This is a genomic window from Demequina zhanjiangensis (assembly GCF_030418315.1).
Classification (GTDB): Bacteria; Actinomycetota; Actinomycetes; order Actinomycetales; family Demequinaceae; genus Demequina; species Demequina zhanjiangensis.
Genome location: NZ_JAUHPV010000011.1, coordinates 1 through 56,369 on the forward strand (window position 1 = coordinate 1; position 56,369 = coordinate 56,369).

The following is a 56,369-nucleotide window of genomic DNA, read 5'->3' on the forward strand; positions in this document are numbered from 1 at the left end:
GCTACACATTGAATCTGAACTCCACCGCATTCCGTAGCCGAATAACGTCTGGGCGTCCCCACGATGAACAGCCAGTCGCCGGGTTGAGTGAGCTGAGTGCGGCAGGTCAAGCTACCAGTCGAGGACGAGTAGCACACCGTCGCCCGAACATGCGGTTGGCACCGTGTGTTCCACGTTGAGGTTGGACAACACGCGCGCGTTTCCGCCAGCCTCCAGGTGGTCGCCGTCCTCGTAGGTCTCGGTCCTGGCGAAACGGGTGATCGTCAGTGATGTGCCGTCATAGGTGAAGCCGCCCTCCGGGAGCATCAAGATCAAAGGATTGCCGACCTTGACAGTGACGCCGTTCTCCTCGGAGGTCATGGACTCACCTGTGTCGATGTACACGCAACCGTCAGCGAACTGCAGGTCACCGGCGACGCCGACGCCGGCAACCGGCGCGTCCTCGGGGTACACGATCGTCGCGACCTCATCACCAGCGGGACCCGCGTCCGACTGAGCCGTGAACCCCGCGCTGATCGTGGGCCACAACAACGCGGCCACTACCACCGTCAGCGCCATGGCCAGAGCCGCGAGGGTGACGCCTCTGCCGGTCTGTGTCTTCGCCCCCATGGGGGCCATCATGCGCTCGGCGCAACGCGGGTATCAAGACTGCAATTGTCACGATTGAGCGTAGGTTGCACCGTGCAGACCTACTGCTCCATTGCCCCCGGACCCCACAGCCTCAGACCGAGAAGATCGACCTGGATGGTTGCGCGCTGCGCTCAGATGTTAGACGGCGACTACACATTGAAGCGGAACTCCACCACGTCGCCGTCGACCATGACGTAGTCCTTGCCCTCCATGCGGACCCAGCCCTTGGCCTTCGCCTCTGCCATGGAGCCGGCCTCGACGAGGTGGTCGAACGAGACGACCTCGGCCTTGATGAAGCCCTTCTCGAAGTCGGTGTGGATGACGCCAGCAGCCTGCGGCGCGGTCCAGCCCTTGCGGATCGTCCACGCGCGGGCCTCCTTCGGGCCTGCGGTGAGGTAGGTCTGGAGGCCGAGCGTGTCGAAGCCGATGTGCGCGAGCTGGTCCAGGCCGGACTCGGTCTGGCCGGTCGACTCGAGCATCTCGCGCGCCTCCTCCTCGTCCAGCTCGATGAGCTCGGACTCGAACTTGGCATCCATGAAGATCGCCTTCGCGGGCGCGACGAGCGCCTCCAGCTCGGCCTTCTTGTCCTCGTCCAGGAGGCCAGCGTCGTCCGTGTTGAAGACGTAGATGAACGGCTTCGTGGTGAGGAGGTTCAGCTCCTTGAGCTCCGCGAGGTCGAGACCGGCGACGGGAGCGCCCGCGAACAGCGTCTGGCCGGCTTCGAGGATCTCCTTGGCCTCCAGCACCGCGTTGAGGAAGTCGGCTGACGCCTTCTTGGCGCGCACCTCCTTCTCGAGCCGGGGCACGACCTTCTCGATGGTCTGCAGGTCGGCGAGGATGAGCTCGGTGGAGATCGTCTCCAGGTCGCCGGCCTCGTCGACCGAGCCCTCGACACGGGTGACGTCCGTGTCGGAGAAGGCTCGGGTCACCTGGCAGATAGCGTCCGCCTCACGGATGTTCGCGAGGAACGCGTTGCCCAGGCCCTCACCCTCGGAGGCGCCCTTCACGATGCCCGCGATGTCCACGAAGGACACGGTGGCGGGCAGCTCACGCTCCGAGTGGAAGATCTCCGCCAGCTTGCCCAGACGGGCATCGGGCAGCGGGACGACGCCGACGTTGGGCTCGATCGTCGCGAACGGATAGTTCGCCGCGAGCACCTCGGCACGGGTCAGAGCGTTGAACAGGGTGGACTTGCCGACGTTGGGCAGTCCGACGATTCCGATAGTGAGAGCCACGGGCGACAAGTCTACCGGCGTGTGCGTGTGCGCGGCTCAGCCACAGTCCCGGGCGCGCGCCTATCCTGACCGCATGAGCTTCGAGGAGATCTTCGCCCCAGGACTGGGGCGCGCCAAGGAAGAGTTGGAGCGCGAGAAGATCCTGCCCGCGCCCGCCCCCATCGCAGGCGCGCCTCTGCCCCCGCCCCCGCCCGACGGCGTGGAGATCCCCTCGCTCGACGACCTGGAGCCGTTCGACGACGAATAGTCGGCGCACTAGTAGTCACTGAGTGCTGAAAAGCGCTCGATTGCCAGCACTCAACGGCTACCAGCGCGCACTGGGCGGGCGGGCGGGCGCGGCGCGGCACGCCGGGCGCCCGCAGGAACGACGAAGGCGGGCCCCGGAACCCCGGGACCCGCCTCTCGCCTGTGCGTCGCTACAGCCCAGCGGACTCGCGTCGGCGCGTCTGCTCGAACGGGTCCGGAACCGGAACCGCGGCGATCAGCTTCTGCGTGTACTCGTGCTGCGGGTTCGAGATGATCTGCCGGGTGGTGCCCTGCTCGACGATCTCGCCCTGACGCATCACCGCGATACGGTCCGAGAGCTGCTCCACGACCGCGAGGTCGTGGCTGACGAAGAGGCAGCCGAAGCCGTGCTTGTCCTGAAGGTCCGCGAAGATCTCCAGCACGCGCGCCTGCACCGACACATCGAGAGCCGAGGTCGGCTCGTCAGCGATCAGCAGCTTGGGCTCGAGCGCCAGCGCACGTGCGATACCGATGCGCTGACGCTGACCGCCCGAGAGCTCGTGCGGGTAGCGGTTGCGGTAGGCGCGAGGGATCTCGACCTGGTCCAGCAGCTCGTTGACGCGAGCGGTGACGCGGTCCTTCTTCCAGCCCGCGAGCACCAGCGGCTCACCGACGGACTGACCGATGGGCCAGCGCGGGTTGAGCGACGAGCCCGGGTCCTGGAAGACGATCGAGAACGACTTGCGCAGCTGCGCCAGGTCGTGCCTGGAGATGCCGTGCATGTCGGTGTCGTTGACCACGAGCGAACCGTCGTGCACGGGCAGCAGGCCGACGGCGCAACGGCCGACGGTCGTCTTGCCCGAGCCGGACTCGCCCACCAGCGCGACCATCTCGCCCTTGCGGATCGTGAGGTCGATGCCGTGCACCGCACGGAACGCCGGCGTCGACCCGTTGCGCGGGTACTCGATGACGAGGTTCTTGGCCTCGAGCACGAGCGGAGCGTCCTCGGGGATGCGCTGCTCGTTCTTGCTGTCGAGCGAGGCGCCGAGGTGCGGCACCGCGCTGAGCAGCGCCTTCGTGTAGTCGTGCTTCGGGTTGGTGAAGATGTCGCCCGAAGCGCCCTCCTCGACCACGCGGCCGTCCTTCATCACGAGGATGCGGTCGGCCATGTCCGCCACCACGCCCATGTCGTGCGTGATGAGCACGATGCCGGCGTGGATGCGGTGCTTGAGATCGCGGATCAGCTCGAGGATCTCCGCCTGCACCGTCACGTCGAGAGCCGTGGTCGGCTCGTCGGCGAACAGCAGCGCCGGGTCGCAGGCGAGCGCCTGCGCGATCATCGCGCGCTGGCGCTGACCACCGGAGAGCTGGTGCGGGTAGGACTCGAAGCGACGTTCGGGCTCGGGGATCTCCACCAGGCGGAGCAGCTCGATCGCGCGCTCCTTCGCCTCGTGGGGGCCGAGGTCGGTGTGCTGACGCAGGGTCTCGACGATCTGGAAGCCCACCGTGTAGACGGGGTTCATCGCCGTCATCGGCTCCTGGAAGATGACGCCGACCTGCGGGCCACGGACACGCGACAGCGCACGCTGCGACATGCCCACGAGCTCGGTGCCGTTCAGCTTCGCGGAGCCGTAGTGGCGCCCGTTGCGCGGCAGCAGACCGATCATCGCCATGGACGACTGAGTCTTGCCGGAGCCGGACTCACCCACGATCGCGAGGACCTCGCCCGCCTTGACCTGGTACTTCAGGTCGATCGCGGCGGGGACCCACTCGCCCTCGACGTAGAAGTCGACGTGCAGGCCGTCCACGTCGAGCACGAGGTCACCAGGCTTCACCTGGTGGCCGACGCCCTCGACGGGCAGCTCGTCGGGAACTGTCTCAACCGTGGCGTCCGCCTCGGTCTCGACGGCAGGCGTTACGGCCTCGGTCGTCTCCGGTGTCTCACCGGACTTGTCACGGCGCGGGGTCACGAGCCCACCTCCGACTCCTGCTTGGTCGCGGCACGCTTGGCGAGCTCGCGCGCCTTCGGGATGCGCTTCTGGCGCGGGTCGAAGGCGTCGCGCAGGCCGTCACCGATCAGGTTGATGGTCAGCGCGAAGGTGATGATGAACAGACCCGGCCACCAGAACAGCCACGGACGCACCTGGAAGGAGCTGCTGTACTGGCTGATGAGGGTTCCCAGCGACACGTTGGGCGCCTGGATTCCGAAGCCGAGGAAGGACAGCGATGCCTCGAGGATCGTCGCGGCGGCCATGAGCAGCGTCGCGTTGACGATGATAACGCCCATCGCGTTCGGCAGGATGTGCCGGAACATGATCGAGCGGTCCTCGGCGCCGGCGACCTTGGCTGCATCCACGAACTCGCGCTCGCGCAGCGACAGGTACTCGGCGCGCACCAGACGCGCGAGGCCTGGCCAGAGAAGCAGGCCGAGCACGAGACCGAAGACCCATGGATCCTTGGTCGTGATCTCGATCGGGCCGAGCACCACGGTCCTGTCGGACAGCATGCGGCCGACGACCGCGGTGACGACGAGCGTCGGGATGGCGATGACCACCTCGGTCATACGCATGAGGACGTTGTCCACCCAGCCGCGGTAGTAGCCGGCGTAGGCGCCGATGATGACACCGAGCGTGGTGGCGACGACGCCCATGATCACCATCACGAGCACGGACACCTGGGCGCCCTGCATGACGCGGGCGAAGATGTCTCGACCGATCTCGTCCTGGCCGAACGGGTGCTCGCCGATCTGGAACGAGCCGTTCTCGAAGCCCATGGTGGGCGCGCCCTTGGGGTTGACCAGGTCGGACCTGTCGTTCGGGCCCCACTTCCACCAGCCGGGAAGTGCACCCACGCCGATCGAGGTGAACACAAGGATCACCGTGAAGGCGAGGACGACGGCCGAGACCATCGCGGCCTTGTGCCGGACGAAGCGCCCCCAGACGATGCGACCGATGGAGAGGCCCTCGGTCTCGTCGGGCTTGTCAGTGTTCTCAGTCATGGTGTTCTCGCTCATGCGTCCACCCGGATTCTCGGGTCGAGGACCGCGTAGAGGATGTCAGCGATCATGTTTCCGATGACGAGCAGCACGCCCGTGACGAGGAAGTAGCCCATGAGGACGTTGGTGTTGACCTCACGGAGCGCCGTCACGAAGAGCTTGCCCATGCCGTTCCACCCGAAGACGGTCTCCGTGATGACCGCACCGCCGATGAGGCTGGCAAGGTCCACGGGGATGATCGTCGCGAGCGGGATCAGCGCGTTGCGGAAGCCGTGACGCATCACGACCGTGCGCTCGGGCAGACCCTTGGCGCGCGCGGTGCGGATGTAGTCCAGGTTCATCACCTCGAGCATCGAGCCACGCATGTAGCGCGTGTAGCCCGCGAGCGAGATCAGGATGATCGCCATGATCGGAAGGATCATGTGGGTGTAGGTGTCGATCGTGCCGACCCAGTAGTTCGTGTTGTCGGCGAGCTGCGGGGTGCTCGAGCCGACGGTCGCGATGGGTCGGCCGTTGATGGTGGAGGTCTCCGTGTAGGGAAGCCACCAGCTCATCAGGTAGTCGAGCCACAGCAGGCCGTAGACGAGGCCACCGGTGATCGCGCCGACGCGGGCGGAGATCTTCTTGTCCGGTCCACGGAAGAGCAGACCGACGACGTATCCCGCGACGATGAAGCCGATCAGCTGGATGAAGGCGACAAGGCCGTCGGTGTAGCCGAAGGCCATCTGCATGGGCCACCAGGCGATGCCGCCGACGGCGGCCATCACGAGCGAGGTGTAGAGCGCCTTGCGGTTGTTCAGACCAGCCGCCAGGAACGTCACCGCGAGCGCGAAGCCCACGCCGAGGATGAGGATCACCACCGGGCCGAGGCTCGGGTCGAGGAACCAGCCGCTCCACGACATGAACGCGAGCACGGCCATGGTGAGGACCGCGGTCGTTCCGCCGACGATGAGGCGGCTCTTCCACGCGCCGCCGACGGCGGCACCGACCACCACGCCGAGGACGCCACCGATGATCAGCAGCGCCAAGGGTGGGATCGTCGGGTCCGCGAGGAAGTCGTTGAAGCCGATCGCTCCCCATTGCTTCAGGAGCACCGCCACCCAGAACGAAGGCAGCGAGTAGAGGAGGAAGTTGACCACGGTCACGCCGTAGTCGAAGCCTGTGTACTGCCGCAAGGCGGAGATCACACCGATCATCACGCCGAGGACGATCGCGGCGACCGAGGAGAATCCGATCAGCTTGAGCGTCTGGCCCGACGCCTTGCCGATCATCTCGGTGACTTCCTGGCCGGTCCTGTAGTCCGTGCCGAGGTCACCGGTGACCGCGTCGGCTGCCCAGTAGAAGTAGCGCACGGGGACGGGGACGTCGAGGTTCAGCTCAGCAGTGCGAGCCGCGATGAGCTCCTCACGGTTCTGCTGGTTCGACGCCCGGAGGTCTTCCAGGGGGTCACCTGCGTTCGCCGCGAGGAGGAAGAAGAGATATGTCGCGGCCAGCAGCACGCCGAGGGCGATGCCGAGCCGCTTGAAAATGAAGCGGGTCATAGGTTCCGTGATTTCGGTGCGGGACAGCGGAGGGGACCGCCGCACAAGGGTACAACGTGCGGCGGCCCCGTCACTGCGTGGGTCCTGCGGCCGCGAGGAAGGTCGTCCCCCGCGGCCGCAGGTTGGCCTGGATTACTCCGCGGCCGGGATGCCCCACTCCCAGTAGTTCCAGAAGATGGTCGGCGAGAGCGGGCTCGTCGACACACCGGTCATCTCGGAGTCGTACACCGTGACGCCCGGGAACTGGAAGATGGTGATGCCGTAGGCGTCGTTCCACAGCTCCGCGTCGATCTGGGCGAGCAGCTCGCGCTGCGCGGCCTCGTCGAACTCGGTCGAGAGCTCGTCGTAGAGCGAGTCCACGGTCTCGTTGGCGTAGCCGGTGAAGTTCGAGCCACCGTCCGAACGGAAGATCGACTCGGCGCCCAGCGGGGACGTCGAGGTCGACTGCCAGCCGAAGAACCAGGCGTCGTAGTCCGGGGTGCCCAGGAGCGAGCCCCAGCTCTCGTTTCCACCGTCGATCAGGTTGAAGCCGGCCTCGGCCAGCTGCGCCTGGTACAGGGTGAACTCGTTGACGCGACGCGTGTTGTTCGACGCGTACAGCATGTTCACGTCGATCGGCGTCTCGACACCGGCCTCCTCGAGCATGGCCATCGCAGCCTCAGCGTCGCCCTGGCCGTAGACCTCGGAGCCGTTCGCGGCGACCGACTCGTCGTAGCCGGGAGCACCCGGGAGGAAGACCTGCGACTGGTTCCACTCGGCGTTCGCCTGGAGCGGGATGATCAGCTTGTCGAGGACCTCGTTGACGTCCACCGCGGTGATGAACGCCTGGCGGACGATCTTCGCCGTCTCGGCGTCGCCGCCGTAGGTGGCGGGGTCGAACGGACCACCGTTGGAGAAGTTGAGGTCGATGTGCTCGTACACGGCCTCGGGCTCGCTGTCGATGGTGACCGCATCGCCGAGCGCCTCAGCAGCCTCGAGGATGTCCGAGGTCGCCTGCGGCTGGGTGATGGAGATCTCACCGTTCTGGATCGCCTGGATCGAGGCGAGCGGGTCGGTGATGTAGCGAACCGTGATGGTCTCGACCGACGGCGCGGGGCCGGCGGCGTAGTCCTCACGCGCCTGGAGGGTGATGTACTCGCCCTCGACGAAGTCGGTGACCTCGTACGCACCGTTGCCGACCAGGATGTTCTGGTCAGCCTCGGCCGGCATGGCCGTGGTGTCGAAGTCGAGGTTCCAGACGTTCGCGAGCTGGATCAGGGTCTCGGTGTCCGAGTTCATGATCGCGTCGTAGACGGCCTGCTTGGCCTCCTCGGCGTCCTCGATGCCGAGGGCACGCTGAGCCACGACGTGCGCGGGCACGCCCACGCCGGTCATGTTGAGACGCCAGTCGATCGAGGGGACCGTGTAGGTCAGCTCGAGCGCGCCGTCGTCGTCGATGGTCGGGAGCTCGGTGTCCGAGATCGCGGTGCCGTAGACGACCGAGTCGAACCACACCGACGAGTCGCTCGGGACGATGACGCCCGTCTCCTCGTCGTACTCCGGCTCGCCCTCGTTGAAGTAGCCGGACAGCGCGGCCCAGTTGAGCAGCAGGTCGGTGGTGTCGACAGCGACGCCGTCCGACCAGGTCACGTCATCGTTGATCGTGTACTTCACGGTCATCGGGTCCTCGGAGACGAGCTCCATGGTGCCGAAGTCCTCGTTGTCGATCAGCTGCTGATCGGCGTCGTAGTAGTTGAAGGACTGCTGCGTCAGGTACAGGATCACGGCGTTGGCCGTGGCGTTACCTGACGACGTGGACGAGTTGAACGAGTACAGCGGCTGGTTCCATGCCACCGTCACCGCCGTGTTCTCCACGATCGCAGACTGTGCAGAGCAGGCTGCCAGGGACAGCGTGGCCGCAGCTGCGACCGCCAGTCCCTTGCTCCATGCGCCGAGCTTCATACTCGACTCCTTTCCGTAGTCGATACCCGCCCAGGAGCACGTGGTCGGTTCCGCTCCAGGGCGCGCACGCTTGTCACGGGGAGGTTCCCCGTTGGCCGAAATCGTAAGGAGCGGTGCGTAACGTTCGCGTTACGGGAGACGTGAACTGACCTGATCGTGTCCAAAATGTGACATAGAAGTTCTTGTTTGGCGGAATTCTGACGCGATGGGCACTTTCGCGCAGGAAAACGGACAGGCTCGACAGGATTGTCACAGGGCCGTGCGAGAGTCGATCCGTGGACATCGTGATCACCGCCCTGCTCGCCCTGACCGTCGGCCTCTCACTGGGCTGGTTCGTCGCCTCCTCGCGCAGCGCCGCGAAGGTGGCGCGCCTCGAGTCGGAGCTGTCCGCGGCAGCGCGCCGGGAGCAGGACCTGCGCGCGTCGCATGAGGCCTATCTCGCCCAGGTGCGCGGAGACCACGAGACGCTTCGTCAGGAGTTCCAGGCGCTCTCCGCGGAGTCGCTTCGCGCAAGCCAGGACGCGCTGCTGCGGACGACGCAGGAGCGGCTTGAGCGGGAGCGGGACGCCGGCCGCGCGGACCTCGAGAGGCGCGAGCAGTCGGTGCTGAGGCTCGTGGAGCCGATGGCCAAGGCGCTGGATGAGGTGCGGCGGCAGACGTCTGAGGCGGAGCGCCTGCGGGTGGCAGGCAACGCCGCGCTCGGTGAGCAGGTGCGTCAGATGCTCGAGGCGTCCGAGAAGGTGTCACGCAAGGCGGACGACTTCATCAACACCCTGCGCCGCTCCGACGTCCGCGGAAACTGGGGCGAGGTGCAGCTGCGCCGCGTGGTGGAGCTCGCAGGGATGCTTCCGCACGTGGACTTCACGGAGCAGGAGGTCGTCAGGGACGGCGAGGGCAGGATCCTCCGCCCGGACATGACCGTCCGGCTGTCGGGCGGCAGGACGATCGTCGTCGACTCCAAGGTCGCGCTCGTCGCGCTCCTTGAGGCCTTCGAGACCGACGACGAGCGGGTCCGGGCCGAACGGCTCCAGGCCCACGCACGCCACGTGCGCACCCATATCGACGATCTCGCGGGCAAGCGGTACTGGGACCAGTTCGACTCCGCACCGGAGTTCGTGGTCATGTTCGTGCCGTCCGAGGCCTTCTATCAGGCGGCCGTGGAGCAGGATCCGGCGCTGCCCGAGTACGCCTTCGCGAAGAAGGTCGTGATCGCGACCCCCACCACGCTCGTCGCGATGCTCCGCACCGCCGCGCACGCCTGGCGCGAGGAGGCGCTGGCACAGAACGCGCACCAGGTGCTCACCACCGGCAAGGAGCTGTACGACAGGCTCATCACGATGGGCACTCACCTGTCCAAGGTCGGACGCTCCCTGGAGAGCGCAGGGAAGGCCTACAACCAGACGGTCGCGTCGCTCGAGTCCCGGGTGCTCGTGACTGCCAGGAGGTTCGGCGAGATGCAGCACCTCGAGGCCTCGCTCGAGTCGCCGGAGCAGGTGTCAGTCGACGCTCGAGAGCTCGCCGCCCCTGAGCTTCGCGACGCGAGCGCGGAAGGCGCGAGCGACTGAAGGACCGGTCGGCTGAGGGAGACCGAGCGGCTCAAACGCAGCCGGGTCAGGCCCGGCCAGCGGGCGTGAGACAGCCGGGTCAGGCCCGGCCCGCGGCCTCCTTGGCCTTCAGGTCGGCCCGGATCTCGCGCGGGAGCGAGAACATGAGGTCCTCCGTCGCCGTACGGACCTCCTCGACCGTCTCGTAGCCGCGAGCCGACAGCGCATCGAGCACGTCACGCACCAGGATCTCGGGGACCGAGGCGCCCGAGGTCACACCCACGGTCTCGACACCCTCGAACCACTCCTCCTCGAGCTCCGCCGCACGATCGATGCGGTAGGAGGCGTTCGCGCCCGACTGCAGCGCGACCTCGACCAGGCGCACCGAGTTCGACGAGTTCGCCGACCCGACCACGATCACCAGGTCTGCCTGCGGCGCGATCTTCTTCACCGCCACCTGGCGGTTCTGGGTCGCGTAGCAGATGTCATCGCTGGGCGGATCCTGCAGGTTCGGGAAGCGCTCGCGCAGGCGGCGGACCGTCTCCATCGTCTCGTCCACCGACAGGGTCGTCTGCGACAGCCACACCACGTTGTCCGGATCCGGGACCACGATGTCGTCCACATCGTCGGGTGAGTTCACGACGATCGTGTGCTCAGGCGCCTCGCCCGCGGTGCCCTCGACCTCCTCGTGACCCGTGTGGCCGATCAGCAGGATCGTCTGATCCGACTTGGCGAACCGGACGGCCTCCTTGTGGACCTTCGTCACGAGCGGGCACGTCGCGTCGATCGTCAGCAGGTTCCTGGAATCGGCGGACTCGCGCACCGCCGGCGAGACCCCGTGCGCCGAGAACACCACGCGGGCACCCTCCGGCACCTCGTCCGTCTCGTCCACGAAGATCGCGCCGCGCTCGGTGAGCGTCTCCACGACGTACTTGTTGTGGACGATCTCCTTGCGCACATAGATGGGCGAACCGTGCAGCTCGAGAGCCTTCTCGACGGCGATCACCGCGCGGTCGACTCCGGCGCAGTAGCCTCGCGGCGCGGCGAGCAGGACCTTCTTGGTGGTGGTGGCGGGCATGCTCCTCATCCTACGTGGCAGGCTGGTGGCCGTGAGCGGCGCTGACGGCTTCCCAGGGGACAACGAGCAGAGCCCCGCGACCCTTCCCGGGACCGCGGCGGAGACCGGCCCGGACCGCCCGTGGCCAGTCCGCCACCTCTCCCCCAAGATCGGCGAGTACATCGCCAGGATGTCGCCCGTCTGGGTCGAAGGCCAGGTGCTGGGGGTCAAGCGCTGGCGCGACCTCGTCTTCCTCACGCTGCGCGACACCGAGGAGAACATGTCCCTCGGCGCGACCCTGCCCGCCGCCGCGGTGGAGGCGCTGGGGGTGCCGCTCGAGGACGGCGCGCGGGTGGTCGTCCATGCGAAGCCGCAGTGGTGGACCAAGACCGGGTCCCTTCAGATGCGCGGCAAGGAGGTCAGGACCGTCGGGCTGGGCGACCTGCTCGCACGCATCGAGATGCTGAAGTCGGCACTGGATGCGGAGGGGCTCTTCGCCGTCGAGCGCAAGATCCCGCTTCCCTTCATGCCTCGGGTGGTCGGCCTCGTGTGCGCGACGCAGGGCGACGCCGAGCACGACGTCGTCGAGAACGCGCAGCGCCGTTGGCCCGCGGTGCGCTTCGAGATCAGGCGCGTCACGGTCCAGGGTCCGCGCGCGGTCCCCGAGGTGGTCGGCGCGATGCGTGAGCTGGATTCGCACCCCGACGTGGACGTGATCGTCGTGGCCCGCGGGGGCGGCGCGCTCGAGGACCTCCTGCCTTTCAGCGACGAGGGAATGGTGCGTGCGGCCGCGGAGATCGTCACACCGCTCGTGAGCGCGATCGGGCACGAGAAGGACTCGCCGCTGCTGGACCTCGTCGCGGACTGGCGTGCGTCGACGCCGACGGACGCCGGCAAGCGCATCGTGCCCGATGCCGCCCAGGAGCTTCTCCAGGTCAGCGGCGCCCGCGAGCGGATCCGCACAGCGGTGACCTCGCGGCTCGATCGGGAGGCCCGCGGCCTCGCCACGTTCCGCACCCGTCCGGTCATGGCGCATCCGGGCCGCATGCTCGACCCGCATCGCGACCGGCTCGAGGCGCTGCATCGGGCGTGCGGTCGTGCGCTCGTTGACGTGCTGAGCACTGCCGACGCGACGACGCGCGAGCTCGCGGCCAGCCTGCGCGCGCTCAGCCCGCAGTCGACGCTGGATCGTGGCTATGCCGTGGTGCGCGACGCGGAGGGCGCGGTCGTGCGAGACGCCGAGCTGCTGGATCCTGGCGACCAGCTGCTCGTCCGCGTGGCGCGCGGCACCTTCATCGCGTCGGTGGACGACGTGGATGTGGACCTGGAGGACGCCTGACGGCTCCTGGCCCTGCCCGGAGGCGCCTCACCGCCGGTGACGACTCCGCACGGCTGACGTCACCCCCGCGGGATCGACATCTTCGCGATCAGCCCTCGGGCGCCGCCCTGCTCCGCCACGCGGCTCCGTGCCACGAAGGCGACGTCCCTGTCACGGCTGCGCGCGAGCCTGTCGAGCACGGCACGCGAGATCGCGGGGTTCCCCGCGAGCGCGAGCTTGACCTCGGGTCGCGGATCGGCCGCGAGACGCTCGTGGATGTCCTCGGGCACGTCGGGTCGCGGGTTGCGGGCGACGCCAGCCCGGACGGTCGCGGCCTCATCGTCAGCAAGCCGGAGGAGCGCGAGCACCGACGTGTGCGGGTGGGCGGCCACGGTCGCCCGGACCAGCGCCTCCTCGCTGTTCGCCAGCCGCGCCAGGTCGGCCTGGGACACGCCCGCATCCAACGTGTTCTTCAGGCTTGCGAGCGCGGTCTCCTGCGAGTGCTTGTCGCTGAACATCTCTCACCCCGTTGTGAGTCGTGGTCGGCAGCCCGCACGGTGCGCGGGCGTCGGTCATGGAGGTCCCTGGAGCGGTCCTCCTCGACGCGCTACGGTGGCCTCGTGTCGAACAATAGCGACGATGTTGCCGGTATGACCTATGAAGACGCGCGGGACGAGCTGATCATGATCGTCGCCAAGCTCGAGGCGGGTGAGGCGACCCTTGAGGAGTCCCTCGGCCTGTGGGAGCGAGGTGAGGCTCTCGCGGCGCGATGCCAGGAGCTCCTCGACGGCGCGAAGGAGCGCATCTCGACGGTCCGCGGTGAGGCGGACATGGCGGATGCGGGAGTGGTCGGCATCGTTCCGGCCGAGGAGGAGGACGACGCATGAGCGGTCACGCGCTGGTGATCGGTGAGGCCCTGGTGGATGTGGTGGTGACGGCCGACGGATCGGTCGCCCGGCATCCCGGCGGTTCACCTGCGAACGTGGCGCTCGGCTTGGCACGTCTCGGGAGGGACGCCGAGCTGCTGACGTGGATGGGCGACGACGCCGACGGCGCTCTGGTGCGCGATCACCTCGCGGAGTCGGGCGTGACGCTGTGCGCGGGCTCGATGGATGCGTCGGCCACCTCGGTGGCGACGGCGACCCTGGACGCGACGGGCGCCGCGACGTATGACTTCGCGCTCGAGTGGTCGCTCAGCCCTCAGGCGCGCACCCGCCCGGAGCCGATGGTCGTGCATACGGGCTCGATCGGAGCCGTGCTGGAGCCAGGGGGCGCCTCGGTCGTGGCGAGGCTCGAGGCTGCGCGCGACACCTCGACGATCAGCTACGACCCGAATGCGCGCCCCTCCCTGATGGGCGATCCGGTGGCGGCGCGTGTCGCCGTGGAGCGGATCGTCGCGCTGTCGGACATCGTGAAGGTGTCCGATGAGGACGTCGCGTGGCTCGCGCCGGGCGAGGACCTGGAGCAGGTGCTGCTCGGATGGCTGGCGATGGGTCCGTCGTTGGTCGTGGTGACCCGCGGCGGTGAGGGCGCGACGGCGTGGACAGCGGAGGGTCGGGTGGACGTGCGCGCCCCGCGCGTCGCGGTGGTGGACACCGTCGGCGCTGGCGACTCGTTCATGGGCGGCCTGATCGACGGCGTGTGGGAGGCGGGCCTCCTCGGCGCCGCCCAGCGGTCGCAGCTCGCGTCGATGGATCTGGACACCGTGTCGGCGATCCTGGAGCGGTGCGCACGGATCGCGGCGATCACGGTCTCGCGTGCGGGGGCGAACCCGCCGTCCAAGCCCGAGCTGGACGCCTAGCGTCAGTCGGCGACGCGGAAGCCTCGCACGGGGGCGAGCCTCATCGGCCGCGCGTCGTCTCCTGAGGCCAGCTTGAGCGCGACGACCGGGGCGGAGACGTCGTAGGCGCGTTCGGTGTCGAGCCTGCCGGTCGCGGCGTCGCTCTCGGGGCCGCGTGCACGCAGCGCGAGCGCCTGGAGCGTGTGGACGGGCGTCGCGGAGTTGCCGACGAGCGCGAGCCGCACCTCAACCGACGGGTCTTGGGCGAGCGCGTCGAGCAGCGCTGACGAGCGCGCGATGGCGCGGTTCCCTGCGAGGGCGATGCGCACCTCGACGGACCTGTCGGTGGCGAGCCGGAGCATGGTGGGCATGGGGATGTCCGGGCGCGCAGCGATGGCGGCACGTACCGCCCTGTCGCGCGAACGGGCCATCTCCGCGATCTCCTGCGGATCGAGCCGGTCGCCTGCGGCGGCCTGCGCGAACATCGCGTTGCGCATTACTGTGCGCCATCCTCGAGCCATTCGGCTTCCCCCTTTGTCTGGCGCGCCCTCCCCTGGGTGCACGCCGGTCACAGTATGAGACATCGGATGCCGTGGACGATGACGAAGGTTTTCTGAGGAGATTCTTTGTGCCTGAGGGCGGATCGACTGCCACAATGGGCGCCATGACAACGGAGTTCAGGATCGAGCACGACACGATGGGTGAGGTGCGGGTCCCCGCCGACGCCCTCTACCGGGCACAGACTCAGCGAGCCGTGGAGAACTTCCCCATCTCGGGGGTGACGCTCGAGCGGCGCCACATCGAGGCGCTCGCGCGGGTCAAGAAGGCCGCGGCTCGCGCGAACGCGGAGCTGGGAGTGCTGGACGCGGACATCGCCGACGCGATCGTCGCCGCCGCGGATGAGGTCGCCTCCGGCAGGCATGACGAGCACTTCCCTGTGGACATCTTCCAGACGGGTTCGGGCACGTCCTCCAACATGAACACGAACGAGGTCATCGCGACCCTCGCGACTCGGACGCTCGGCAAGGAGGTGCACCCGAACGACCACGTCAACGCCTCGCAGTCGTCGAACGACGTGTTCCCCACGTCGGTGCACACCGCCGCCGCAGCGACCCTGGTGCAGGACCTGGTGCCCGCGCTGGAGCACCTCGCCGCGTCGCTCGAGGCGAAGGCGGAGGAGTTCAAGGACGTCGTGAAGTCGGGCCGCACCCACCTGATGGACGCGACCCCGGTGACGCTGGGTCAGGAGTTCGGCGGCTACGCCGCGGCGATCCGGCTGGGAATCGAGCGTCTGCTGGTGGCGCTGCCGCGCGTGGCCGAGGTGCCGCTCGGAGGCACCGCGGTGGGCACCGGCATCAACACTCCGGAGGGCTTCCCGCAGCGCGTGATCGCGCTCCTCGCGGAGGACACGTCCCTTCCGATCACCGAGGCGCGCAACCACTTCGAGGCGCAGTCCGCGCGCGACTCGCTCGTGGAGATCTCGGGTGTGCTTCGCACGATCGCGGTCAGCCTGACCAAGATCTGCAACGACCTGCGCTGGATGGGCTCGGGCCCGAACACGGGGCTGGGCGAGATCGCGCTGCCGGACCTTCAACCTGGATCGTCGATCATGCCGGGCAAGGTGAACCCTGTGGTTCCTGAGGCCGTGCTGATGGTGTGCGCCCGCGTGGTCGGGAACGACGCGACGGTCGCCTGGGCGGGCGCCTCCGGAGCGTTCGAGCTGAACGTGCAGATCCCCGTGATGGCGCTCGGCGCCCTCGAGTCGATGCGTCTGCTGTCGAATGCGACGACGGTCCTCGCGGACCGCACGATCGACGGCATCGCCGCCAACGAGGACAGGGCGCGGTTCCTCGCCGAGGCGAGCCCCAGCATCGTCACCCCGCTCAACCGGGTGATCGGCTACGAGAACGCGGCGAAGATCGCGAAGCACTCGGTGAAGCAGGGCATGACGGTCAGGGAGGCGACGATCGACCTGGGCTTCGTGGAGCGCGGGGAGATCTCGCTCGAGCAGCTCGATGCTCTGCTGGACGTCACCACCATGACGGGGCGCGGCTGAGACCTCCTCGGGGCATCACCCCTGCTGAGAGGCCCGACGCATCGCGGGCTGGGACGTAGGTCCCGCGCGCCGGTAAAGTAGGCGCATCACCACGCGCAGCTGCGGGTCTCACGCAGCGGGGAACACCGGCGCGGGCCCCTGCTGTTGCACCCAGCAGGAGGTAACCCCATGACACGTACACGTGTGCTCATCCTCGGAGGCGGCTACGTCGGCCTCTACACCGCCCTCACGCTCAAGCGGAAGGCCGGGGACAAGGTCGACATCACGCTGATCGACCGACGCCCCTACATGACCTACGCGCCGTTCCTGCCCGAGGCGGGAGCCGGCTCGATCGAGGCGCGCCACGCCGTCGTCCCGTTGCGCCGCACCCTCAAGGGCGTGCGCGTGCTCCAGGGCAAGGTGACGGGCATCAGCCACGCCGACCGCCGGGTCACCGCTCAGACGGACCTGGGCGAGGGGCTCACTCTCGACTACGACGAGCTCGTGGTCGCGCTCGGCGCCGTCTCCCGCACCTTCCCCACGCCCGGCCTCGCGGAGAACGCGATCGGCTTCAAGTACGTGGAGGAGGCGGCCGCGGTCCGCAACCGCATCCTGGGTCGCATCGCCCGCGCGGCGACCACCTCGGACCCGGCGCTGCGCAAGCGTCTGCTGTCGTTCGTCTTCGTCGGCGGCGGCTTCGCAGGGATCGAGGCGTTCTCGGAGACCGAGGACATGGCGAAGGCCACGCTGCGCTACTACCCCGAGCTGTCCCCCGAGGACCTGAACTTCGTGATGGTGGAGGCCGCGAACCACATCCTCCCGGAGATGGGCCCTGACATGGGCGAGTACACCAAGAAGGAGCTCGAGTCGCGTGGCATGCGCGTCCTGCTGTCGACCACCCTCGACAGCTGCGTCGACGGCCACGTCGAGCTGTCGAACGGTGAGGCCTTCGACGCCGACACGATCGTGTGGACGGCTGGCGTGAAGCCCGCGCCGGTGCTCGCCGACTCGGACCTTCCGCTCGGCCCGCGTGGCCACGTGAGCGCCTCCCCCACGCTGCAGGTCGTGAACGAGGACGGCAGCGTCGTCCCCGGCGTGTGGGCCGCAGGCGACGGCGCTCAGGTGCCGAACCTGGTCGAGGGCGAGGGCGACTGGTGCGCCCCGAGCGCCCAGCACGCGGTGCGTCAGGCCCGCCACCTCGGCGCCAACATCGCCGCTCACCTTGCGGGCGAGGAGCTCCACGAGTACAAGCACAAGCACCTGGGCATGGTCGCGTCGCTCGGCCTCAACAAGGGCGTCGCGGTGATCATGGGCGTGAAGCTGCGCGGCTGGCCCGCCTGGGTCATGCACCGCACCTACCACCTGTCCCAGATCCCCACCGTGAACCGCAAGCTGCGCGTGACGCTCGACTGGACGATCGCACTGCTGTTCCGCCGCGACATGGTGTCGCTCGGCCGCGTCGAGGTGCCGCGACGCGCCTTCGAGGAGGCCGCGCGCGGCTGACCCGCGTCAGACACGCGAAAGGGCCGCCATCCGCGTCAGCGGGTGGCGGCCCTTCGTGGTCTGCGGTCGCTACTCAGCCGACGCGATGGTGGGCTTGGCGGCCCTGCCGAGGCAGCAGTCCGTCGGGCAGACGTCCTGCCACGGACCGAGCGACGTGAGCGCCACGCGATCGCGCGGGGCCTCACCGTCACCGGCGACGTGACGCTCCTCGACCAGATCGATCAGCCCCGCGACGAACGCGGGATCCACGCCGACCGTGGGCACGCGAACGGCGCTCAGGCCCCGCTCCTCGCACGTCTCGAGCGCCTCGTTGTCGAGGTCCCACGCGACCTCCATGTGGTCGGACACGAAGCCGACCGGAGAGATCACGAGCCCGGTGGTGGACTCGGGCAGCGCCTCGATCGCGAGGTTGATGTCGGGCTCGAGCCACGGCACGCGCGGGTCGCCCGAGCGCGACTGGAAGACGAGCGACCACGGGACGTCAGGGAACTCGTCGGAGACACGGTCCATGATGAGCGCGGCGACGGCTCGCTGCTGAGCGACGTACCAGCCGCCTCCCTCATGCCATTCCTCGCCGCCGCCGGTCGGCACCGGCGTCCCGTCCGGCAGAGCCTCGCGGGGGCCCGACACGTCGGCCGCAGAGCTGGGGATCGAGTGCGTGGCGAACATGACGTGAGCAGACGCCCCGTCGCCGCGCTCGGCGAGCTCACGGAGGCCGCCGCGGACGGCGTCGACGTTCGGCTCCACGAAGCCCGGGTGGTCGAAGTACTGGCGCACCTTGTCGAGCACCAGCTCACCGGTCAGCCCTGCCTCCTCGAGCGCGGTCGCGAGGTCCTCGCGGTAGGCGCGGCAGCCGGAGTAGGAGGAGAACGCGGTGGTGACCAGCACGAGCACCCGACGGTGGCCGTCGGCGTGGAGCTCCTTGAGCGCATCGGTGAAGTACGGCTCCCAGAAGCGGTTGCCCCAGTAGATCGGCAGCCCGAGCCCGCGCTTCTCGATCTCTGCCTCGAGGGCGGCCTTGAGGTCGCGGTTCTGCTGGTTGATGGGGCTGATGCCGCCGAAGTGCCGGTAGTGGTGCGCGACCTCCTCGAGGCGCTCGTCCGGCACGCCGCGTCCACGCGTCACGTTGCGCAGGTAGGGGATGACGTCGTCCTGACCTTCAGGGCCGCCGAAGCCGGCGAGAAGGATGCAGTCGTACGTCGCAGGATCGACGGTGCGGGACGCGGCTGCGAGCGGGGGCAGGGTGTCGGTCATGACGCGAGCACCTCCACGGCCTCGGCGGTCGTCACGCGACGACCGGTGTAGAACGGCAGCTCCTCGCGCACGTGGCGGCGAGCCTCGGTGTAGCGCAGGTCGCGCATCATGTCGACCAGGTCCGTCACCTCGTCGGCCTCCATGGGAAGCAGCCACTCGTAGTCGCCGAGCGCGAACGCGGCCACGGTGTTCGCGACCACGCCCTTGAACGCGGCACCCTTGATGCCGTGCTCGCGCAGCATCTGCGAGCGCTCCTCCTCCGGCAGCAGGTACCACTCGTACGACCGCACGAAGGGGTAGACGGTCAGCCAGTTGCGGGGGCGCTCGCCGCGCAGGAAGCCGGGGATGTGCGCCTTGTTGAACTCGGCGGCGCGGTGGACGCCCGCGGCGGACCACGTGAGGGTCGTGCCTGCGAGCAGCTCGGTCGCGTGGAGCTCGCGAAGGGCGAGCTGGAGGTCCTCGAGCCGGGGGCCGTGGAGCCACAGCATCACGGTGCCGTCGGCGCGGAGACCGGAGACGTCGTAGATGCCGCGCAGGACCACGTCGTGCTCGGCGAGCTCGGTGACGGCCATGTCGAAGTGCTCGACGACCTCGGCGAGCTCCTCGTCCGGCGCGTCCAGCAGTCCGTCGAGGACGGAGAACAGGGTGAAGCCATCGGGCTGATCGGTCATGCCGTCATCCTCTCTTGTGAATTGCTCAAAACAAAATCTTGGGAGACGATCGCCGCGATGCCGCTCAGGCCCGCAGCCGACCCCACGACCTCGAGGTGTGGAGCGTCCCACCCCGGCGCATGCTCGGACGGCGCGGAGTCGGGCCACGCCACCACGCCATGCGCCCTCACCTGGGCCGGCGTGAGCGTCACGCCAAGCAGCCGCGAAGCGTCCGCGAGCGCCTGTCCCGCGAGCGAACCCGCGCTGGTGACGGGCCCCTCACGATCGAGCCCCGAGATCGCACGCGCGTCGTAGGAGAGGCGCACGACGTGCCGCCCGGGCGCGCGCTCCGCGAGCCACCGCCACTTCGCCGTGGCGTGGGTGAGGGCCTTGGCGCGGGTCACCCCGCCCACGGCGAGCACCCCCGTTCCACGCGGAGCGGAATCCAGCGCGGGCGCGTTCAGGACGAGCGTGACAAGGACCGCGCGGCCGGGCTTGCGCGGCTCCTCGCGGCGCTCCGGACCTGGCAGCAGCCTGTACGCCTCGGACTGCGGCACGGCGACCACGAGCGCACCCACCCTGACGGGGCGCTTGTCGCTCGCGATCTCCACCAGCCAGCCGTCGCGCTCGTCGGGGCGCACCGACACCACGTCGGCACCGGTGCGGATCGCACCACCCAGCTCGCGCACCTGCCGGGCCAGCTCCTCGGCGATCGTCGCGATTCCGCCCTCGAGCCCCATCGCCGCGGATCCTGCGGGCGACGCCTGACGGCGAGCGGCGGCGAGGGCCACGAGCCCGCCCTCGGCCGCGAGGTCCTCGGCCACGCCCTTGCCGAGCGAGGCGAACGGCAGCTCGTCGAGCGGGCGCGAGTAGATGCCCCTGACGACCGGCTCGACGAGACGGGTCGTCGCGCGCCGGCCGATCCTTCGCCTGATCACGGAACCGGCCGTGGCGGAGGCCGCGGGCTTCGAGACGGGGAGCAGCGTGTCGAGCCACACTCGCCACGAGCCGAGCCTGCCGAGCGCCGACACCACGTCGGGCGCGAACGGGTCGACCGGCACGCCCATCCAGCCCGCGGCAGGCAGCGGGTGTGCGCGCGTGGGGCCGACCACCCATGCCGGAGTCGGCGCAGGGGCGACCATCCTGTCCTCGAGCCCCAGCTCCCTGACGAGCCTCTCGACGGCACCGTCGCGCACCGCGAAGGACTCGGCGCCCGCGTCGAGCTCGAGCCCGTCGAGCTCGAGCCGCGACACCCTGCCACCGACGCGCGGCGCGGCCTCGAGCACCGTGACGACGTCACCCGCGCGCAGATGGCGACGTGCGGCGAGAAGTCCCGCGATGCCCCCTCCGACCACAGCGACCGTCCGGCGCTGGGGCAGCGACGGCTCGGTGCGACCCTCAGGCTCAGCCATGCTCGTGGACGTACTCGACGACCTTCTTCACCACGGCGGGGTCCGCGTGCGGCGGCATCCCGTGGCCCAGGTTGACCACGTGGCCGTGCGCCACGGCGCCGCGCGTAAGGACGTCCTGGACGTGCGCCTCGAGCACGTCGGCAGGCGCGGCGAGCAGTGCAGGGTTGATGTTGCCCTGGAGGGCGACGTCGGGGATGATCCCGGCCGCCTCATCGAGCGGGGTGCGGTAGTCGACGCCGACTGCGGTCGCGCCTGCCTGAGCGAGCGCGGGAAGCAGATGGCCGGCCGCTGTCGCGAAGTGGATGCGGGGCACGCCCAGGTCGGCGACGGCGCCGAGCGCGCGGGCCGACCCACCCGCGCAGTGCTCCTGATAGTCGCGCTCGGACAGCGCGCCCGCCCACGAGTCGAACAGCTGAACGGCGGACGCGCCCGCGAGGACCTGCGCACGCAGGAAGCGGCCCGCGACAGCGGAGGTCCAGTCGACCAGCGCCTCCCATGCGTCGGGGTCGGAGTACATGAGCTCGCGCGCCGCGAGGTGATCGCGGGAGGGCCGGCCCTCGACCATGTAGGCCGCGAGCGTGAACGGGGCACCGGCGAAGCCGATCAGCGGCGTCGCACCGAGCTCCGCGACAGTCAGCTCCACGGCACGACGGATGGGCTCGAGCGCGGTGTCGAGCACCCCGCCATCACCCTCCTCGCCCAGCTCGGGAAGCGCCTCCACGTCGGCCAGAGTGCGGACGGGCGCGCCGAAGACCGGGCCGACGCCGGGCGCGATGTCCACGTCCACGCCGGCGGCACGCAGCGGCACGACGATGTCCGAGTAGAAGATGCCGGCGTCCACGTCGTACCGGCGCACCGGCTGCAGGGTGATCTCCGCCGCGAGCTCGGGCGTGAAGCACGCCTCGAGCATCGTCGAGTCGACGCGGGCGGCACGGTACTCGGGAAGCGAGCGACCCGCCTGGCGCATGAACCACACGGGCCTGCGCGAGGGCTCACGGCCCTGCAGGGCGGCGATCAACGGGGAGTCCGCGGTGAGGCCGGAGGCGAGCGGATGGCTCACGGGGAGTGCACTCGAGGTCATGTCTCGATTCTGCCCTGTTCCGGTCGATGTGCTACCCACAGAGAGTGCATGCGAGAATGGATCCGCCATGTTGATGTCCCTCGTGGCCAGTCACCGCAACCGCGACCTCGCGCTGCTCGAGCAGTTGAGCCTCGGCGCGCAGAGCGTGGCGGATCTTGCGGTGGACGGCCAGTCCCCCGTCTCCGGCGCCGTCGTGCTGCCCACCTGCAACCGCTTCGAGGTGTACCTCGAGACCGACGACGCCGCGTCCGCGCGCGCGGAGGTCGTCTCGACCCTCGCCGCCGCCTCCGGACTCGCCGAGGACGTGGTGGCAGAGGCGCTCCTGGTCTACGAGGACGATGACGCCGCGCAGCACCTCATGTCGGTCGCCTCGGGTCTCGAGTCGATGGTCGTCGGCGAACGTGAGATCTCCGGTCAGGTGCGCCGCGCACACCTGGATGCCCAGCAGCGCCACCACATCTCGTCGCGGCTCGATCGCCTCTTCCAGTCCGCGCTGCGGACTTCACGCGTCGTCGCCTCGACCACGGGCGTCGGCACGTCCGGCCGCTCGGTCGTGTCCGTCGCTCTGGACCTGGCCGACGAGACCGTCGCCTGGCCCGGTGCCCGCACCCTGATGATCGGCACGGGCGCGCTCGCCGAGTCCGGGGTCGCGACCCTCCGCGCGCGTGGCGCGGTCCTCACCGGAGTGTTCTCCCCGTCGGGCCGTGGCCCCCTCTTCGGCTCGCGCCATGGGGTTCCCGTGGTCGAGTCCGACGCGCTCGCCGAGGCCGTGCGCGAGGCCGACGTCATCTACGCCTGCTCGGGCGGCGAGAGCATCGTCCTCACGCCCGCGCTCGTGTCGAGCGCTCGTGCGGGGGCGGCCCACCCGCTCACGATCGTGGACCTCGCGCTGCACCGGGACGTCGCTCCCGGCGTGGAGGACCTGCGGGACGTGCGCGTCATCAACCTGGAGCACGTGGGCCGTCACGCGCCCGGCGAGTCGGTCGAGGCCCTCGAGGCCGCGCGGTCGATCGTGGCGCACGCCGTCGCACGCCTGGGCGACGGCGAGACCGAGCGCGCGCTCGACCCCGCGATCGTCGCCCTGCGTGAGCACGTGTTCGGGCTGCTCGAGAAGGAGCTCGCCAGGATCCGCCCGGCCGCGGACGCCGACGCGGAGACGGTCGCGCAGGCCGAGCTCGCGGAGCAGTCGCTCCGTCGCTTCGCGCGCACGCTGCTCCACACGCCCACCGTGCGCGCCCGCGAGCTGGCGCGCGCAGGCGAGACCGAGCACTACCTTCACGCGATCCGCACGCTCTACGGGATCGACATCGCGATGCAGGACGACGCATGCCCCGCCCCGGGGATCGTCCAGCAGAGCGACGAGCACTCCATTTAGCAACGCCATTGTTGCGTTAATTCTTGCTCCTGCACTAGGTTAGGCAAGCCTCACCGGCGCACACTCGCGCCCTGCCGCCCCCGAAGGAGCCCCATGCGCACGCGCGTCCTCGTCACGATCGCCGCCGCGATCGCGCTCGTGGTCGCAGTCGCCCTCTCGCTCGCCATCGGCTCACGCGCGATCGACCTCGGGACGGTGTGGCAGGCGCTCACCCAGCTCGATCCGAACGACCCCGAGCAGCTCATCATCCGAGAGCTCCGCGTCTCCCGCACCATGATCGGGATCCTCGCAGGGGCCGCACTCGGCGTCGCCGGCGCACTCATGCAGTCGCTCACCCGCAACCCCTTCGCCGACCCGGGACTGCTCGGCATCAATGCAGGAGCCTCGCTCGCCGTCGTCATCGCCCTCTCCACAGGGATCGCCACCACCTTCGGCGCGCAGGTGTGGTTCGCCTTCGCGGGCGCCGGCCTCGCCGCCGTCATCGTCTACGCCATCGGCGCACGCGGCGCCGCCGCAGGAGCGCCCGTGCGGCTCGCGCTCGCAGGCGTCGCGTTCACCGCGCTCGTCACCTCCGTCACCTACGCGGTCCTGCTCGTCAACGAGCAGACCCTCGAGCAGTACCGCCTCTGGGTCGCCGGCTCCCTCACCGGCCGGCAGAACCACGACCTCACCGCGCTCGCGCTCATCGTCGGCGGCTCGATCGCCGCAGGCCTGCTCGTCTCACGACAGCTCCAGGCCATCGCTCTCGGAGAGGACGCCGCGCGCGCACTCGGCGTCAACATCGGCGTCATCCGCGCGCTCATCGTGCTGCTCGTCACGCTCCTCGCCGGCGCCGCCACCGCTGCCGCCGGACCCATCGTCTTCGTCGGCCTCGCAGTGCCGCATCTCGCACGCGCCCTCGTCGGCGCCTCCCTCCCCTGGCTCCTCGTCGTGAGCGCGCTCGGCGGCGCCGCGCTCGTGCTCATGTGCGACGTCATCGGCCGCGTCATCGCCTACCCCGGCGAGATCGGCGTCGGCATCACCACCGCGTTCCTCGGAGGACTCCTCTTCGCCCTCATGGCACGGCGCATGAAGGTGGTGGAGCTGTGAGGATCCTCCGCCTCGGGCCGCTCGGCATCACCACCCACCGACGCACCTTCGCCGTCGGACTCGTGATGCTCGCCGCCCTCGCCGGCCTGTTCATCGTCGCCCTCACCGTCGGCAAGTCGGACATCACGATCCTCGACGGACTCCGCGCGGCCGTCGGCATCCCCGTCGGCGCCCCCACCGACTTCATCGTCGGCCAGGTGCGCGCACCGCGCGCGCTCACCGCGATCCTCGTCGGCGCGATGCTCGGCCTCTCCGGCGCGATCCTCCAATCGCTCACCCGCAACCCGCTCGCGTCGCCCGACTTCATCGGCATCTCCGCAGGAGCAGGCACTGGCGCCGTCCTCACCCTCTGGCTCATCGGCGCCAGCTCGCTCTGGGTCGTCGCAGGCGGAGCCATCGTCGGCGCCCTCATCGCGTCCGCCCTCATCCTGCTGCTGTCCTGGCGGCACGGCATCGTGCCCCTGCGCCTCATCCTCGCCGGAATCGGCATGGGCTTCGTCGCCCAGGCCGCCACCCAGTACTTCCTCACCCGCATGGACGTGCACGACGCCGGCAATGCGCTCGGCTGGCTCGTCGGGTCGACCACCGGGCGCACATGGACCCACGTGACGGTCGCCGCGATCGCCCTCGCGGTGCTCGCACCCCTCGTCCTCTGGAACGCACGCGCCCTGCGCACCATGGAGATGGGAGACGACACCGCCCGCTCGCTCGGCATCTCCGTCGGCCCCGCCAGAGCGACGCTCGCCGTCTCCTCCGTGCTGCTGGCCGCGAGCGCCGTCGCCCTCACCGGCCCGATCGCGTTCATCGCGCTCGTCGCGCCCGCGCTCGCGCTGCGCCTCACCCGCAACGCCGGAGTGACCCTCATCCCCTCCGCCCTCATGGGTGCGGTCCTCCTGCTCGCAGCGGACCAGCTCGCGCAGCAGATGCCCGACACCCTCCAGCTGCCCGTCGGAACATTCACCGCCGTCGTCGGCGCGCCCTACCTGCTGTGGCTCGTGTGGCGCGCCTCCCGAGGAGGCCCTTCATGACACCGACCCTGAAGACCAGCGAAGCCGTCATCGGATACGGCGGTCCGCCCATCGTGCGGGGCGTCGACGTCGAGATCCCCGACGGCCAGATCACCGCGATCATCGGACCCAACGGCTGCGGCAAGTCCACCCTGCTGCGTGCCCTCGCGCGCCTGCTCACCCCCACCGAGGGCACGGTCCTCCTCGACGGCACCGACATCCACCGCATCCCCACCCGCGAGGTCGCCCGACGCGTCGGCCTGCTCCCGCAGTCGCCGATCGCACCCGCGGGCATCACCGTGCGTGAGCTCGTCGCCCGCGGCCGCACTCCCCACCAGAAGGTCCTCCGCCCGTGGAGCCCCGAGGACGAGACCGCCGTCATGTCGGCCCTCCACTCGACGCAGCTCACCGACATCGCCGACGAGTCGGTCGACCAGCTCTCAGGAGGCCAGCGCCAGCGCGCCTGGATCGCCATGGCGCTCGCCCAGGACACCCCCGTGATGCTGCTCGACGAGCCCACCACGTACCTGGACATCGCGCACCAGTACGAGGTGCTCGACCTGCTGCACAGGCTCCACCACCGGCAGGCCCGCACCATCGTGATGGTCGTGCACGACCTGCACCAGGCGGCCAGGTACGCCCACCACGTCATCGCGATGTCCGAAGGCGAGGTCGCCGCCAGCGGTGCACCCTCCGAGGTGCTCACCGAGCAGCTCGTCAGCTCCGTCTTCGGCCTCGACGTGCGCGTCCTCACCGACCCCGTCACCGGCACCCCCGTCGTCATCCCTGCCCACTCACCCGGCGGGCACGACGCCGACCCCACCTGAACGTCACCACCCCCACCCGGAACCCCCACGAAAGGAACACCATGCAGACCACGACCCGCCGCCTCGGCGCGGCCGCCCTGGCCGCCGCAGCGGCCCTGCTGATGGCCGCATGCTCATCCACCGAGAGCACCGAGACGTCGTCCACGCCCGACGCCACCACGTCGACCGAGTCGACCGCCTTCCCGGTGACGCTCGACACCGCGATGGGCGAGGTCACCATCGACTCCGAGCCGCAGCGCGTCGTCACGCTCGGCTCGCACGAGCACGAGTACCTCTACGCGCTCGGCGTCGCCCCCGTCGCCGTGCCCGTCAGCTGGCAGGGCTACGACAACGGCACCGGCCCCTGGGCCGAGGCCGACCGCGTCGCCGCCGGCGCGGAGCCCGAGCTGTTCGAGCCCGGCAGCACCACGTACGACGCCGAGCTCATCGCCTCGTTCGAGCCCGACCTCATCGTCGCGACCTACCCGAACCACACCATGACCCAGGAGGAGTACGACCTCCTCTCGTCGATCGCGCCGGTCCTCACGCGCCCCGCGACCGACTCCGCGGGCAACGAGACCGTCGAGTGGGGCGTCAGCCTGGCCGACGAGCTCACCCTGCTCGCGCAGGCCACCGGCACCACCGACGAGGCGGAGACGATCCTCGCCGACATCGACGCGGCATTCGCCGAGGTCCGCGACGCGCACCCCGAGTGGGACGGCCTCACCTCGCAGGTGGGCGGCTACTACGAGGGCCAGGCGTTCGTGTACGCCGCAGGCGACACCCGCAACCAGTTCCTCGCGAACGTCGGGCTCGACGTGTCCTCCATCGAGGGCACCGAGGCCGCATGGATGCAGATCAGCGCCGAGCAGGTCGACACCATCCTCGGCGACCTGGACTCGATCGTGTGGCAGGTCGCGACCACGCCCGACTCGCGTGACGCGCTTGAGGCGCTGCCGCTGTTCGACTCGCTGAACACCACCCAGGTGGGCGGCAACGTGTGGCTGACCGACCCGATCCTCGAGGGTGCGTTCTTCGCGAACTCGCCGTCCTCGGTCATGTACTCGATCGACGCCTTCGTGCCGATGCTCGAGCAGGCGCTCGACGGCGACCCGGCCACCGAGGTCGAGCCGTTCGTCTCGGACGCCTCGTAACCCGACCGCCCACCCCGAAGCGGGTCACTCAGCGCCGCTTCTGACCCCGATCCGGCTGATCCGGGTCGCTCAGCGCCGCTGACCCCGCCAAGGGAGCATCTCACGCAGCCCCCGTCGTCCTCGTGACGGCGGGGGCTGCGTCGTCCGTCGAGAGCTCCATCCCCGTGGCGAGCACGCCGATGGCGCAGGGCGACCCCGCTCCCGCGCGCTCACCGCGAGAGCGACGGTGAGCGACCCCGTTGAGCCGCAGAGCGCCCAGAAGCGACGGTGAGTGACCCGCACGGGGACTGGAGGGCGGCCGCGCATCCGACCGCGGGCGGCCGCGCGGCGACAGCGACGTCCCCGGACGCAGCGAGGCCCCCGTGCGACGCACGTCGCACGGGGGCCTCGTCCCACCCCTGCTGAGGGTGTCGGGGCGAGATCTAGAGGTCGAGCCGCTCGAGCATGTCGGTCACCAGCGCCGCGACCGCGGAGCGCTCCGAGCGCTCCAGCGTCACGTGCGCGAACAGCGGGTGGCCCTTCAGCGCCTCGATCACCGCGGCGATGCCGTCGTGCCGGCCGACCCGCAGGTTGTCGCGCTGCGCCACGTCGTGCGTGAGGACCACACGCGAGTCCTGGCCGATGCGGCTCAGCATGGTGAGCAGCACGTTGCGCTCGAGCGACTGAGCCTCGTCGACGATCACGAAAGCGTCGTGCAGCGAGCGGCCGCGGATGTGCGTGAGCGGGAGCACCTCGAGCATCCCGCGCGCCATGACCTCCTCGACCACCTCGGACGAGACCATCGCGCCGAGAGTGTCGAACACGGCCTGCGCCCACGGGTTCATCTTCTCGCCCGCATCGCCGGGCAGGTAGCCCAGGTCCTGGCCGCCGACAGCGTAGAGCGGGCGGAACACCATGATCTTCTTGTGCTGGCGGCGCTCCATCACGGCCTCGAGGCCCGCGCACAGCGCGAGCGCGCTCTTACCGGTGCCCGCGCGTCCGCCCATGGACACGATGCCGATCGAGTCGTCGAGCAGCATGTCGATCGCGATGCGCTGCTCGGCGCTGCGGCCGTGGACGCCGAAGACCTCCTGGTCGCCGCGTACCAGCCGCACGGTGCCCTCATCGGTGACCCTGCCCAGCGCGCTCCCGCGCGGCGAGTGGATGACGAGCCCGGTGTGCACCGGCAGCGACTTCAGGTCCTCGCCGCAGTCGGCCGCAGGCGGCGCGTCGAGCCGCTCGGACTCCCACAGGGCGCTCATCTGCTCGTCGGTCAGCTGGATCTCACGCATGCCTGTCCAGCCGGACTCCACGGCCAGCTCTGCCCGGTACTCCTCGGCCTCGATGCCGAGCGCCGACGCCTTCACACGCATCGGCAGGTCCTTGGACACGACGACGACGTGGTTGCCCTCCTTGCTGAGGTTCGCCGCCACCGCGAGGATGCGGGTGTCGTTGTCGCCGAGCCGGTAGCCGCTCGGGAGGACCTCCTGGTCGGTGTGGTTCAGCTCGACGCGCAGCGAGCCGCCCGCGTCGTTGATCGGCACCTGCTTGTCGAGCGTGCCGTGCTTCACCCTGAGCTCGTCGAGCATCCGCAGCGCTGACCGTGCGAAGTACCCCAGCTCCGGGTGGTGACGCTTCGCCTCGAGCTCCGTGACGACGACCACCGGCAGCACGACGTCGTGCTCAGCGAACCTCCTCATCGCTCGTGGATCCGACAGGAGGACCGAGGTGTCGAGCACGTAGGTGCGCAGAGCGACATCGGCCTCGACGGAGGCGTCGGTGGAGGGGGTGGTGCGGGGCGTGGTGGCGGTCACGAGGGCTCCCAGCGTTCAGGCCGCAGGGCGCCGAACGCCCCACGGCGTTCGGTCAGGTCGGCACCGGGTCGGTGCGACGAGATGGTGTTACCACGCTCCCGAAACTACGCCGGTGTGATGCGCGCCCGGAATGGCGACACGCCAGGTTTCACACGTCCGTAACCTTGCGCGTCGGCAGGGGAAACACGGGCTTCAGGGGCGTTCAGCGGCCCAGACGACGCTCCCGCAGCGCGTAGTCGCGCAGCGCACGGAGGAAGTCGACGCGGCGGAACGCGGGCCAATAGGCCTCGCAGAAGTAGAACTCGGTGTGCGCGCTCTGCCACATGAGGAAACCGGAGAGGCGCTGCTCGCCCGAGGTGCGGATGACCAGATCGGGGTCCGGCTGGCCCTTCGTGTAGAGGTGGTCCTCGATGTGGTCCACCTTGAGCCGCTCGGCCGCCTCGGCGAGCGACAGCCCTTCGGCATCGCACGCGCGCAGGTACGAGCGCACGGCATCGGTGATCTCGTGACGCCCGCCATAGCCGACGGCGACGTTGACCGAGACGCCGGTGGCGCCCTCGGTGCGGGCGACGGCAGCGGCGATCCGTCCCGCGGAGTCCGCCGGAAGCAACGTCGCGTCACCGACATGCCGAAGGCGCCAGCGTCCGTCGTCCGCAAGCGCCTCGACTGCGGAGCAGATGATCTCGAGCAGAGGCGCGAGCTCCTTCTGGTCCCTGTCAAGGTTGTCGGTGGACAGGAGCCACAGCGTGACCACCTCGACCCCCGCCTCCTGGGACCACTCGAGCACCTCGGTGATCTTGTCGGCGCCCTTCTGGTGGCCGTGCGCGGCGGGCGCGCCGATGGTCTTGGCCCAGCGGCGGTTGCCGTCGAGGATGACTCCGATGTGTCGCGGGAGGGAGGCGTCGCGCAGGCTGGAGACGAGCTGACGCTCGTACACGCCGTACAGCAGGCTCCGCAGACCCATTCGCGCCCTTTCCAGGAGGAGGAAGCGCCCACGGGCGCGGCTCCAGAGTAACCCGGAAGGCTAACCTACGTTACCGTAGGGTCATGGAAGAGAACCTGCCCACCATCGGCAAACCGATGCTTCGAGGCTGGCTTCACCTCGGCGCAGCCCCGCTCGCCTACTTCGCCGGCATGGCGCTCGTCGTCTTCGCGCCCACGCTGGCGGGCCGGGTGTCGTCGGCGATCTTCACGACCACCGCGGTGATGCTGTTCGGCACCTCGGCCGTGTACCACCGCGGCAACTGGTCGCCCAAGGCGCAGGCCGTCCTCCGACGGCTCGACCATGCCAACATCTTCCTCATCATCGCCGGCACGTACACGCCCCTCACAGTGATGCTGTTGGACGGATCCACCCGCGTCTGGGTGCTGTGCATCGTGTGGGCCGGCGCGATCATCGGCCTGCTGTCACGCATCCTCTGGCTGGGCGCTCCCCGCTGGGTGTACGTGCCGATCTACGTGGCCCTCGGATGGGTCGCGATCGGCTTCATCGGCCCGTTCTACGAGGCGGGCGGCGCGGCCGTCGTCTGGCTGGTCGTCGCGGGAGGCCTGTGCTACACCGTCGGTGCCGTGATCTACGGCTTCAAGTGGCCGGGAAAGTCAGCCCGATACTTCGGTTTCCACGAGATCTTCCACGCCCTGACGATCGCGGGCTTCGTCTGCCACTACATCGCGGCGTCGATCGCGATCTACAGCGCGGGCTGACCGGCCGACGCTACGGGGTCGACGGGCTGGGCGCCTCGCCTGAGGAGGCGGGCGGCTGAGCCTCGTCGCCCTTGCCCTTGACCTTGCGCAGGTGCTTGGTGAGCGAGCGGAACAGCAGCACGCCCGCGCCCGCAAGGGTGAAGGTGAACACGAAGGCCAGGAATCCCGGCCCGCCGGTGAAGTCTTCCACGGGGACAGTCCTTTCGTCTGGGGACTATCCTGCCTCATCATGAGCGACCTCCCCGAGCCGAACCGGACACCAGTCGAGAGCGAAGGCTCCGGCGCGCTTCCGCAGCTGTCCCGGCGCGGCTGGATCCTGGCGATCGCAGGCGTGCTCGCCCTGGTCGCCGCCGTCAGCGTCTACGCGGTCGCGTCGAACCAGGCCGAGCCGGTGCGCTTCCGCGACGTGGGCTTCTCCGTGGTCGACCAGCACGAGATCACCGCGACCTTCGACGTCTTCCTCTACGCCGACGGCGTCGCCTCGTGCACGGTGAGGGCCCTCAACAGCTCTTACGGCGAGGTGGGAGTCGTGACGGTCGACGTGGATTCCGTGGACGGCTCCGAGCAGCGCATCGACACGTCGATCGCCACCACCGAGGAGGCGGTGACCGCCTCCGTGCACTCCTGCACCTTCGCGCCGTCGGCCGACGGATAGGTCGCGAGCGACGCTGATCTCACCGGCCTCACCACGCGCCTTTCACGCACGGTCCCGAGGTTGATAACCTAGGCAGTCATGCCACAAGGAGGAATGACGTGACGGACACCACCGGTACCTGGCTCACCCAGGAGGCCTACGACCGCCTTCAGGCCGAGTACGACCACCTGGTCAACGTCGGCCGCGTCGAGATCGCCAAGGAGATCGACGACCGCCGCCAGGAGGGCGACCTCAAGGAGAACGGCGGCTACCACGCTGCCCGCGAGGAGCAGGCGAAGCAGGAGGCACGCATCGAGCAGCTGCGCCACATCCTTCGCAGCGCCACGGTCGGCGAGGCGAGCACTGACGCAGGCATCCAGTCGGGCACCGTCGTGGTCGCCGAGGTCATGGGCCGCGAGATGAAGTTCCTGGTCGGTTCTCGCGAGGTCGCCGGCGGCACCGACATCGACGTGTTCTCCGCGCAGTCCCCGCTCGGTGCGGCGCTCATGGGCAAGCACCCGGGCGACGAGACCACCTACACCGCCCCCAACGGCAACGAGATCCCCGTCAAGGTGATCTCTGCGGAGCCGTTCGGCGGCTGACCCGCTGACGCTTCACGGAGGCCCTCGCGCATGGCGCGGGGGCCTCCGTCGTGCTCGGGGCACGCTCGCGGCTTACGGCGGCGCGAGGTGTCACGGCGCGTCACGCGCGCTGCAGCAGGACAGCCGTCTCCGCGTGGGCCGTGTGAGGGAACATGTCCATGACCCGGATCTCGCGGGCCATCCAGGACGGCATCGCCGCGAGGTCGCGGGCGAGCGACCCAGGGTGGCAGCTCGAGTACACGACGGTGCGCACCTCCGACCGGTCGAGCCAGCCGGCGAGCGCGGGCCCGATCCCTCGGCGGGGAGGATTGACGACCACGAGCTCGGGCGCGCGGTCCTGCGCGAGCGCGAAGGCGGTGGCGTCGGCGGCAAGGAAGCGCGCGTCGGCGGCACCAGGTCGACCCGCAGCCACAAGCTCGTCCCGGGTCAAGGCGGCCGAGGCGATGGCCTGCTCCGAGACCTCGACGCCCAGGACGTCGCGACCAGGAGCCAGCGCGTGCAGCGCGAAGCCGCCCACGCCGCAGTACAGGTCCCACACGTCGGCCGGCGCGGCCGCGTCGATCCACTCCTCGGCCTGGCGGTAGAGCGCGCGGGCCACGTCCGTGTTGGTCTGGAAGAAGCTCTGTGGGCGCAGGTGGAGCGTGACATCGTCCAGCCGCATCGGGAGCGACTCCTGTGCGGTGAGCGGGATCTCCCTGTCGCCCTCGACCACCGCCTTGTGCTCGGGAAGGACGTTGAGGGACGCGACCGTCAGGGTCGGCAGCGCGCGCTGGAGCGACGGCAGATGCTTGCGCAGCCGCGCGAGCGCCTCCGTGGAGCGCATCACGAAGCGGACCATGAGGTCGCTGTCGGGCGACACTGTCACGAGCAGGTTCTTCAGCTCTCCGCGCCGCGTCGTCAGGTCGTACGGCTCGAGCGCGGCCAGGGTGATGAAGTCGGCAAGCGGCGCGAAGGCGGCCGAGAGCGCGTCCGGGTACAGGTGACAGCCCTGGAGGTCCACTCCCCCGCCGTCCATGTCGAGGATGCCGAGCGTCGGCGCCTCGACCGTGCCGCCGACGACCATCTTCGCCTTGGTGCGGAATCCCTCCTCAGCGCTGGCCACCGGGGGAAGCCAGACGGCGCCGTCGGCCGTCGTGCCCATGGTCGCCCTCACCGCGGCGTCCTTGTCCGCGAGCTGACGCGCGTACGGCGTCTCAAGCAGCGCGCACGAGCGGCACACGCCCGCATCGAAGTAGTCGCACTGCACGGAGCGAGTCTAGGCGCGGTGCGCGGCTGCCAGCCGTCAGGACGAGCGGGAGCCGTCCTCGTCGTCGTCCTTGCGACGCACCGGGATCTGCTCCTCGGTGGGCGGCTCGGGATCGTCGTGGTTGCCGCGGATCCGGATCTGTCCCGTGTGGACGACGCGCTGGAACGCCTCCTTGGACCGATGCGCCAGCTCCGGCAGCTGGCCGGACAACGGCGCGGGCTCCGGATCGGGCCGGAACTCCTTCTGAAGACCACGCGCGAAGGCGGTGAAGAACGCGACGACGGGGACCGCGATGATCGCGCCCACCAGGCCGAGCAGCAGCGTTCCGGCGGCGACCGTCAGCAGGATCACCATGGGGTGGAGCGAGGAGACCTTGCCGAACAGCCACGGGTACAGGACGTTGCCCTCGATCTGCTGCACGAGCAGGACGATGCCCGCCATGATCAGCGCGGTGATCGGGCCGCCGTCCACGAGCGCGACGAGCACGGCGATGATTCCCGACAGGGTCGCGCCGAAGAGCGGGATGAAGGAGAACAGGAAGACGAGGATTCCGATCGGCAGCGCCAGAGGCACACCGAGGATCCACGCGCCCACGCCGATGCCGACGGCGTCGACGAAGGCCACGAATACCGACGTCTGCGTGTAGCGGCGCAGCGTGTGCCACGCGTTGTTGCCCGCGCGGTCCACCTGGTCGATGTTGTCGTCCGGGAGCAGGCCGACCGCCCAGCCCCACATCGAGGAGCCGTCACGCATGAAGAAGAACAGGGACAGGAGCGCGATCACGGTGCCGGCGACGAGGCCGCCGATCGTTCCTGTGAACGACAGCGCGCCCGAGGCGAGACCGAGAGCATTGCCCTGCACGAGCGAGAGGATGTTGTCCTGGATCTCCTGCAGCTGCTCCGCGCTGATGTGCAGCGGACCCTCCGAGAGCCACGTGATCAACTCGTTGAAGCCCTGCAGCGCCGCGATCCTGAGCTCATCGAAGCCGGACACGATCTCCGCGCCGGCAAGCACCACGAGCGCGCTCACCACGGTGAAGAGCCCCAGGATCGCGATCGCCGAGCCGAGCCCGCGCGGGATATGCCAGGACTGCAGCCGGGCCACGACCACCTCAAGCGGCGCCGCGATGAAGAGCGCGATGATCACCGGGATCACGATGGTCGACACGGTCGTGAACAGGGAGCCCGCGGCGACGACCACGACCCCGACGACGATCAGCCGCCAGCCCCACGCCGCGGCGATCCGCAGCCAGGCCGGCACCGTGTCCGCAGCGTCGGTGCCCTGCATGTACGTGACATGCGAGCGGGTCGTGGGGGCGTCCTCGTCGGCCATAGGGTGAGCCTAACCGCCGTCGTCCCTGGCATGACGGCGACGCGCACGGGCCGCCCCCGGCCGCGGAACAGAAGGCGCGCGCAGGGCGTTTCCGCCTCCAGGAAGGAGCATGATGTTCGGACTGTCGAAGACGACGATGATCACCCCCGACCAGGCGCTGCCCGGTCGCGACGAGGAGCTGCAGATCTCCCCGACCCACGTGGTGCTGGGGACGCCGCTCAAGGGTCCCTGGCCCGAGGGCATGAAGGTGCTCTACGTGGGCATGGGCTGCTTCTGGGGATCCGAGAGGATCTTCTGGCAGCTCGATGGCGTGTACTCGACCGCGGTCGGCTACATGGGCGGATGGACGAAGAACCCCACGTACGAGGAGACCTGCACCGCGAAGACCGGTCACTTCGAGGCCGTGCAGGTGGTGTACGACCCAGCGAAGGTCTCGCTGGACGAGCTGTTCGCCGCCTTCTGGGAGAACCACGACCCGACGACGCCGAACCGTCAGGGCGGCGACATCGGCACGCAGTACAGGTCGGCGATCCTCGCGACCGACGAGGAGCAGCTCGCCGCCGCTCTCGAGTCGAAGGAGCGCTACCAGGCGCGGCTCGACGCTCAGGGCTACGGGCCCATCTCGACCCAGATCGAGCTGGCGTCCACCGCGGGCGACGGACGGTTCTACTACGCCGAGGAGTACCACCAGGGATACCTGCACAAGAACCCCGGCGGCTACTGCAACCACGGGTTCTGCCAGGTGTCATTCGCCTGAACGATCCCGAGACGCACGAGGGCCCCGCGGCTGATGCCGCGGGGCCCTCGTCGTCGATGGGGCGGGCGCGCTGCGCCCGCCGCCGTCAGCGCTGGTTGAAGATCGCGATGATGCGCAGGATCTCGGTGTACAGCCACACGAGGGTGACGAGCAGACCGAAGGCGCCCTTCCACTCGAGGTGGGTGGGGGCGCCGCCCTTGACGCCGCGCTCGATGAAGTCGAAGTCGGCGATCAGCGAGATGCAGGCGAGCAGCACGGCGACGACGCCGATGATCACGCCGAGCGGCATGCCGAGGATCTCGACGCCGCTGCGCAGACCCCAGGCGCCCTCGCTGTTGCCGAAGATCATGACGCCGAGGTTCACCAGCGAGAACACCAGGTAGGACACGAGTCCGATCATGAGGATCTTCTGGAGCTTGGGCGTGTAGCGGACCTTGCCGGAGCGGTACAGGGCGAGGGTCACACCGAGCGTCACACCGGTCGCGAGCAGTGCCTGAAGGCCGGCGCCGGGGACATCGAAGTAGACCTCGATCCAGTTCGTGAACGCGCCGAGGAACGCTCCCTCGAGCACCGCGTAGAGAAGCGTCAGCGGAGCCGAGCCCTTCTTCTTGAACGCGGCGATCATCGCGACGACGAAACCGCCGATCGCGGCGCCGAACATCGGCAGGTACATGGTGTCGAGCGGCGCCATGTAGGTCAGCGCTGCGGCGATGCCGAGGACGATGAGGGACCCGAAGGTCTTGGTGATGGTGCCCTCGTAGGACATGCGTCCGATCTGGGCCGGCTCCGCTGCCGGGAGGTCGAAGGTCGCCTCCAGCTGGGCGGCGTCGGCTGCGCCCTGGCGCTGGAGCGCCTCGGGGCTGAAGTCCTTGGACTGGGTGAAGAAGGGGTTGGCCACGGGGATCCTCCTGGCTCAGTCGAGTGTGCGTCGAGTGTACGCACGCACGCGACCCTCGGGGGATCGTCCGCGAGGACGATTCGGGCCGGACGCCCCGTCGCGTGCCCGCCGATGTGGATTCGATACGTCCCTTGCCAACAAATCTGACACGAATCCACATCAAACAACCTTTGTTTGAGTTGCTTTGTGTCCGTTCTCATGATTCGATGTGGTTATCAGAGCCGATCAGGACCACGAAGGGACGACGCCGTCCATGTACGCAGCGGAGCGACAGCAGCGCATCCTCGCCGAGGCGCGCCGCGAAGGCCGAGTCGAGGTGTCCGCGCTCTCCGAGCTGCTGGGCGTCACCTCCGAGACCGTGCGCCGCGACCTCACCGCGCTCGAGAGCCGCGGAGCGGTGCGCAGGGTCCACGGCGGCGCGATCCCCGTCGAGCGGCTCGAGCTCGAGCCCACGCTCGCCACCCGCAGCGCACGCAACGCCGACGTCAAGCGTCGAGTCGCCGCCCGCGTCCTCGAGGAGCTGCCGCCCGGCGGGACGATCCTGCTCGACGCAGGGTCCACCACGCAGACGATCGTCTCCCAGATCCCCGCAGACGCCGACTACACGATCATCACCAACTCGATCCCCGCCGCAGCCGCGCTCGCAGGCATGCCCCGCATCACCCTGCTCATGACCGGCGGACGCGTGCGAGGCGTGACCGGCGCCGCCGTCGGCCCCTGGACCACCGGAGCTCTCGACGGGCTCGTCGTGGACGTCGTCGTGCTCGGCACCAACGGACTGTCGGTCGCCCGCGGCCTCACCACGCCCGACCAGGTCGAGGCCACCGCCAAGCGCGCCATGGTCCACGCCGCACGACGCGTGATCGTGGCGACCGACTCCTCCAAGGCAGGCGACGATCACCTGCACCGCTTCGCCACGCTCGACGAGGTGGACCTGATCGTGACCGACGACGAACTTCCCGACGAGGTGGCCGCCGAGCTTCGCGCCGCCGGACCCCAGGTGGTGACAGCATGATCGTGACTCTGACCCCCAACCCCAGCGTGGACCACGCGCTGGTGATCGACGAGCTCGAGCGCGGCGAGGTGCTCCGCGCCGCCGACGCCCGGCTCGACGCCGGTGGCAAGGGCGTGAACGTCTCCCGCGCGCTCGCCGCCAACGGCGCCGAGACCGTCGCCGTCGTCCCCGTGGGAGGACACCAGGGCCACCTGCTCGCCGACCTTCTCGGAGCCACGGGAGTCAGCCATCGGGACGTGCCCATCTCCGGCGCGATCCGCATGAACGTGTCCGTGCTCGAGCCCGACGGCACCACCACGAAGCTCAACGAGCCTGGACCCGTGCTCTCCGAGGCCGAGACGCGCGCCATGGTCGACGCCACCCTCTCCGCCGCGGAGGGCGCCGCCTGGGTCGCCGTCTGCGGAAGCCTTCCCCCCGGCGTCTCGACCGACGTGTACAGCGACCTCGCCGACGGCGTGCGCGCCCGCGGGGCCCGCTTCGTGGTCGACTCCTCCGGCGCACCGTTCCTCGCCGCGGTCGCCACGAAGCCGAACCTCATCAAGCCCAATCACGAGGAGCTCGCAGAACTGGTCGGGCACGACCTGCCGACCCTGCGCGACGTCCTCGCCGCCGCACGCGAGCTCGTGACCTCCGGCATCGAGATCGTCGCGGTCAGCCTCGGCGCCGACGGCGCACTCCTCGTCACCGAGGGCGACGCCGCACACGCCCAAGCCAAGGTCACCACACCGGTGTCCACCGTCGGAGCCGGCGACTGCATGCTCGCCGGACTCCTGCACGGCCTCGCCTCGGGCCTCCCGATCAGCGAGGCCCTCGTCGGAGGTGTCGCATGGGGATCCGCCGCAGTGGCGCTCCCTGGCAGCTCTGTCCCCACGCCGGACGACGTCCGACGTGTCGCCCCCGCCCTCTCCCCCGAACTCCCGCTCTCCCTCGAGCTGGGGCACTGAAGCCACCGGAAGGGAATCCCCACCATGTCTCTGATCACCACCTCTCAGGTCGTGCTCGACCTGAAGGCCGCGGACCGCGCTGAGGCGACACGCACGCTCGCCGAGACGCTGGTCGACGCCGGCCGCTGCACCGATCTCGACGTCTTCCTCACGGACGTCACCACCCGCGAGGAGACGATGGCGACCGGCCTCCCCGGTGGCATCGCCATCCCCCACGCACGTTCCGCGGGCATCTCTGAGCCGTCGCTCGCATTCGGCCGCGTCACCGACGGCATCGACTGGGGCGCCCCCGACGGCCCCGCGAAGCTCGTCTTCCTCATCGCGGCCCCCGAAGGCGGCGGCGACGCGCACATGCAGGTGCTCCCCGCCCTCGCCCGTGCGCTCATGAAGTCCGAGTTCACCGAGGGCCTCGCCGCCGCGAAGACCGAGGCCGAGGTCGTGGCGCTCGTGGAGGCGGAGATCGGCGACGTCGTCCCGGCCGCCGCCCCCGCAGCCGAGGCCGCACCCAAGGCGGACACCCCCCTCGACACCCCGGCACCCGCCGCGTCGCTCAAGCTCGTCGGCGTCACGTCGTGCCCCACCGGCATCGCCCACACCTACATGGCGGCCGAGGCACTCGAGCGGGCAGCCGCAGAGGCGGGCCACACGATCGCGGTCGAGACCCAGGGCTCCGTGGGCGCCAAGGGCCTGTCAGCCCAGCAGATCGCCGAAGCCGACGCCGTGATCTTCGCCCACGACGTGGAGGTCAAGGGCCGGGATCGCTTCGCCGGCAAGCCGACCGTCGACGTCGGCGTCAAGAAGGCGATCTCCGACGGCCCCGCGCTCGTGGACCAGGCCGTCGCGATGGCCGCCGAGTGGAAGGCCGACCCCTCCAAGGCAGCAGCCGCCGCACCTGCGGCAGGCTCAGGCGGCCTCACGTCCAAGGTCGACGACACCGCCGGCATCGGCACCCGCATCCGCCAGTGGCTGATGACCGGTGTCTCCTACATGATCCCGTTCGTCGCAGCCGGCGGTATCCTCATCGCCCTGTCGTTCATGCTCGCGCAGGTCTCACTCGGCGAGAACGGCGCGATCGAGATCGTGAACTACAACCTGACCTCGGGCGACGAGTACAACATCGCCCAGAACTTCGACGTCACCTCGCTCACCGCATGGGCGGCGCTGCTGTTCGTCATCGGAGGCGCCTCCTTCGGATTCCTGGTGCCGATCCTGTCCGGCTTCATCGCCTTCGCGATCGCCGACCGGCCAGGACTCGTGCCCGGCATCGTCGGCGGCTCGGTCGCCGCCACCATGGGCGCCGGCTTCCTCGGAGGTATCGTCACCGGTCTCCTCGGCGGCATCACCGCCAAGTGGGTCGCCTCCTGGCCCGTCGCCAAGGGCGTACGAGGCATCATGCCGGTGGTCGTCATCCCGATGCTGTCCACCTTCGTCACCGTGGGCCTCTTCATCACCGTGCTCGGCCGCCCGATCCAGATCGCCTTCGACGGCCTCAACGACTGGCTCACCAGCCTGTCCGGCGGGTCCGCCTTCGCACTGGGCGCGATCCTGGGCGCGATGATGGGCTTCGACCTCGGAGGCCCTGTCAACAAGGTCGCCTACACGTTCGCGACGACCGGACTCGCCGCCGCTGGCGCCGTCACCGACGCCCCCCAGCTGAAGATCATGGCCGCCGTCATGGCCGCCGGAATGGTCGCCCCGCTCGCGATGGCGCTCGCCACCACGCTCCGCCCGAAGCTCTTCTCCGAGCCCGAGCGCGAGAACGGCAAGGCGGCATGGCTGCTCGGAGCCTCCTTCATCTCCGAAGGTGCGATCCCGTTCGCTGCGGCCGACCCGTTCCGCGTCATCGCCTCCTCCGTCGTCGGCTCGGCCGTCACCGGTGGACTCGCGATGGTCTTCGGCACCACCCTCCGCGCACCTCACGGAGGCATCTGGGTGCTGCCGCTCATCGGCAACTTCCTGCTGTTCCTCGTCGCGCTGGCAATCGGCGTGGTCATCACGACCGCCATCGTCCTGCTGCTCAAGTCGCGCGACTCCAAGCTCGCCACGGTCGACGCCGTGGCCACCACCGCCTGACGTTCTCTCGAAAGGAGACACACCATGCCTGCACGCACCGTCGCGATCGGCTCCTCCGTCGGACTCCACGCCCGCCCCGCCCAGCTGTTCGTCAGCAAGGTCCAGGCTGCCGGGATGCCCGTCACCATCGGAAGGCCCGGCTCCGCTGCCGTGGACGCCGGCAGCATCCTCGGAGTGATGGCGCTCGGCGCCAAGCACGGCGAGGAGGTCGAGCTGACCGCCGACGGCGACGGTGCGGACGCAGTGCTCGACGAGCTCGTCGCGCTCCTTGAGCGCGACCTCGACGCGGAGTGACGGCCATGTCCGAGCATGAGACCCGACATGGCATCGGCGTGAGCGGCGGCTCAGCCTCCGGGCCCGTGGTCCAGGTCGCGCCTCCCGTCCAGCCGCCCAAGGACGAGCCCGCGCCGGCCGACGTCGACGCCGCGCTCCAGCACGTGCTCGAGTCGTTCGAGGCGGTGGCGGTCGAGCTCGAGGCTCGCGCCGCCACCGCGGACGAGCACGCCGCACCCATCCTCACCGCGACCGCGATGATGGCCCGCGACGCGGGACTGCATCAGGGGGCGGGCAACCGGCTCAAGGCCGGCGACGGACCCGCGACCGCCATCGCGGCCGCAGTCGAGGAGTACGCCACCCAGTTCGAGGCGCTCGGCGGCTACTTCGCCGAACGCGTCGCCGACCTGCGAGACGTCGGAGCCCGCGCCGTCGCCGCCGCGCTCGGGCTTCCCGCACCCGGAGTGCCACCGCTGACCGAGCCGAGCGTGATCGTCGCGCTCGACCTCGCACCCGCCGACACCGCCACGCTCGACCGCGACCTCGCGATCGCGATCGTCACGCAGGCGGGCGGACGCACCAGCCACACCGCCATCCTCGCCGCTCAGCGGGGAATCCCCGCCGTGGTGCAGGTGCCGGGCGCGACCGAGATCCCCGCGGGCACGCTCGTCGCCGTCGACGGCGACGCGGGTGAGGTCGCGATCGACCCCGACCCCGAGCTGCTCGAGCAGCAGCGCGTGCGCCGCGAGAAGCGGGCCGCCGCGCTCGCCGCCTCGTCAGGACCAGGCCTCACCTCGGACGGCCACCACGTGCCCCTGCTCGCCAACATCGGCGGGGTCCAGGACGCCGAGGAGGCCGGCCCCCAGGATCTCGAGGGTGTCGGCCTGTTCCGCACCGAGTTCGTGTTCCTGTCCGCCACCACCGCCCCGACGCTCGAGGAGCAGACGGACATCTACACCAAGGTGTTCGCCCCCTTCGAAGGCCGACGCGTGGTGGTCCGGACGCTTGATGCCGGAGCCGACAAGCCGCTCGCCTTCGCCGACCTCGGCGAGGAGGAGAACCCCGCCCTCGGACGCCGCGGGCTGCGACTCTCGCAGGCGCTTCCCGAGCTGCTCGACACGCAGCTCAAGGCGCTCGCCGCCGCGGCAGAGGCCACAGGAGCCGACGCGCGGGTCATGGCGCCCATGGTCTCGACCGCCGAGGAGGCCGAGTGGTTCGCCGGGCACGTGCGAGCCGCAGGCCTCAAGAAGGCCGGCGTCATGATCGAGGTGCCCGCGGCCGCGCTCCGCTCCGAGCACGTGCTCGCCGACGTGGACTTCGCCTCTATCGGCACCAACGACCTGGCGCAGTACACGATGGCCACCGACCGCATGGCAGGTGAGCTGTCCGACCTGCTGGACCCATGGCAGCCCGCAGTCATCGACGTGGTCGCCGCCGCATGCAAGGGCGGTGCGGTGCACGACACCCCTGTCGGCGTGTGCGGAGAGAGCGCAGGAGATCCGCTGCTCGCACTCGTCCTCGTCGGCCTCGGCGTCGCGAGCCTGTCCATGGCGCCCTCCAAGGTGCCCGCGGTGCGGCTCGCACTGTCTCTCCACAGCGTCGACCAGTGCAAGGAGCTCGCGGCCATCGCACGGTCCGCGCGCTCGGCGGAGGACGCTCACACGGCGGTCCGCGCCGCCGCCAACCCTGCGCTCACGGAGATCCTCTAGAGCGCCGCAGAGCCCGACGCCAGGGACCCGCTATCCGCCCTGGCCGTCGACCGGCCCTCTTGCGCCCCGTCACATCCCGCGGGCCGCAAGGGGGCTTCTCTCATGTGTGAGCGACGCACGCGACACGAGTCGCGCGACTGCGCTGACTCGCGCCCGCGATGGTGCCCTCGGCGGGATTCGAACCCGCACTGAGCCGATTTTAAGTCGGCTGCCTCTGCCAGTTGGGCTACGAGGGCCAGGGGCGTCAGACCCCGCGGGCGCTCGACGCCCGCACCGCTATAAGCGCTCTGCGGCGGAGAAGGCGATGCCGTCCAGGATGTCGTGCTCACTCGTCACGACGTGGGGAAGCTCGCCGCCTGCGTCCTGCACCGCAGTGCGCACACGGGCCATGAGCGTGCGCCACACGAGCGCTCCGGCACCGATGACGTCGACGCGGCCGGGGTGCATGAAGCCGAGCGCCGCGCGCGAGTCGTGTGAGGCGTGCAGCAGCTCGTCGCACGCCTTGATCGCCGCGTCGATCGGCAGCACTGCGCCGTTGATGCGGCTGCGGTCGTACTCATGAAGGCCGAGCGCGTGGGCTGTCACCGTGGTGATGGATCCGGCGAGCCCCACAAGAGTGCGGGTCCTCTCGATGGCGACACCCTCGAAGGCACGGTCGATCGCGTCGTGGATGTCCTGGGTCGCGCCGGCGATCTCGTCGGGCTCCGGAGGGTCGCTGCGAAGATGACGCTCGGTCATCCGCACACAGCCGACGTCCATCGAGTGAGCCGCCTCAGGCTCGCGCTCGCCCAGGACGACCTCCGTCGATCCCCCGCCGAGATCGACCACGAGGTACGGCGCGTCGTGCTCGGCGTCGAGCACCGAGGTCGCGCCGCGGAAGCTCAGACGTGCCTCCTCGTCACCCGTGATCACCTCGGGCGTCACTCCGAGCCGCTCGCGGATCCCGTCGAGGAACACGTCGCGGTTCCGTGCGTCACGGGTCGCGGAGGTGGCGACGAAGCGGATCGCCTTCACGCCCGCGTCGGCACACTGCTGAGCGATCTCGTCGGTGGCAGCGAAGGTGCGCTCAAGCGCCTCAGCAGCGAACTCGCCGGTCTTGTCCACCCCCTGGCCCAGCCTCACGACCGTCATCGTGCGCACCACGTCGGTCAGGGTTCCTGCCTGGGTGTCGACGTCGGCGATCAGCAGACGGATCGAGTTTGTTCCACAGTCGATGGCGGCGACGCGAGTCATGCCACCAGACTAACCGCGCGTCACCGTCCGCCGGGCCAGAGCGAACCCTCCGGCTCGTTGGGGCTCTCCGCCTGGCGCGCCACGTCCGCGCTGTCGGCATCGGACTCGGAGGCCGGCGGCGGCGCGTCGTCCGCATCGTCGTCGAGGCCCGTCACCCAGTCGCCTGCGACCGTCAGCCGGATGTCCAGGCGCTCGCATGCCTCGACGAGCGGCTCGAGCGAGAGGGTCGTGGAATCCAGAGGCATCGAGAACTCGAGCACCTCTCCCCCGCTGTGCCAGCGGTGGAACCGCATGGGGTAGATGCTCTGCGGCCTCGAGTCGGCGTCGAGCTCGAGGAGCCCACCGGCGGGCACCTCAAGGCGCCAGGTGGATCCGACGAGCCGCGCTCGCGAGGTGGACGACGGCGTCAGGGACAGCACGAGGACCTCGGGAAGCCGATCGAGCTCGACCGGTCCGGGCTCAGGACGGTCGAAGCGCTTCGCCACGAACACGCCGATCCAGACAGCGGCGATCAAACCGGCGAGGCTCCCGCCGACCACGAACATCTCGGAGGTCTGCATCGGCCCGTCTGTGAACACGGTGAAGAGACCATAGGCGGGCAGGACCGCCACCAGCAGGAACAGCACCAGGCCCGCGAGCATGGCCATGGGGCGCATGCTGCCGCCGTGGTGCAGGATCGTCGCGCGCGACGAGGCCATCACACCATCCTTCGTATCCGGGTCGACGCGGGGGTGCGTCGGTGGAATGGACGTGCTCTGCACCGGGGGAGGCACAGAGCGTCATTGCTCAGGTCTCCCACGTTAGTCCGGCAGCGCCGACGAGGAAACCCCTTGGGGAAACCATTCTAATCGACACTCTCAGGACTGAGAACCTACGCCTCCAGCGGCGCGCACGTGCAACGGTCAGGACGCCACGACCCAGAGATGAGCTCCAGCGCCTCGTCTCCGAGCGGGTTCACGCCCGGGCCCGCCGCGAGAGCGTGCGCGACCAGCACATGCAGGCACTTCACCCGATCAGGCATGCCGCCCGCCGAGATCCCATCGATCTCGGGGACGTCTCCGAGCTCCGCACGCTCCGCAAGGTAGCGCTCATGCGCCGCACGGTACGCCGCAGCGAGCTCCTGGTCCTCCGCGAGACGCTCCTGCATCTCCTTCATCGTCCCGATGGCCTCAAGCGTGGAGACCGCCCCCACGGCGTCGGGGTGGGTCAGGTAGTAGAGCGTGGGGAACGGCGTGCCGTCGTCAAGGCGCGGCTTCGTCTTCACGACGACAGGGTTGCCGCACACGCAGCGCGCGGCGACGCCGATCACGGCTCGAGGCTGCCTCCCCAGCTGGGATCGCAGCACTGCCATGTCCTTGTCGTCGACCTCGGTTCTCACCCGCCCAAGTCTACGGTGGTGAGAGGGTCATCGGCCTCCTCGCCGTCGACCTCCTCGCCTTCGGTCTCCGAGCCGTTCTGCTCAGACTCAGCCTCGGAGCCACCGGCGGAACCCGAGCGATCCACCGCGTCGTCCACGGCCCCCGCCTCGACGACCGACCCCCACAGGTCATCGAACCACGCCGTGTCCTCCTGATTCTCAGGAAGCCGCGCCGCCGCGGGCGAACCGTCCGCGTGCTGCTCCACCGAGTCCGGATCGATGACCTTGTAGGCGACCTCGCCGGGATACACGTACTGGAGGCGCTCGCGGGCCTGAGCGATCACATATGCGTCGTCGCTCCAGCGATCCACATCGGCCTGAAGCGAGTCGACCTCAGCCTGCGCAGCGTCCCTCTCGGACTGAAGCTCCGACAGCGTCGCCTGCTGGCTCATGTAGACGCGCAGGCTCGGCACCACCACCGCGATCGAGAGCGCGACGATCACCACCACGACTCCGGCGCGCCAGGTGAACATCCCCGCGAGCGACCCCTTCCGGCTCGTCGGCTCGATGCGACGGGAGCCGTTCCCCGCACTCGAGGCGGTAGGACCGCCCGGTCGGGTTGACGCAGTGCGCGGCGCCTTCCGAGAAGGCGCCGCGGATCCCCGCGCGGGTGTGGACCGTGGCTTGCTCGCAGCGGCAGGCCGGCCCGCCGTCGTCCGCGCGGTCCCAGAGCGAGGAGCCGCCGTGCGCCCCCCGGACGCGCGCGACGCTCCGGCACGGGGGCCGGATCGGGGCGCGCCAGGACGGCTCGGGGCACTCATGCGCCCATTGTCACCGGTAGATGCCCATGCTCCCGACTCCAAGGACCGCGCGTCGCGCGATTCGCCATGGCTGTCAGCCGAGCATCCGCCGCTCGAGCACGCACTCCGAGGCGACGCCGTCGACCTCGAGATACAGGTGCCCCTCCGTCACCGACACGGAGAGCGCGCTGCGTCGCTCGAGGCGTGCCGCCGCGGCCTCGATGAAGCCCGGGTCGAACGAGGTCAGCGTGATCTGCTCGCGCTGATGGATCCGCTTGCCTTCCCACCCTGACAGCACCTTCTGAGGGTCGCGGTGCGTGTAGACCGCGGTCCGGTCGGCGAGCCGGCTGCCCCGATGCAGTCGCTCCGCCTCGGGCGCGCCGATCTCGATCCACACGGTGATGCGACCCGTGAGGTCGCGCACCATGACCGCCGGCTCCTCGGTCCCGGAGATGCCCTGACCGAAGTCGATGCCCTCCTCGAACTCCAGGCAGTAGGCGAGCACCCGGGTGAGCATGAACGGCGCGGTCTCCGACGGATGCCGCGCCACACGCAGCGACAGCGACTCGTAGACCCCGCGGTCCACGTCCGCGAGCTCGATCTCGAATGTGTGGACCGTCGCACCTGCTGCCATGGCGGACAGCCTAGGGCCCGAGCGGGTCGACCCTCGGCCCCATCGGCCCTGGTCGGCCGCCCCCCGGTCGTCACCGCGCCCGCCGTGCTGCCCGGTGCCCCGCCCCGCGCGCCGCCGTCGGCCCATCACACCTCGCCGTCGGCGCGCCCCAGACACTGTGAACCAATCCGCGCGCCGACACGCCAGCGTGTCGGCGGTCGCCACGGCGTGTCGCCGGGGTGTCGCGCGCCACGTTGGTGCGAACTGTCCGCGCGAGGGTGAAAGTCCCCGCAGCGCGCGGCTCGGCAGCCGGAAGCGGGGAGGTCGGGCGGCACGAGCCCGCGCTGCGCGGAGCATGTCCGCGACTTCGCCACAGCGCCCCAGATACGCGAACGGCGGGTGCGCCCCGAAGGGCACACCCGCCGTCGTGGCTAGGAACGCTTAGACGTTGCCGTAGCGGCGCGGGAACGCCGACTTGCCGGCGTAGACCGCAGCGTCGTCCAGCTCCTCCTCGATGCGGAGCAGCTGGTTGTACTTGTTGATGCGCTCGCCACGGGCGGGGGCACCGGTCTTGATCTGGCCGGCGTTGTACGCGACGGCCAGGTCGGCGATGGTGACGTCCTCGGTCTCACCGGAGCGGTGCGACACCATGGCGGCGAAGCCGGCACGCTGGGCCATCTGCACTGCGTCCGAGGTCTCGGACAGGGTGCCGATCTGGTTCAGCTTCACGAGGAGGGCGTTCGCCGACTTCTCGTCGATGCCCTTCTTGAGGCGGACCGGGTTGGTGACGAACAGGTCGTCGCCGACGATCTGGGTCTTGTCGCCGACCTTCGCGACGAGCTCGGTCCAGCTGTCCCACTCGTCCTCGGACAGCGGGTCCTCGATGGAGACCAGCGGGTAGTCGTTGACCAGGCCCTCGTAGAACTCGATCATCTCGGCGGGGGTCTTCTGACCGCCCTCCCACTGGTACATGCCGTCCTTGAAGAACTCGGTGGCGGCCACGTCGAGCGCGAGCGCCACGTCGTCACCGGGCACGTAGCCGGCCTTCTCGATGGCGACCAGGATCAGGTCCAGCGCCTCGCGGTTGGAGCCGAGGTTCGGCGCGAAGCCGCCCTCGTCACCGAGACCGGTGGCCAGGCCGCGCTCCTTGAGCACGGACTTGAGGGAGTGGTAGACCTCCGCGCCCATGCGCAGCGCCTCGCGGAACGAGGACGCGCCGACGGGGGCGATCATGAACTCCTGGATGTCGACGTTGGAGTCGGCGTGCGATCCACCGTTGAGGATGTTCATCATCGGGACGGGCAGGACGTGCGCGTTCGGGCCGCCCACGTACTTGAACAGGGCCAGGTCGGCCGAGTCGGCCGCGGCCTTCGCGACGGCGAGCGAGACGCCGAGGATGGCGTTCGCGCCCAGCTTGCCCTTGTTGTCGGTGCCGTCGAGGTCGAGCATCGTCTGGTCGATCAGACGCTGGTCCGACGCCTCGAGGCCGACGACCTCGGGGGCGATGATGTCGATGACCGCGTCCACGGCCTGCTCGACACCCTTGCCCAGGTAGCGGCTCTTGTCGCCGTCGCGGCGCTCGACTGCCTCGAACGCACCGGTCGATGCACCCGACGGCACGGCTGCACGCGCGAACGTACCGTCCTCGAGTGCGACCTCGACCTCGACGGTGGGGTTGCCGCGCGAGTCAAGGATCTCGCGGGCGCCTACGGCCTCAATGCTGGCCATGTTGCTCCTTCTCTCTGCCGCGTACACGGCAATGGGTACTGTCCTCTTGGAAGTCTAGCGACGGACCGGGGATCGCTCCCGCGGTCCTAGGTCCTACCGGATGAACGTCCGGTGACGCTTCACCTGACCTATGGTTCCATCCTGCGCGCACCTGCGCGTTCTGTCTCGCGGGCGGTGGTCTCGTAGGCGCGGACGGCGTCGCGCAGGGCGGCCTCCGCGTCGATCCCCTGCTCCGCGGCTTCGGCGACAAGAGCGAGCAGCCGCGACCCGACGTCCGAGCCTTGGGGCATGGGCACGTCGAGCTCCGAGCGCTCGGCGCGGGACAGGATCTTCTGCGCGCGCTGCAGCGCGGGGAGCGCGACGGGTACGCCGTCCATGACCGACTCGCGGTTCATGGTCTGCGACTTGATCTCCTGCCAGTTCGCGATGACCTGGTCTGCGTCGTCGGCCTCGACGTCGGCGAACACGTGGGGGTGGCGGACGATGAGCTTGTCGACGAGGCCGCGCGCGACATCCTCGATGTCGAACGGGTCGTCGGGGTGCTCCTGCGCGATGCGCGCGTGGAACACGACCTGGAGAAGGAGGTCGCCCAGCTCGGAGCGCATCTCCTCACGGTCGCCGGCCTCGACGGACTCGGCGAGCTCGAATGCCTCCTCGATCGCGTACGGCGCGAGGCTCGCATGGGTCTGCTCCCGGTCCCAGGGGCATCCTCCGTCTGAGCGGAGGGTGTCCATCACCTCAAGGAGGCGGGTCAGCTCGCTCACGGATCCCTTACTCGGTCGCGTCGGTCGAGGGCTCGGGTGTCGCGTCGGTGCCGCCCGGGGCGACCGGCTCCGGCGAGCCGAACCAGTCGGGTGCGCTCGCGGCGTCCGCGTAGCCGGTGATGGCGACGAACACGACGTAGACGGTCTCGCCGATCGTGCCGACGTTGTCGGAGGCTGAGCTTGCGGCCTGCGACAGGGAGTCGAAGAACGCTGCTGCGGTGAAGTCACCGAAGCGCGGGGAGGACACGGAGTCGGCCTCGAGCTCGTTCGCCATGTCGCTGAGGAAGGCGCTGCCCTCCTCGGACGTGGCGAGGAAGCCGATCGCCTTGGCGGTGTGCGTGACCTCGATCGCCTCAGGGCTCGTGTCGGCATCCGGGTAGCCGATGACCTCGGCCCACGCCTCGATGTCGGCGGCGATCTCGTCGTCGCTCCACGCCATGCCCAGGTCCGCGGCCTCGTCGATCGCGGCGTCGTGGAACAGCGCGAGGGTCAGCGCCCAGTCAGCGTTGTCGAGGATGCCGATGTCGAGCAGCCCTTCGCTGTACGACTGGACCTCCTCGAGGGTGACCGTGACGCCTGCGCCCTCGGCTGCGACACCTGGGTCGCCCTGGCCAGGGACGGCGCATCCTGCCAGCGTGGACGCGGCGAGGACTGCGGTGGCGGCGAGGGACACGCGGCGCTTATCCGAGAACATGAGCCTCATCCTAACCGCGTGCGGCAGGCGCGCCGACAGGCTGCAGCGCCTTCACCAGCTCGTGCACCCATTCGAGCATCGGGAGGCCCTCGATGGGCTTCCCGCCGAGGCGTGCGGTCATGGGTGCGGGGACCAGGATCTGGCGGACGGCGGGCTTGATCATGGTGCCGGGGTACAGGCGCGTGAGGCGCATGGACGCGGAGTCGGGAAGCTCGACGGGCGAGACGCGGATGAACTTGCCCTGGCTGACGACGTCGGTGATGCCGTGCTCGCGCAGCACGAGCCTGAGGCGTGCGACGGCGAAGAGGTTCTGCACGGGCTCGGGCAGGGTGCCGTAGCGGTCGTCGAGCTCCTCCTCGATCTCGGCGAGCGTGGCCTCGTCGGAGGCGTCCGCGATCTTGCGGTACGCCTCCAGGCGCAGCCGCTCGTGCTCGATGTACTTCGTGGGGATGTGCGCGTCGATGGGGAGCTCGATCGTCATCGGCTCCTTCTCCTCGGCCTCGCCGCGGAATCCTGCGACGGCCTCTCCGACCATGCGGATGTAGAGGTCGAAGCCGACGCCCTCGATGTGGCCCGACTGCTCGCCGCCGAGCAGGTTGCCGGCGCCGCGGATCTCGAGGTCCTTGAGGGCGACTGCCATGCCGGAGCCGAGGTCGGTGTTGGCGGCGATGGTCTGGAGCCGATCATGCGCGGTCTCGGTGAGAGCCTTCGACGGCGGGTACAGGAAGTAGGCGTACGCCCTCTCGCGCGCGCGCCCCACGCGGCCGCGGAGCTGGTGCAGCTGGGACAGGCCGAACGCGTCGGCCCGTTCGACGATGAGGGTGTTGGCGTTGGAGATGTCCAGGCCGGTCTCGACGATCGTGGTGCAGACGAGCACGTCGTACTTCTTGTCGTAGTAGTCGACGATGACCTGCTCGAGCTGCTTCTCGCTCATCTGGCCGTGGGCGACGGCGATGCGCGCCTCGGGCACGAGCTCGCCGAGCTTGCGGGCGGCGGAGTTGATGGTCTTCACGGAGTTGTGGATGTAGAAGACCTGGCCGTCGCGCAGCAGCTCGCGCCGGATCGCGGCGGTCACCTGGGCGTCCTCGTGTGGGCCAACGTAGGTGAGGATCGGGTGGCGCTCCTCGGGCGGGGTGGCGAGCGTGGACATCTCGCGGATGCCGGTGACGGCCATCTCGAGGGTGCGCGGGATGGGGGTCGCGGACATGGCGAGCACGTCCACGTCGGTGCGCATCGCCTTGAGGGTCTCCTTGTGCTCGACTCCGAAGCGCTGCTCCTCGTCGATGATCAGCAGTCCCAGGTCCTTGAAGCGCACGCGCCCGGTGATGAGGCGGTGGGTGCCGATGACCATGTCGATCGTGCCCTCGGCGAGCGCGTCGAGGATCTCCTTGGCCTCCTTGTCGGTCTGGAAGCGCGACAGCGCGGCGACCTTCACGGGGAACTGGGCGAACCGCTCGGTGAAGGTGTCGAGGTGCTGCTTGACGAGCAGGGTCGTGGGGCACAGCAGCGCCACCTGGGCGCCGTCCTGGATGGCCTTGAAGGCGGCGCGGACGGCCACCTCGGTCTTGCCGAAGCCGACGTCTCCGCACACCAGACGGTCCATGGGCACGGAGCGCTCCATGTCGCCCTTGACCTCGTCGATGGTGGTGAGCTGGTCGGGGGTCTCGACGTACGGGAACGATTCCTCGAGCTCGCGCTGCCACGGGGTGTCCTGCGCGTACTCGCGGCCGGTGGACGCCATGCGCGCGCTGTAGAGGCGGATCAGCTCGGCTGCGATCTCCTTGACCGCCTTGCGCGCGCGGCCCTTCGTCTTCTGCCAGTCGGCGCCGCCCATCTTGTTGACCGACGGAGCCTCGCCGCCCACGTACTTGGTGACCTGGTCCAGCTGGTCTGTGGGCACGGACAGGCGGTCGCCGGGGCCGCCCTTCTTGGAGGGCGCGTACTCGATGACCAGGTACTCGCGCTCGACGCCGCGGACGGTGCGCTTGGCGAGCTCGACGAACTTGCCGACGCCGTGGGCCTCGTGCACGACGAAGTCGCCGGGTCGGAGCTGGAGGGGGTCCACCTGGGCGCGCCGGCGGCTGGGCACCTTCACCTTGGGGCCGGCGGCGGTCGCGGCGCGGCCTGTCAGGTCGGACTCGTGGAGCAGGACGAAGCGCGACTCGGCCACCTCGTAGCCGCGGCCGGTGATGCCTGGCACCACCGCGACGACGCCGTCGGCCGCGTCGGCGAGGGACGGGACGACGCGGGCGGGCACGTCGGCGTCGCCGAGCTGCTCGGCGATGCGGTGTGCGGAACCGGTCGACGCGGCGGCGAGGACGACCTTCCAGCCGTCGGTCACGCGGGTGCGCAGCCAGGAGAGGCCCTCACCGAGGCGTCCGCGGAACTCCTCCGCGGGAGCGATGCCGGTCTCGACGGCGCCGTGCGAGCCGAACGGCCCGAGCGTCGTCCACGCGAGACCGCGGGACTCGATGCCCTCCTCGAGCTCGGCGAGACCCAGGAAGACCGCGTCGGCCTCGACGGGTGCCTCGGCACCGGCGCTCGCCGACACCCATGCGGCAGCCAGGAACTCCTGCGCCGTCCGCTGCAGGTCCTCCGCACGGCGGGCCAGGCGCTCAGGTTCGACGGCGAGCACGCGGGTGCCGCGCGGGAGCACGGCGGTGAGCGGCTCGAGCTCGTCGAGCAGGACAGGGATGAGGGACTCCATGCCCTCGACCGCGTGACCGTCAGCGAGGCGGGTGAGCATGTCCGCGGCGGCCGGGTACTCGTCCACGAGCGAGGCGGCGCGGGCCTTCACCGCGGGTGTGAGCAGCAGCTCGCGGCACGGCGGCGCCCACAGCAGCGGGACGTCCTCGAGCGAGCGCTGATCGGCCACGGAGAACGACCGGAGCGAGTCGATCTCGTCGCCGAAGAACTCGATGCGGACCGGGTGGGGGTCGGTGGGCGCGAACACATCGACGATGCCGCCGCGCACCGCGAACTCGCCGCGTCGCTCGACCATGTCGACGCGCGTGTAGGCGGCGGCCGAGAGCGATTCGACGAGGTCGGTGAGGTCGATCCTGTCGCCCACGTGCACACGCACGGGGGTCAGGTCCGCGAGGTGCGGCACGAGCGGCTGCAGGACCGCACGCAGCGGGGCGACCACCACGTCGAGGCGCGGCAGCCCGGTCTCCGAGGCGACCTCCTCCGGGTGCACGAGCCTGCGCAGGGTCGCGAGGCGTCGCGCGACGGTGTCGGAGCGCGGGCTCAAGCGCTCGTGAGGGAGGGTCTCCCAGCTGGGGAACAGGCCGATCGTCGCGGGGTCGAGGTAGGCGCCGAGCGCGAGCGCGAGCTGCTCCGCGTCTCCCCCGGTCGCGGTGACGACCACGACGGGACCGGCGTCGGCGTCGTCCGTGACCGCACTGGCCACCAGAGCGGGAGCCGCCGCACCGGGGCCGAGCAGGTGCCCGCTCGACGACAGATCGAAGGCGGGCAGCGACGCGAGGGCGTCCGCGAGCGCGGGTGCAGACGGGGCTGCGGTCTGAGACGACAAGGGTCCTCCAGGGCACGACGAAGCGCCGGAAAAGATCTCCGGTCGCCCTCCCATCGTAGGCGCGACCCCCGACACGGGATGCCGCCGGTGGAGAGCGCCAGCGGCGGGCGAGAGCCACGGCCGACGCGGTGGGGCCGCAGCCGGGAGGGTCTAGACGGTCGTCGCCTGCGCGGCGGCCTCCCGTGCGAGCAGCTTGAGCACCGCGGCGGCAGAACGCTCCGCGGCGTCGTCCAGATGCTCGTCGAACTCGACGCCACCGTCGCCCTGGCACATGTCCGACACGCATCGCAGGGAGAGGAACGGCACCTCGCTCATGGTGCACACCTGGCTGACCGCCGCGGACTCCATGTCGGTCGCGATCACCTTGGGGAAGCGCTCGCGGATCAGGTCGACGGTCTCCGCGACGGCGAACGCGTTCGCGGACGCCAGGTAGCCCTTCTTCGCGCCGAGCTCCACGGCCATGTCGACGAGCCGCTCGTCGGACTCGTGGAACTCGTGGTGGCCCGGCACCTGGCCGTAGGCGTAGCCGATCGACGTGGAGTCGGCCGACCAGTCCAGGCAGCAGCACGGGACCACGAGGTCGCCGACGGTGACGTGCCCGGGGATGCCGCCGCAGGAGCCGGCGGAGACGATCAGGGTGGGCGTCACGTCGGCGATCACGCCGTGCGCGACGAGCGTGGCGGCGCGGGCCGCGGCGACCATGCCGATGCCGGTGACGACGAGCAGGTAGCTCGCCTCTCCGCGCTGCACGAGATACGACTCGGGAGCCTCCGACACCTTCTCGGACGAGTCGGACAGCTTCAGGAACCCCTGTGCCTCCTCCGACATCGCCACGAGGACGGCCGGGATCGCACGGGTCGTCACCTCATCACGACCAGCAGGTCGTCGGCGTTCTCCAGGAACGCGTGCACCTCGTCGCGCATGTCCTCGAGCGAGTGGTTCGCGCCCCAACCGCACTGGATCGCGTTGGCTGCAGGCACCTCGGTGAGGTCGAGCATGTCGCGCATGGTCGCGAGGACGAGGCCCTTGACCTCCTCGACCGAGTGGTCGCCGCTCATGATGAGGTAGAAGCCGGTCTGGCATCCCATGGGGCTGAAGTCGATCACGTCCTCGGAGAGCGAGCGCACGCATTCGGCGAAGGAGTGCTCGATCGAGTGCACGGCCGTCATCTCGAGGTGCTCCTCGTTCGGCTGGCAGAAGCGCACGTCGAACTTGGTGAGCACGTCGCCGTGCGGCAGGACCTTGCGGTCGGCGACGCGGATGTAGGGGGCGTCGACCTTCGTGTGGTCCAGGTTGAAGGACTCGACCTTCATCTTGCGCGGTTCGGTCACGGCGACCGCTCCTTTCGCCTCGGGGATGCGGCGAGCGTGTCCTCGCCGACTCGTCTCCCATCGTCCAACCAGGGGGACGGTCAAGGATAATCCGCAGGCGGGCGGCCGCACCAGGGCTGACGGGCGCGGCATCGGGACACGTGTCCGATCCTTAGAATTGTGGCCATGTCCGATCCCGTCCTTGAGGCCGAGCGCCTGCTGCGCCGCTTCGCTCGGGACACGAATCTGCTGATCGCGGGCCGGCCCATGCGCGTCGTCGGCGACGGTCGTGTCGCCGATGCGCTGCGCTCCATGCTGAGCGGCATGGGCGCCCGGCTCTCGTCCACTGGCCCGGCCGACGCCTCAACCGCCTCCCCCGACGAGGTCGCCTTCGACGTCGCATCCGGTGCGATCACTCTCGGAGGCTCCCCCCTCGCGGACCGCGGCGACGCCTCAGGCCGCCTGGACTTCGCCGCCGCGCACATGCCGGTCACGCGCGCGATCGCACGCTCGCTGGACGAGGCCGACGCTGTGAGGGGACTCCGGATCGGCGTCTCCATGACGCTCGAGCCGAAGACCGCGAACCTGGCGCTCATGCTCGCCGACGCGGGCGCCAAGGTCGCGGTCTACGCGCACCCGGACGAGACCGACATGGACGTCGCTCAGGCGCTTCGGGACCGCGGCGTGCCCTGCGACGCCGACGCGACGCTCGCGCCTGAGCAGGAGCGCGGGGCGGCGCTCGCCTTCCTGAACCGGGGCTTCGACGTGCTCGTCGACGACGGCAGCCACCTGACCCGTCTCGCGCACGAGAAGGGGCTCGCCTGCGAATGGGTCGGGGCGACCGAGGAGACCACCTCCGGCCTGACCCCGCTGCGACGCATGCAGGAGTCAGGGGTGCTCTCGATCCCCGTGATCGCCGTGAACGACGCCGCGACGAAGACCGGCTTCGACAACCGCTACGGCACCGGTCAGTCGTGCGTGCTCGCGATCGCGGACCTGCTGGACGGCGCCGGGGTGACCCTGCGCGATCAGCCCGCCCTCGTCCTCGGGTACGGACCCGTGGGGGTGGGCGTGGCCGCGCACCTGCGCGCGCTCGGCGTCGAGGTGAGGGTCGCGGAGGTCGACCCTGTGCGGGCCCTGCTCGCGGCGCACGACGGCTACGAGGTGGGCGCTGCCGACGCCCTGGGGTCCGGCGCGCTCGTCATCTCGGCGACAGGTGTTCCCGCGACGGTGTCGCCCCACCTGCTCGTCGCGGCCAAGGCTGTCGCCGTCGCCGGCGGTGTTCCTGGCGAGGTGGTGCTCGACGGGCTCGCTGACGCCCTCGAGCCGGTCGCCACCGACGTGGAGCGGCTCCCGAGCGGTGCGCTCCTGCTCGACCGTGGCGGCTGCATCAACGTCACCGCCGCCGAGGGCAACCCGATCGAGATCATGGACCTCAGCTTCGCGACCCAGCTCGCGGCCGTGGCGGAGCTCGTGACCGCCAGGCCCGGCGTCGGCGTGCACGCGCTGTCCGACGCAGCCGTCGCACGTGTCGGCGCCGCGGCGGCGCGCGCCCGCGGCCTCTCGCTCTCCCCCGCGCCCCCTGCGTCGTCACCGACGCAGGGAGACTGGCGCTCCCCCCGCTTCGCCACCACTCCCAAGGAGCCTGCATGACGGCGTTCCCCGTCACCCTCTACTCGGCGTCCCTCGTGCTGCCGATCACCGCCCCGCCGATCCTTGACGGCGC

General features: G+C 69.9%; 53 protein-coding genes and 1 tRNA gene (1 of these 54 running past the window's edge). 23 read left to right on the plus strand and 31 right to left on the minus strand.

The window, feature by feature from the left end; genetic code table 11:
* Positions 1-111 precede the first annotated feature (111 nt).
* Positions 112-609, minus strand: a complete 498-nt coding sequence (locus tag QQX04_RS13740) for a hypothetical protein (protein WP_301130158.1) — start codon at positions 607-609, stop codon at positions 112-114.
* Between the two features lie 170 nt (positions 610-779).
* Complete coding sequence (gene ychF / locus QQX04_RS13745) at positions 780-1,865, minus strand: redox-regulated ATPase YchF (RefSeq protein ID WP_301130159.1); 1,086 nt, start codon at positions 1,863-1,865, stop codon at positions 780-782.
* Positions 1,866-1,938: 73 nt separating this feature from the next.
* Between ychF and QQX04_RS13750 the strand changes: the two genes are divergently transcribed.
* On the plus strand, positions 1,939-2,112 hold the full coding sequence (locus QQX04_RS13750; RefSeq protein ID WP_301130161.1) for a hypothetical protein: 174 nt from the start codon (positions 1,939-1,941) through the stop codon (positions 2,110-2,112).
* 169 nt (positions 2,113-2,281) lie between these two features.
* Here QQX04_RS13750 and QQX04_RS13755 read toward each other — a convergent pair whose 3' ends face one another.
* The 4 genes from QQX04_RS13755 to QQX04_RS13770 form a co-directional block, all read right to left on the minus strand.
* The gene (locus QQX04_RS13755) at positions 2,282-3,925 is read right to left on the minus strand and encodes an ABC transporter ATP-binding protein (RefSeq protein ID WP_301130274.1); all 1,644 of its coding nucleotides are present in this window, start codon (positions 3,923-3,925) and stop codon (positions 2,282-2,284) included.
* Between the two features lie 131 nt (positions 3,926-4,056).
* On the minus strand, positions 4,057-5,088 hold the full coding sequence (locus QQX04_RS13760; protein WP_301130162.1) for an ABC transporter permease: 1,032 nt from the start codon (positions 5,086-5,088) through the stop codon (positions 4,057-4,059).
* Between the two features lie 11 nt (positions 5,089-5,099).
* Positions 5,100-6,626, minus strand: coding sequence for an ABC transporter permease (locus QQX04_RS13765; protein WP_301130164.1), 1,527 nt, complete (start codon positions 6,624-6,626; stop codon positions 5,100-5,102).
* Positions 6,627-6,758: 132 nt separating this feature from the next.
* A complete protein-coding gene (locus tag QQX04_RS13770; protein WP_301130165.1) occupies positions 6,759-8,567 on the minus strand; it encodes an ABC transporter family substrate-binding protein in 1,809 nt (602 codons plus the stop codon).
* 275 nt (positions 8,568-8,842) lie between these two features.
* On the opposite strand from QQX04_RS13770, the gene QQX04_RS13775 reads away from it, so the two are divergent.
* Complete coding sequence (locus QQX04_RS13775; protein WP_301130167.1) at positions 8,843-10,132, plus strand: DNA recombination protein RmuC; 1,290 nt, start codon at positions 8,843-8,845, stop codon at positions 10,130-10,132.
* 79 nt (positions 10,133-10,211) lie between these two features.
* Here QQX04_RS13775 and QQX04_RS13780 read toward each other — a convergent pair whose 3' ends face one another.
* Positions 10,212-11,198, minus strand: coding sequence for a 4-hydroxy-3-methylbut-2-enyl diphosphate reductase (locus QQX04_RS13780; protein ID WP_301130169.1), 987 nt, complete (start codon positions 11,196-11,198; stop codon positions 10,212-10,214).
* Between QQX04_RS13780 and xseA the strand changes: the two genes are divergently transcribed.
* Positions 11,188-12,507: an exodeoxyribonuclease VII large subunit gene (xseA, locus tag QQX04_RS13785; RefSeq protein WP_301130171.1), complete on the plus strand. Its 1,320-nt coding sequence runs from the start codon at positions 11,188-11,190 to the stop codon at positions 12,505-12,507. The two genes, QQX04_RS13780 and xseA, sit on opposite strands and share 11 nt — an antisense overlap.
* Positions 12,508-12,566: 59 nt before the next feature.
* On the opposite strand, the gene QQX04_RS13790 is transcribed toward xseA, so the two are convergent.
* Positions 12,567-13,004 carry a hypothetical protein gene (locus QQX04_RS13790; RefSeq protein ID WP_301130172.1) on the minus strand — a complete coding sequence of 146 codons (438 nt, stop codon included), beginning with the start codon at positions 13,002-13,004 and terminating at the stop codon, positions 12,567-12,569.
* Positions 13,005-13,070: 66 nt separating this feature from the next.
* On the opposite strand from QQX04_RS13790, the gene QQX04_RS13795 reads away from it, so the two are divergent.
* On the plus strand, positions 13,071-13,373 hold the full coding sequence (locus QQX04_RS13795) for an exodeoxyribonuclease VII small subunit (protein WP_301130276.1): 303 nt from the start codon (positions 13,071-13,073) through the stop codon (positions 13,371-13,373).
* Complete coding sequence (locus QQX04_RS13800; protein WP_301130174.1) at positions 13,370-14,287, plus strand: carbohydrate kinase family protein; 918 nt, start codon at positions 13,370-13,372, stop codon at positions 14,285-14,287. Before QQX04_RS13795 ends, QQX04_RS13800 begins: the two co-directional genes overlap by 4 nt.
* Positions 14,288-14,289: 2 nt before the next feature.
* On the opposite strand, the gene QQX04_RS13805 is transcribed toward QQX04_RS13800, so the two are convergent.
* Positions 14,290-14,763, minus strand: a complete 474-nt coding sequence (locus QQX04_RS13805; RefSeq protein WP_301130175.1) for a hypothetical protein — start codon at positions 14,761-14,763, stop codon at positions 14,290-14,292.
* A gap of 167 nt (positions 14,764-14,930) precedes the next feature.
* Here QQX04_RS13805 and QQX04_RS13810 point away from each other — a divergent pair, with 167 nt between their 5' ends.
* Together QQX04_RS13810 and QQX04_RS13815 are read left to right on the plus strand one after the other, a co-directional pair.
* Entirely contained in the window at positions 14,931-16,322 is a 1,392-nt protein-coding gene (locus tag QQX04_RS13810) for a class II fumarate hydratase (RefSeq protein WP_301130177.1), read from the plus strand.
* Between the two features lie 168 nt (positions 16,323-16,490).
* Positions 16,491-17,804, plus strand: coding sequence for an NAD(P)/FAD-dependent oxidoreductase (locus QQX04_RS13815; RefSeq protein WP_301130179.1), 1,314 nt, complete (start codon positions 16,491-16,493; stop codon positions 17,802-17,804).
* A 69-nt stretch (positions 17,805-17,873) separates the two neighbouring features.
* Here QQX04_RS13815 and QQX04_RS13820 read toward each other — a convergent pair whose 3' ends face one another.
* The 4 genes from QQX04_RS13820 to hemE are packed head-to-tail and all read right to left on the minus strand — an operon-like array spanning position 17,874 to position 22,201.
* Complete coding sequence (locus QQX04_RS13820) at positions 17,874-19,058, minus strand: ferrochelatase (RefSeq protein ID WP_301130180.1); 1,185 nt, start codon at positions 19,056-19,058, stop codon at positions 17,874-17,876.
* Entirely contained in the window at positions 19,055-19,729 is a 675-nt protein-coding gene (hemQ, locus tag QQX04_RS13825; RefSeq protein ID WP_301130182.1) for a hydrogen peroxide-dependent heme synthase, read from the minus strand. Before hemQ ends, QQX04_RS13820 begins: the two co-directional genes overlap by 4 nt.
* Positions 19,726-21,120: a protoporphyrinogen/coproporphyrinogen oxidase gene (locus tag QQX04_RS13830; protein ID WP_301130183.1), complete on the minus strand. Its 1,395-nt coding sequence runs from the start codon at positions 21,118-21,120 to the stop codon at positions 19,726-19,728. Before QQX04_RS13830 ends, hemQ begins: the two co-directional genes overlap by 4 nt.
* Entirely contained in the window at positions 21,113-22,201 is a 1,089-nt protein-coding gene (gene hemE, locus QQX04_RS13835; RefSeq protein WP_301130185.1) for a uroporphyrinogen decarboxylase, read from the minus strand. The genes QQX04_RS13830 and hemE overlap by 8 nt, the downstream gene beginning before the upstream one ends.
* A gap of 67 nt (positions 22,202-22,268) precedes the next feature.
* On the opposite strand from hemE, the gene QQX04_RS13840 reads away from it, so the two are divergent.
* From QQX04_RS13840 to QQX04_RS13860, 5 genes are all read left to right on the plus strand, one after another.
* Positions 22,269-23,576: a glutamyl-tRNA reductase gene (locus QQX04_RS13840; protein WP_301130187.1), complete on the plus strand. Its 1,308-nt coding sequence runs from the start codon at positions 22,269-22,271 to the stop codon at positions 23,574-23,576.
* Between the two features lie 93 nt (positions 23,577-23,669).
* Positions 23,670-24,665: a FecCD family ABC transporter permease gene (locus tag QQX04_RS13845; RefSeq protein WP_301130189.1), complete on the plus strand. Its 996-nt coding sequence runs from the start codon at positions 23,670-23,672 to the stop codon at positions 24,663-24,665.
* A complete protein-coding gene (locus QQX04_RS13850; protein WP_301130191.1) occupies positions 24,662-25,693 on the plus strand; it encodes a FecCD family ABC transporter permease in 1,032 nt (343 codons plus the stop codon). Before QQX04_RS13845 ends, QQX04_RS13850 begins: the two co-directional genes overlap by 4 nt.
* Entirely contained in the window at positions 25,690-26,499 is an 810-nt protein-coding gene (locus QQX04_RS13855; protein ID WP_301130193.1) for an ABC transporter ATP-binding protein, read from the plus strand. Before QQX04_RS13850 ends, QQX04_RS13855 begins: the two co-directional genes overlap by 4 nt.
* A 41-nt stretch (positions 26,500-26,540) precedes the next feature.
* On the plus strand, positions 26,541-27,632 hold the full coding sequence (locus tag QQX04_RS13860) for an ABC transporter substrate-binding protein (RefSeq protein WP_301130195.1): 1,092 nt from the start codon (positions 26,541-26,543) through the stop codon (positions 27,630-27,632).
* 422 nt (positions 27,633-28,054) lie between these two features.
* Here QQX04_RS13860 and phoH2 read toward each other — a convergent pair whose 3' ends face one another.
* Both phoH2 and QQX04_RS13870 read right to left on the minus strand, forming a co-directional pair.
* Positions 28,055-29,311: an RNA 5'-3' helicase PhoH2 gene (gene phoH2 / locus QQX04_RS13865; RefSeq protein WP_436968486.1), complete on the minus strand. Its 1,257-nt coding sequence runs from the start codon at positions 29,309-29,311 to the stop codon at positions 28,055-28,057.
* Between the two features lie 316 nt (positions 29,312-29,627).
* Entirely contained in the window at positions 29,628-30,389 is a 762-nt protein-coding gene (locus tag QQX04_RS13870) for an isoprenyl transferase (RefSeq protein WP_301130197.1), read from the minus strand.
* An 83-nt stretch (positions 30,390-30,472) separates the two neighbouring features.
* On the opposite strand from QQX04_RS13870, the gene trhA reads away from it, so the two are divergent.
* Positions 30,473-31,129, plus strand: a complete 657-nt coding sequence (gene trhA, locus QQX04_RS13875) for a PAQR family membrane homeostasis protein TrhA (RefSeq protein ID WP_301130199.1) — start codon at positions 30,473-30,475, stop codon at positions 31,127-31,129.
* A gap of 10 nt (positions 31,130-31,139) precedes the next feature.
* Here the strand turns inward: trhA and QQX04_RS13880 are convergent, their stop codons facing one another.
* Positions 31,140-31,319, minus strand: coding sequence for a hypothetical protein (locus QQX04_RS13880; protein ID WP_301130201.1), 180 nt, complete (start codon positions 31,317-31,319; stop codon positions 31,140-31,142).
* A 39-nt stretch (positions 31,320-31,358) separates the two neighbouring features.
* Between QQX04_RS13880 and QQX04_RS13885 the strand changes: the two genes are divergently transcribed.
* Together QQX04_RS13885 and greA are read left to right on the plus strand one after the other, a co-directional pair.
* Positions 31,359-31,784: a DUF4307 domain-containing protein gene (locus QQX04_RS13885; protein ID WP_301130203.1), complete on the plus strand. Its 426-nt coding sequence runs from the start codon at positions 31,359-31,361 to the stop codon at positions 31,782-31,784.
* Between the two features lie 98 nt (positions 31,785-31,882).
* The gene (greA, locus tag QQX04_RS13890) at positions 31,883-32,365 is read left to right on the plus strand and encodes a transcription elongation factor GreA (RefSeq protein ID WP_301130204.1); all 483 of its coding nucleotides are present in this window, start codon (positions 31,883-31,885) and stop codon (positions 32,363-32,365) included.
* Between the two features lie 100 nt (positions 32,366-32,465).
* On the opposite strand, the gene rlmC is transcribed toward greA, so the two are convergent.
* Positions 32,466-33,611: a 23S rRNA (uracil(747)-C(5))-methyltransferase RlmC gene (gene rlmC, locus QQX04_RS13895; RefSeq protein WP_301130206.1), complete on the minus strand. Its 1,146-nt coding sequence runs from the start codon at positions 33,609-33,611 to the stop codon at positions 32,466-32,468.
* A 36-nt stretch (positions 33,612-33,647) separates the two neighbouring features.
* Positions 33,648-34,943, minus strand: a complete 1,296-nt coding sequence (locus QQX04_RS13900) for an AI-2E family transporter (RefSeq protein WP_301130208.1) — start codon at positions 34,941-34,943, stop codon at positions 33,648-33,650.
* 109 nt (positions 34,944-35,052) lie between these two features.
* On the opposite strand from QQX04_RS13900, the gene msrA reads away from it, so the two are divergent.
* Positions 35,053-35,700, plus strand: coding sequence for a peptide-methionine (S)-S-oxide reductase MsrA (gene msrA, locus QQX04_RS13905; RefSeq protein WP_301130210.1), 648 nt, complete (start codon positions 35,053-35,055; stop codon positions 35,698-35,700).
* 85 nt (positions 35,701-35,785) lie between these two features.
* Here msrA and QQX04_RS13910 read toward each other — a convergent pair whose 3' ends face one another.
* Positions 35,786-36,598 carry a Bax inhibitor-1/YccA family protein gene (locus tag QQX04_RS13910; protein WP_301130212.1) on the minus strand — a complete coding sequence of 271 codons (813 nt, stop codon included), beginning with the start codon at positions 36,596-36,598 and terminating at the stop codon, positions 35,786-35,788.
* 253 nt (positions 36,599-36,851) lie between these two features.
* On the opposite strand from QQX04_RS13910, the gene QQX04_RS13915 reads away from it, so the two are divergent.
* From QQX04_RS13915 to ptsP, 5 genes are read left to right on the plus strand one after another with little or no spacing between them, the layout of a single operon-like run.
* Positions 36,852-37,613 (plus strand): DeoR/GlpR family DNA-binding transcription regulator, encoded by a 762-nt coding sequence (locus QQX04_RS13915; protein WP_301130214.1) that lies wholly within the window; start codon positions 36,852-36,854, stop codon positions 37,611-37,613.
* A complete protein-coding gene (gene pfkB, locus QQX04_RS13920; protein WP_301130216.1) occupies positions 37,610-38,557 on the plus strand; it encodes a 1-phosphofructokinase in 948 nt (315 codons plus the stop codon). Before QQX04_RS13915 ends, pfkB begins: the two co-directional genes overlap by 4 nt.
* A 24-nt stretch (positions 38,558-38,581) precedes the next feature.
* Positions 38,582-40,630: a PTS fructose transporter subunit IIABC gene (locus QQX04_RS13925; protein WP_301130218.1), complete on the plus strand. Its 2,049-nt coding sequence runs from the start codon at positions 38,582-38,584 to the stop codon at positions 40,628-40,630.
* Between the two features lie 24 nt (positions 40,631-40,654).
* Positions 40,655-40,924, plus strand: a complete 270-nt coding sequence (locus QQX04_RS13930) for an HPr family phosphocarrier protein (RefSeq protein ID WP_301130220.1) — start codon at positions 40,655-40,657, stop codon at positions 40,922-40,924.
* A gap of 5 nt (positions 40,925-40,929) precedes the next feature.
* Complete coding sequence (gene ptsP, locus QQX04_RS13935) at positions 40,930-42,612, plus strand: phosphoenolpyruvate--protein phosphotransferase (RefSeq protein WP_301130222.1); 1,683 nt, start codon at positions 40,930-40,932, stop codon at positions 42,610-42,612.
* A gap of 159 nt (positions 42,613-42,771) precedes the next feature.
* On the opposite strand, the gene QQX04_RS13940 is transcribed toward ptsP, so the two are convergent.
* The 12 genes from QQX04_RS13940 to QQX04_RS13995 all read right to left on the minus strand — a co-directional run bounded on the left by QQX04_RS13940 (position 42,772) and on the right by QQX04_RS13995 (position 54,664).
* Positions 42,772-42,848: transfer RNA gene (locus QQX04_RS13940), tRNA-Leu, on the minus strand.
* Between the two features lie 40 nt (positions 42,849-42,888).
* The gene (locus QQX04_RS13945; RefSeq protein WP_301130224.1) at positions 42,889-43,845 is read right to left on the minus strand and encodes a Ppx/GppA phosphatase family protein; all 957 of its coding nucleotides are present in this window, start codon (positions 43,843-43,845) and stop codon (positions 42,889-42,891) included.
* A 20-nt stretch (positions 43,846-43,865) separates the two neighbouring features.
* A complete protein-coding gene (locus QQX04_RS13950) occupies positions 43,866-44,543 on the minus strand; it encodes a hypothetical protein (RefSeq protein WP_301130226.1) in 678 nt (225 codons plus the stop codon).
* A 173-nt stretch (positions 44,544-44,716) separates the two neighbouring features.
* On the minus strand, positions 44,717-45,196 hold the full coding sequence (locus tag QQX04_RS13955) for a DUF501 domain-containing protein (protein ID WP_301130279.1): 480 nt from the start codon (positions 45,194-45,196) through the stop codon (positions 44,717-44,719).
* 23 nt (positions 45,197-45,219) lie between these two features.
* Complete coding sequence (locus tag QQX04_RS13960; RefSeq protein ID WP_301130228.1) at positions 45,220-45,735, minus strand: FtsB family cell division protein; 516 nt, start codon at positions 45,733-45,735, stop codon at positions 45,220-45,222.
* A 361-nt stretch (positions 45,736-46,096) separates the two neighbouring features.
* Entirely contained in the window at positions 46,097-46,636 is a 540-nt protein-coding gene (locus QQX04_RS13965; RefSeq protein WP_301130229.1) for a YaeQ family protein, read from the minus strand.
* A gap of 420 nt (positions 46,637-47,056) precedes the next feature.
* Entirely contained in the window at positions 47,057-48,343 is a 1,287-nt protein-coding gene (eno, locus tag QQX04_RS13970; RefSeq protein WP_301130231.1) for a phosphopyruvate hydratase, read from the minus strand.
* Positions 48,344-48,471: 128 nt separating this feature from the next.
* Positions 48,472-49,107, minus strand: a complete 636-nt coding sequence (locus tag QQX04_RS13975) for a nucleoside triphosphate pyrophosphohydrolase (RefSeq protein ID WP_301130234.1) — start codon at positions 49,105-49,107, stop codon at positions 48,472-48,474.
* 7 nt (positions 49,108-49,114) lie between these two features.
* Complete coding sequence (locus tag QQX04_RS13980; RefSeq protein ID WP_301130236.1) at positions 49,115-49,801, minus strand: hypothetical protein; 687 nt, start codon at positions 49,799-49,801, stop codon at positions 49,115-49,117.
* Between the two features lie 10 nt (positions 49,802-49,811).
* A complete protein-coding gene (gene mfd / locus QQX04_RS13985; protein WP_436968484.1) occupies positions 49,812-53,387 on the minus strand; it encodes a transcription-repair coupling factor in 3,576 nt (1,191 codons plus the stop codon).
* A gap of 96 nt (positions 53,388-53,483) precedes the next feature.
* Positions 53,484-54,197, minus strand: a complete 714-nt coding sequence (gene mtnN / locus QQX04_RS13990; protein ID WP_301130240.1) for a 5'-methylthioadenosine/S-adenosylhomocysteine nucleosidase — start codon at positions 54,195-54,197, stop codon at positions 53,484-53,486.
* Positions 54,194-54,664: an S-ribosylhomocysteine lyase gene (locus QQX04_RS13995; RefSeq protein ID WP_436968485.1), complete on the minus strand. Its 471-nt coding sequence runs from the start codon at positions 54,662-54,664 to the stop codon at positions 54,194-54,196. Before QQX04_RS13995 ends, mtnN begins: the two co-directional genes overlap by 4 nt.
* Before the next feature lie 165 nt (positions 54,665-54,829).
* On the opposite strand from QQX04_RS13995, the gene QQX04_RS14000 reads away from it, so the two are divergent.
* Both QQX04_RS14000 and QQX04_RS14005 read left to right on the plus strand, forming a co-directional pair.
* Positions 54,830-56,296 (plus strand): adenosylhomocysteinase, encoded by a 1,467-nt coding sequence (locus tag QQX04_RS14000; RefSeq protein WP_301130241.1) that lies wholly within the window; start codon positions 54,830-54,832, stop codon positions 56,294-56,296.
* Positions 56,293-56,369, plus strand: the 5' portion of a protein-coding gene (locus QQX04_RS14005) for an amidohydrolase family protein (RefSeq protein ID WP_301130243.1). 1,243 nt of this gene lie beyond the right edge of the window; 77 of the gene's 1,320 nt are visible here — the first part of the coding sequence; its start codon is at positions 56,293-56,295; its stop codon lies off the right edge, out of view. The genes QQX04_RS14000 and QQX04_RS14005 overlap by 4 nt, the downstream gene beginning before the upstream one ends.

Coding starts and splice junctions, on each gene's coding strand:
- QQX04_RS13740 (WP_301130158.1), bottom strand. CDS start 609: ATGGGGGCGAAGACACAGACCGGCAGAGGCGTCACCCTCGCGGCTCTG.
- QQX04_RS13750 (WP_301130161.1), top strand. CDS start 1,939: ATGAGCTTCGAGGAGATCTTCGCCCCAGGACTGGGGCGCGCCAAGGAA.
- QQX04_RS13760 (WP_301130162.1), bottom strand. CDS start 5,088: ATGACTGAGAACACTGACAAGCCCGACGAGACCGAGGGCCTCTCCATC.
- QQX04_RS13765 (WP_301130164.1), bottom strand. CDS start 6,626: ATGACCCGCTTCATTTTCAAGCGGCTCGGCATCGCCCTCGGCGTGCTG.
- QQX04_RS13770 (WP_301130165.1), bottom strand. CDS start 8,567: ATGAAGCTCGGCGCATGGAGCAAGGGACTGGCGGTCGCAGCTGCGGCC.
- xseA (WP_301130171.1), top strand. CDS start 11,188: ATGCTCCTCATCCTACGTGGCAGGCTGGTGGCCGTGAGCGGCGCTGAC.
- QQX04_RS13780 (WP_301130169.1), bottom strand. CDS start 11,198: ATGAGGAGCATGCCCGCCACCACCACCAAGAAGGTCCTGCTCGCCGCG.
- QQX04_RS13790 (WP_301130172.1), bottom strand. CDS start 13,004: ATGTTCAGCGACAAGCACTCGCAGGAGACCGCGCTCGCAAGCCTGAAG.
- QQX04_RS13800 (WP_301130174.1), top strand. CDS start 13,370: ATGAGCGGTCACGCGCTGGTGATCGGTGAGGCCCTGGTGGATGTGGTG.
- QQX04_RS13805 (WP_301130175.1), bottom strand. CDS start 14,763: ATGCGCAACGCGATGTTCGCGCAGGCCGCCGCAGGCGACCGGCTCGAT.
- QQX04_RS13810 (WP_301130177.1), top strand. CDS start 14,931: ATGACAACGGAGTTCAGGATCGAGCACGACACGATGGGTGAGGTGCGG.
- QQX04_RS13815 (WP_301130179.1), top strand. CDS start 16,491: ATGACACGTACACGTGTGCTCATCCTCGGAGGCGGCTACGTCGGCCTC.
- QQX04_RS13820 (WP_301130180.1), bottom strand. CDS start 19,058: ATGACCGACACCCTGCCCCCGCTCGCAGCCGCGTCCCGCACCGTCGAT.
- hemQ (WP_301130182.1), bottom strand. CDS start 19,729: ATGACCGATCAGCCCGATGGCTTCACCCTGTTCTCCGTCCTCGACGGA.
- QQX04_RS13830 (WP_301130183.1), bottom strand. CDS start 21,120: ATGGCTGAGCCTGAGGGTCGCACCGAGCCGTCGCTGCCCCAGCGCCGG.
- hemE (WP_301130185.1), bottom strand. CDS start 22,201: ATGACCTCGAGTGCACTCCCCGTGAGCCATCCGCTCGCCTCCGGCCTC.
- QQX04_RS13840 (WP_301130187.1), top strand. CDS start 22,269: ATGTTGATGTCCCTCGTGGCCAGTCACCGCAACCGCGACCTCGCGCTG.
- QQX04_RS13845 (WP_301130189.1), top strand. CDS start 23,670: ATGCGCACGCGCGTCCTCGTCACGATCGCCGCCGCGATCGCGCTCGTG.
- QQX04_RS13855 (WP_301130193.1), top strand. CDS start 25,690: ATGACACCGACCCTGAAGACCAGCGAAGCCGTCATCGGATACGGCGGT.
- QQX04_RS13860 (WP_301130195.1), top strand. CDS start 26,541: ATGCAGACCACGACCCGCCGCCTCGGCGCGGCCGCCCTGGCCGCCGCA.
- phoH2 (WP_436968486.1), bottom strand. CDS start 29,311: ATGAGGAGGTTCGCTGAGCACGACGTCGTGCTGCCGGTGGTCGTCGTC.
- QQX04_RS13870 (WP_301130197.1), bottom strand. CDS start 30,389: ATGGGTCTGCGGAGCCTGCTGTACGGCGTGTACGAGCGTCAGCTCGTC.
- trhA (WP_301130199.1), top strand. CDS start 30,473: ATGGAAGAGAACCTGCCCACCATCGGCAAACCGATGCTTCGAGGCTGG.
- QQX04_RS13885 (WP_301130203.1), top strand. CDS start 31,359: ATGAGCGACCTCCCCGAGCCGAACCGGACACCAGTCGAGAGCGAAGGC.
- QQX04_RS13900 (WP_301130208.1), bottom strand. CDS start 34,943: ATGGCCGACGAGGACGCCCCCACGACCCGCTCGCATGTCACGTACATG.
- msrA (WP_301130210.1), top strand. CDS start 35,053: ATGATGTTCGGACTGTCGAAGACGACGATGATCACCCCCGACCAGGCG.
- QQX04_RS13915 (WP_301130214.1), top strand. CDS start 36,852: ATGTACGCAGCGGAGCGACAGCAGCGCATCCTCGCCGAGGCGCGCCGC.
- pfkB (WP_301130216.1), top strand. CDS start 37,610: ATGATCGTGACTCTGACCCCCAACCCCAGCGTGGACCACGCGCTGGTG.
- QQX04_RS13925 (WP_301130218.1), top strand. CDS start 38,582: ATGTCTCTGATCACCACCTCTCAGGTCGTGCTCGACCTGAAGGCCGCG.
- QQX04_RS13930 (WP_301130220.1), top strand. CDS start 40,655: ATGCCTGCACGCACCGTCGCGATCGGCTCCTCCGTCGGACTCCACGCC.
- ptsP (WP_301130222.1), top strand. CDS start 40,930: ATGTCCGAGCATGAGACCCGACATGGCATCGGCGTGAGCGGCGGCTCA.
- QQX04_RS13945 (WP_301130224.1), bottom strand. CDS start 43,845: ATGACTCGCGTCGCCGCCATCGACTGTGGAACAAACTCGATCCGTCTG.
- QQX04_RS13950 (WP_301130226.1), bottom strand. CDS start 44,543: ATGGCCTCGTCGCGCGCGACGATCCTGCACCACGGCGGCAGCATGCGC.
- QQX04_RS13955 (WP_301130279.1), bottom strand. CDS start 45,196: ATGGCAGTGCTGCGATCCCAGCTGGGGAGGCAGCCTCGAGCCGTGATC.
- QQX04_RS13960 (WP_301130228.1), bottom strand. CDS start 45,735: ATGTTCACCTGGCGCGCCGGAGTCGTGGTGGTGATCGTCGCGCTCTCG.
- QQX04_RS13965 (WP_301130229.1), bottom strand. CDS start 46,636: ATGGCAGCAGGTGCGACGGTCCACACATTCGAGATCGAGCTCGCGGAC.
- eno (WP_301130231.1), bottom strand. CDS start 48,343: ATGGCCAGCATTGAGGCCGTAGGCGCCCGCGAGATCCTTGACTCGCGC.
- QQX04_RS13980 (WP_301130236.1), bottom strand. CDS start 49,801: ATGTTCTCGGATAAGCGCCGCGTGTCCCTCGCCGCCACCGCAGTCCTC.
- mfd (WP_436968484.1), bottom strand. CDS start 53,387: ATGGGAGGGCGACCGGAGATCTTTTCCGGCGCTTCGTCGTGCCCTGGA.
- QQX04_RS14000 (WP_301130241.1), top strand. CDS start 54,830: ATGTCCGATCCCGTCCTTGAGGCCGAGCGCCTGCTGCGCCGCTTCGCT.